General features: G+C 69.6%; 42 protein-coding genes, 4 pseudogenes and 1 riboswitch (1 of these 47 cut by a window edge). Of the genes and pseudogenes, 14 read left to right on the top strand and 32 right to left on the bottom strand.

Translation table 11 applies throughout. The annotated features are described in order from the left end of the window. The first annotated feature begins 27 nt into the window (after positions 1 to 27). From OHA61_RS09000 to sepH, 3 genes are all read left to right on the top strand, one after another. The gene (locus tag OHA61_RS09000; RefSeq protein ID WP_406302598.1) at positions 28 to 1,263 is read left to right on the top strand and encodes an MFS transporter; all 1,236 of its coding nucleotides are present in this window, start codon (positions 28 to 30) and stop codon (positions 1,261 to 1,263) included. Then, entirely contained in the window at positions 1,229 to 2,542 is a 1,314-nt protein-coding gene (locus tag OHA61_RS09005; protein WP_406302599.1) for a D-arabinono-1,4-lactone oxidase, read from the top strand. Before OHA61_RS09000 ends, OHA61_RS09005 begins: the two co-directional genes overlap by 35 nt. 464 nt (positions 2,543 to 3,006) lie before the next feature. After that, on the top strand, positions 3,007 to 4,062 hold the full coding sequence (gene sepH, locus OHA61_RS09010; RefSeq protein ID WP_406302600.1) for a septation protein SepH: 1,056 nt from the start codon (positions 3,007 to 3,009) through the stop codon (positions 4,060 to 4,062). 67 nt (positions 4,063 to 4,129) lie between these two features. Here sepH and OHA61_RS09015 read toward each other — a convergent pair whose 3' ends face one another. After that, positions 4,130 to 4,960: a sulfurtransferase gene (locus OHA61_RS09015; RefSeq protein ID WP_406302602.1), complete on the bottom strand. Its 831-nt coding sequence runs from the start codon at positions 4,958 to 4,960 to the stop codon at positions 4,130 to 4,132. Between the two features lie 225 nt (positions 4,961 to 5,185). On the opposite strand from OHA61_RS09015, the gene OHA61_RS09020 reads away from it, so the two are divergent. Both OHA61_RS09020 and OHA61_RS09025 read left to right on the top strand, forming a co-directional pair. After that, a complete protein-coding gene (locus tag OHA61_RS09020) occupies positions 5,186 to 5,959 on the top strand; it encodes a VOC family protein (protein ID WP_406302603.1) in 774 nt (257 codons plus the stop codon). Between the two features lie 18 nt (positions 5,960 to 5,977). Next, positions 5,978 to 6,379 (top strand): annotated as a pseudogene (locus OHA61_RS09025) (hypothetical protein); the annotation flags it as partial. A gap of 184 nt (positions 6,380 to 6,563) precedes the next feature. Here the strand turns inward: OHA61_RS09025 and OHA61_RS09030 are convergent. The 11 genes and pseudogenes from OHA61_RS09030 to OHA61_RS09080 form a co-directional block, all read right to left on the bottom strand. Next, positions 6,564 to 7,220, bottom strand: coding sequence for a GPP34 family phosphoprotein (locus tag OHA61_RS09030; protein ID WP_406302604.1), 657 nt, complete (start codon positions 7,218 to 7,220; stop codon positions 6,564 to 6,566). Between the two features lie 139 nt (positions 7,221 to 7,359). Further along, a pseudogene (locus tag OHA61_RS09035) lies at positions 7,360 to 7,479 on the bottom strand (thymidine kinase); the annotation flags it as partial. Further along, positions 7,464 to 7,693, bottom strand: a pseudogene (locus OHA61_RS09040) (ISAzo13 family transposase); the annotation flags it as partial. The pseudogenes OHA61_RS09040 and OHA61_RS09035, both read right to left, overlap by 16 nt. A 530-nt stretch (positions 7,694 to 8,223) precedes the next feature. Beyond that, positions 8,224 to 9,123, bottom strand: a complete 900-nt coding sequence (locus OHA61_RS09045; RefSeq protein WP_406302605.1) for a phosphoribosylaminoimidazolesuccinocarboxamide synthase — start codon at positions 9,121 to 9,123, stop codon at positions 8,224 to 8,226. 73 nt (positions 9,124 to 9,196) lie between these two features. Beyond that, complete coding sequence (locus tag OHA61_RS09050; RefSeq protein ID WP_406302606.1) at positions 9,197 to 9,469, bottom strand: acyl carrier protein; 273 nt, start codon at positions 9,467 to 9,469, stop codon at positions 9,197 to 9,199. Next, positions 9,470 to 11,056: an amino acid adenylation domain-containing protein gene (locus OHA61_RS09055; RefSeq protein ID WP_406302607.1), complete on the bottom strand. Its 1,587-nt coding sequence runs from the start codon at positions 11,054 to 11,056 to the stop codon at positions 9,470 to 9,472. It lies immediately after the preceding gene. Then, positions 11,053 to 12,354: a condensation domain-containing protein gene (locus OHA61_RS09060; RefSeq protein ID WP_406302608.1), complete on the bottom strand. Its 1,302-nt coding sequence runs from the start codon at positions 12,352 to 12,354 to the stop codon at positions 11,053 to 11,055. Before OHA61_RS09060 ends, OHA61_RS09055 begins: the two co-directional genes overlap by 4 nt. Positions 12,355 to 12,473: 119 nt before the next feature. Continuing rightward, positions 12,474 to 13,625, bottom strand: a complete 1,152-nt coding sequence (locus tag OHA61_RS09065) for a TauD/TfdA family dioxygenase (RefSeq protein ID WP_406302609.1) — start codon at positions 13,623 to 13,625, stop codon at positions 12,474 to 12,476. Positions 13,626 to 13,633: 8 nt separating this feature from the next. Beyond that, positions 13,634 to 14,599: a fumarylacetoacetate hydrolase family protein gene (locus OHA61_RS09070; RefSeq protein WP_406302610.1), complete on the bottom strand. Its 966-nt coding sequence runs from the start codon at positions 14,597 to 14,599 to the stop codon at positions 13,634 to 13,636. A gap of 11 nt (positions 14,600 to 14,610) precedes the next feature. Continuing rightward, complete coding sequence (locus tag OHA61_RS09075) at positions 14,611 to 15,942, bottom strand: hypothetical protein (RefSeq protein WP_406302611.1); 1,332 nt, start codon at positions 15,940 to 15,942, stop codon at positions 14,611 to 14,613. Beyond that, positions 15,894 to 17,030 carry a pyridoxal phosphate-dependent aminotransferase gene (locus OHA61_RS09080; protein ID WP_406302612.1) on the bottom strand — a complete coding sequence of 379 codons (1,137 nt, stop codon included), beginning with the start codon at positions 17,028 to 17,030 and terminating at the stop codon, positions 15,894 to 15,896. The genes OHA61_RS09075 and OHA61_RS09080 overlap by 49 nt, the downstream gene beginning before the upstream one ends. 476 nt (positions 17,031 to 17,506) lie before the next feature. Here OHA61_RS09080 and OHA61_RS09085 point away from each other — a divergent pair, with 476 nt between their 5' ends. The 4 genes and pseudogenes from OHA61_RS09085 to OHA61_RS09100 form a co-directional block, all read left to right on the top strand. After that, on the top strand, positions 17,507 to 19,369 hold the full coding sequence (locus tag OHA61_RS09085; RefSeq protein ID WP_406302613.1) for a non-ribosomal peptide synthetase: 1,863 nt from the start codon (positions 17,507 to 17,509) through the stop codon (positions 19,367 to 19,369). After that, positions 19,366 to 22,383: a condensation domain-containing protein gene (locus OHA61_RS09090; RefSeq protein WP_406302614.1), complete on the top strand. Its 3,018-nt coding sequence runs from the start codon at positions 19,366 to 19,368 to the stop codon at positions 22,381 to 22,383. The genes OHA61_RS09085 and OHA61_RS09090 overlap by 4 nt, the downstream gene beginning before the upstream one ends. After that, the gene (locus OHA61_RS09095) at positions 22,380 to 23,720 is read left to right on the top strand and encodes an MFS transporter (protein ID WP_406302615.1); all 1,341 of its coding nucleotides are present in this window, start codon (positions 22,380 to 22,382) and stop codon (positions 23,718 to 23,720) included. The genes OHA61_RS09090 and OHA61_RS09095 overlap by 4 nt, the downstream gene beginning before the upstream one ends. A 144-nt stretch (positions 23,721 to 23,864) precedes the next feature. Beyond that, positions 23,865 to 24,188, top strand: a pseudogene (locus tag OHA61_RS09100) (VOC family protein); the annotation flags it as partial. Between the two features lie 5 nt (positions 24,189 to 24,193). Here the strand turns inward: OHA61_RS09100 and OHA61_RS09105 are convergent. The 4 genes from OHA61_RS09105 to OHA61_RS09120 are packed head-to-tail and all read right to left on the bottom strand — an operon-like array spanning position 24,194 to position 29,595. Continuing rightward, positions 24,194 to 24,841: a thymidine kinase gene (locus tag OHA61_RS09105; protein ID WP_324975023.1), complete on the bottom strand. Its 648-nt coding sequence runs from the start codon at positions 24,839 to 24,841 to the stop codon at positions 24,194 to 24,196. A gap of 41 nt (positions 24,842 to 24,882) precedes the next feature. Beyond that, on the bottom strand, positions 24,883 to 26,088 hold the full coding sequence (locus OHA61_RS09110; RefSeq protein ID WP_361909153.1) for a nucleotide pyrophosphatase/phosphodiesterase family protein: 1,206 nt from the start codon (positions 26,086 to 26,088) through the stop codon (positions 24,883 to 24,885). Continuing rightward, complete coding sequence (locus tag OHA61_RS09115) at positions 26,088 to 26,672, bottom strand: DUF5998 family protein (RefSeq protein WP_361909150.1); 585 nt, start codon at positions 26,670 to 26,672, stop codon at positions 26,088 to 26,090. Before OHA61_RS09115 ends, OHA61_RS09110 begins: the two co-directional genes overlap by 1 nt. 37 nt (positions 26,673 to 26,709) lie before the next feature. Then, positions 26,710 to 29,595 carry a GNAT family N-acetyltransferase gene (locus tag OHA61_RS09120; RefSeq protein ID WP_406302616.1) on the bottom strand — a complete coding sequence of 962 codons (2,886 nt, stop codon included), beginning with the start codon at positions 29,593 to 29,595 and terminating at the stop codon, positions 26,710 to 26,712. A 106-nt stretch (positions 29,596 to 29,701) separates the two neighbouring features. Between OHA61_RS09120 and OHA61_RS09125 the strand changes: the two genes are divergently transcribed. Next, the gene (locus tag OHA61_RS09125; RefSeq protein ID WP_406302617.1) at positions 29,702 to 29,983 is read left to right on the top strand and encodes an HPr family phosphocarrier protein; all 282 of its coding nucleotides are present in this window, start codon (positions 29,702 to 29,704) and stop codon (positions 29,981 to 29,983) included. A gap of 170 nt (positions 29,984 to 30,153) precedes the next feature. Here the strand turns inward: OHA61_RS09125 and OHA61_RS09130 are convergent, their stop codons facing one another. The 4 genes from OHA61_RS09130 to OHA61_RS09145 all read right to left on the bottom strand — a co-directional run bounded on the left by OHA61_RS09130 (position 30,154) and on the right by OHA61_RS09145 (position 34,937). Next, on the bottom strand, positions 30,154 to 30,831 hold the full coding sequence (locus OHA61_RS09130) for a GntR family transcriptional regulator (RefSeq protein WP_389370063.1): 678 nt from the start codon (positions 30,829 to 30,831) through the stop codon (positions 30,154 to 30,156). A 199-nt stretch (positions 30,832 to 31,030) separates the two neighbouring features. Next, positions 31,031 to 31,801, bottom strand: a complete 771-nt coding sequence (locus OHA61_RS09135) for a M23 family metallopeptidase (protein WP_406302618.1) — start codon at positions 31,799 to 31,801, stop codon at positions 31,031 to 31,033. A 12-nt stretch (positions 31,802 to 31,813) separates the two neighbouring features. Further along, positions 31,814 to 31,979: riboswitch (cyclic di-AMP (ydaO/yuaA leader) on the bottom strand. A gap of 229 nt (positions 31,980 to 32,208) precedes the next feature. Further along, complete coding sequence (locus tag OHA61_RS09140; RefSeq protein WP_406302619.1) at positions 32,209 to 33,597, bottom strand: M16 family metallopeptidase; 1,389 nt, start codon at positions 33,595 to 33,597, stop codon at positions 32,209 to 32,211. Continuing rightward, positions 33,594 to 34,937 carry a M16 family metallopeptidase gene (locus OHA61_RS09145; protein ID WP_406302620.1) on the bottom strand — a complete coding sequence of 448 codons (1,344 nt, stop codon included), beginning with the start codon at positions 34,935 to 34,937 and terminating at the stop codon, positions 33,594 to 33,596. The genes OHA61_RS09140 and OHA61_RS09145 overlap by 4 nt, the downstream gene beginning before the upstream one ends. Positions 34,938 to 35,105: 168 nt before the next feature. Between OHA61_RS09145 and OHA61_RS09150 the strand changes: the two genes are divergently transcribed. Beyond that, entirely contained in the window at positions 35,106 to 37,556 is a 2,451-nt protein-coding gene (locus OHA61_RS09150) for a DNA topoisomerase (ATP-hydrolyzing) subunit A (RefSeq protein WP_406302621.1), read from the top strand. Here OHA61_RS09150 and OHA61_RS09155 read toward each other — a convergent pair. Further along, on the bottom strand, positions 37,553 to 38,602 hold the full coding sequence (locus tag OHA61_RS09155) for a CobW family GTP-binding protein (RefSeq protein ID WP_406302622.1): 1,050 nt from the start codon (positions 38,600 to 38,602) through the stop codon (positions 37,553 to 37,555). The two genes, OHA61_RS09150 and OHA61_RS09155, sit on opposite strands and share 4 nt — an antisense overlap. Before the next feature lie 120 nt (positions 38,603 to 38,722). Continuing rightward, positions 38,723 to 39,886 carry a citrate synthase/methylcitrate synthase gene (locus tag OHA61_RS09160; protein WP_406302624.1) on the bottom strand — a complete coding sequence of 388 codons (1,164 nt, stop codon included), beginning with the start codon at positions 39,884 to 39,886 and terminating at the stop codon, positions 38,723 to 38,725. An 87-nt stretch (positions 39,887 to 39,973) separates the two neighbouring features. Between OHA61_RS09160 and OHA61_RS09165 the strand changes: the two genes are divergently transcribed. Continuing rightward, a complete protein-coding gene (locus OHA61_RS09165) occupies positions 39,974 to 41,209 on the top strand; it encodes a citrate synthase (protein ID WP_406302625.1) in 1,236 nt (411 codons plus the stop codon). 21 nt (positions 41,210 to 41,230) lie between these two features. Here OHA61_RS09165 and OHA61_RS09170 read toward each other — a convergent pair whose 3' ends face one another. The 6 genes from OHA61_RS09170 to OHA61_RS09195 form a co-directional block, all read right to left on the bottom strand. Next, positions 41,231 to 42,847, bottom strand: coding sequence for an alpha-amylase family glycosyl hydrolase (locus OHA61_RS09170; RefSeq protein ID WP_406302626.1), 1,617 nt, complete (start codon positions 42,845 to 42,847; stop codon positions 41,231 to 41,233). 130 nt (positions 42,848 to 42,977) lie between these two features. Then, positions 42,978 to 43,853: a carbohydrate ABC transporter permease gene (locus OHA61_RS09175; RefSeq protein WP_406302627.1), complete on the bottom strand. Its 876-nt coding sequence runs from the start codon at positions 43,851 to 43,853 to the stop codon at positions 42,978 to 42,980. 16 nt (positions 43,854 to 43,869) lie between these two features. Continuing rightward, positions 43,870 to 44,829: a carbohydrate ABC transporter permease gene (locus OHA61_RS09180; protein ID WP_406302628.1), complete on the bottom strand. Its 960-nt coding sequence runs from the start codon at positions 44,827 to 44,829 to the stop codon at positions 43,870 to 43,872. Positions 44,830 to 44,832: 3 nt separating this feature from the next. Then, positions 44,833 to 46,218, bottom strand: coding sequence for an ABC transporter substrate-binding protein (locus OHA61_RS09185; RefSeq protein ID WP_406302629.1), 1,386 nt, complete (start codon positions 46,216 to 46,218; stop codon positions 44,833 to 44,835). A gap of 355 nt (positions 46,219 to 46,573) precedes the next feature. Further along, positions 46,574 to 47,581 (bottom strand): LacI family DNA-binding transcriptional regulator, encoded by a 1,008-nt coding sequence (locus OHA61_RS09190; RefSeq protein WP_406302630.1) that lies wholly within the window; start codon positions 47,579 to 47,581, stop codon positions 46,574 to 46,576. Positions 47,582 to 47,640: 59 nt separating this feature from the next. Continuing rightward, entirely contained in the window at positions 47,641 to 51,930 is a 4,290-nt protein-coding gene (locus OHA61_RS09195) for a discoidin domain-containing protein (RefSeq protein ID WP_406302631.1), read from the bottom strand. Between the two features lie 253 nt (positions 51,931 to 52,183). Between OHA61_RS09195 and OHA61_RS09200 the strand changes: the two genes are divergently transcribed. Both OHA61_RS09200 and OHA61_RS09205 read left to right on the top strand, forming a co-directional pair. Continuing rightward, positions 52,184 to 53,827 carry an ATP-binding protein gene (locus OHA61_RS09200; RefSeq protein WP_406302632.1) on the top strand — a complete coding sequence of 548 codons (1,644 nt, stop codon included), beginning with the start codon at positions 52,184 to 52,186 and terminating at the stop codon, positions 53,825 to 53,827. Beyond that, positions 53,824 to 54,549: a response regulator gene (locus OHA61_RS09205; RefSeq protein WP_406302633.1), complete on the top strand. Its 726-nt coding sequence runs from the start codon at positions 53,824 to 53,826 to the stop codon at positions 54,547 to 54,549. The genes OHA61_RS09200 and OHA61_RS09205 overlap by 4 nt, the downstream gene beginning before the upstream one ends. 55 nt (positions 54,550 to 54,604) lie before the next feature. On the opposite strand, the gene OHA61_RS09210 is transcribed toward OHA61_RS09205, so the two are convergent. The 4 genes from OHA61_RS09210 to OHA61_RS09225 form a co-directional block, all read right to left on the bottom strand. After that, on the bottom strand, positions 54,605 to 56,197 hold the full coding sequence (locus OHA61_RS09210; protein WP_406302634.1) for a cation acetate symporter: 1,593 nt from the start codon (positions 56,195 to 56,197) through the stop codon (positions 54,605 to 54,607). After that, on the bottom strand, positions 56,194 to 56,670 hold the full coding sequence (locus tag OHA61_RS09215; protein WP_406302635.1) for a DUF485 domain-containing protein: 477 nt from the start codon (positions 56,668 to 56,670) through the stop codon (positions 56,194 to 56,196). The genes OHA61_RS09210 and OHA61_RS09215 overlap by 4 nt, the downstream gene beginning before the upstream one ends. Positions 56,671 to 56,769: 99 nt before the next feature. Then, on the bottom strand, positions 56,770 to 57,444 hold the full coding sequence (locus OHA61_RS09220; protein ID WP_406302637.1) for a response regulator: 675 nt from the start codon (positions 57,442 to 57,444) through the stop codon (positions 56,770 to 56,772). Further along, positions 57,441 to 57,671 carry the 3' portion of a sensor histidine kinase gene (locus OHA61_RS09225; RefSeq protein ID WP_406302638.1) on the bottom strand. 930 nt of this gene lie beyond the right edge of the window, so the window shows 231 of its 1,161 coding nt (coding positions 931-1,161); its start codon lies off the right edge, out of view — the gene reads right to left on this strand; its stop codon occupies positions 57,441 to 57,443. Before OHA61_RS09225 ends, OHA61_RS09220 begins: the two co-directional genes overlap by 4 nt.

Genomic DNA, 57,671 nt, shown 5'->3' on the forward strand with positions numbered 1-57,671 from the left:
CGGTGAGGCCGCCTTACGGAGCTCTCCTTGCCCAGTCCGTACCGCGCCCTGTTCGCTGCCCCCGGCGCCAAGGCGTTCTCCGCCGCCGGCTTCGTCGGACGGCTGCCCCTGTCGATGATGGGCATCGGCATCGTCACGATGATCTCGCAGCTCACCGGACGCTACGGCCTCGCCGGGGCACTGTCGGCCACCGTGGCACTCTCCGCCGCCACGCTCGGCCCGCAGATATCCCGGCTGGTGGACCGGCACGGCCAGCGCCGGGTCCTGCGTCCCGCGACCATCGTCTCCGCCTCCGCGGTGTCCGGGCTGCTGCTCTCCGCGCATCAAGACTGGCCGGACTGGACCCTGTTCGTCTTCTCTGCCGGAATCGGCAGCGTGCCGAGCGTCGGCTCGATGGTCCGGGCCCGCTGGGCGGAGATCTACCGGGGCTCGGCCCGCGAACTGCACACCGCGTACGCCTTCGAGTCCGTCGTCGACGAGGCCTGCTTCATCTTCGGGCCGATCGCCGCGATCGGTCTGTCCACGGTCTGGTTCCCCGAGGCGGGCCCGCTGGTCGCCGGGCTCTGTCTGCTGGCGGGCGTCTTCCTGCTGACCGCGCAGCGGTCCACCGAGCCGGTGCCGCAGCCGAAGGAGCACCACACCAAGGGCTCGGCCCTGCGCTCCCCCGGTCTTCAGGTCCTCGTGGGCACATTCGTCGCGACGGGCGCGATCTTCGGCTCCGTCGACGTGGTGACGGTGGCCTTCGCGGAGGAGCAGGGCCACAAGGCGGCGGCGAGTGTGGTGCTGGCCGTGTACGCGCTCGGTTCGTGCCTCGCCGGAGTGGTCTTCGGCCTGCTGCATCTCAAGGGCCCGGGCGAGCGCACGTGGCTGCTGGGCATCTGTGCGATGGCCGTGAGTATGATCCCCCTCCAACTGGCCGGGAACCTGCCGTTCCTGGCCGTGGCGCTCTTTGTCGCGGGCCTAGCCATCGCACCGACGATGGTGACCACCATGGCCCTGATCGAGCAGCACGTACCACGCGCGAATCTGACCGAGGGCATGACCTGGGTGGGCACCGGGCTCGCGGTCGGAATCGCGCTCGGCTCGTCGGTCGCCGGCTGGGTGATCGACGCCGCCGGGGCGGATGCCGGGTACCTGGTCTCGAACGCGGCGGGAGCGATCGCGGCCGCGGTGGCGTTCCTGGGGTACCGCCGGCTGCGGATGCCGGTGAAGACGCGGGAGGGGCAGCGTGAGCAGCACGACCGGCAGCACCACGTGGCGTAACTGGGCGGGGAATGTCACGTCCCGTCCCATACGGGAGATATCACCCGCCTCCACCGAGGAACTGGCCGCAGCCGTACGCAAGGCGGCCGAGGACGGGCTGAAGGTCAAGGCCGTCGGCACGGGCCACTCGTTCACGGCCGCCGCGGCCACCGACGGAGTGCTGATCCGGCCGGAACTGCTGACCGGGATCAGGGAGATCGACCGGTCGGCCATGACCGTGACCGTCGAGGCGGGCACCCCGCTCAAGCGGCTGAACGCAGCCCTCGCCCGTGAGGGCCTTTCGCTCACGAACATGGGCGACATCATGGATCAGACCGTCGCGGGCGCGACCTCCACCGGCACCCACGGCACCGGCCGCGACTCGGCGTCGATCGCCGCGCAGATCACGGCACTTGAGCTGGTCACCGCCGACGGCTCGCTGTTGACCTGTTCCGAGAAGGAGAATCCGGACGTCTTCGCGGCGGCCCGCATCGGGCTCGGCGCGCTCGGCGTCGTCACCGCGATCACCTTCGCCGTGGAGCCGGTCTTCCTGCTGACGGCCCGTGAGGAGCCGATGGCCTTCGACAGGGTCACGGCCGAGTTCGACCAGCTCTTCGCCGAGAACGAGCACTTCGAGTTCTACTGGTTCCCGCACACGGGCAACTGCAACACCAAGCGCAACAACCGCAGCGCGGGCCCTGCCGCCCCTCCCGGGCAGATCAGCGCCTGGATCGAGGACGAGCTGCTGTCCAACGGCGTTTTCCAGCTGGTCGTTTCGCTCGGCCGGGCCGTCCCCGCGACCATCCCGACGATCGCCAAGATCTCCAGCCGCGCCCTCTCGGCCCGCACCTACACCGACATCCCCTACAAGGTCTTCACATCTCCGCGCCGGGTGCGGTTCCTGGAGATGGAGTACGCGCTGCCGCGGGAGGCGGCGATCGGCGCGCTGCGCGAGGTGAAGGCGATGATCGACCGCTCGCCGCTGCGGGTCAGCTTCCCGGTGGAGGTACGTACCGCCCCGGCGGACGACATCACCCTCTCCACGGCATCGGGCCGGGAGAGTGCGTACATCGCCGTGCATCTCTACCGGGGCACGCCGCACCAGGCGTACTTCACCGCGGTGGAGCGGATCATGACCGCGCACGGCGGGCGGCCGCACTGGGGCAAGGTGCACACGCGGGACGCGGAGTACTTCGCCGAGGTGTATCCCCGATTCGGTGAATTCACCGCGCTGCGCGACCGGCTGGACCCGCAGCGGCTGTTCGGCAACGACTATCTGCGGCGGGTCCTGGGCGACTGAGGGCCAACTGCCTTTCAGGTAGGGACATGTGAGCGAAGCGAATAGTTCCCTTTGAGAAGATTCTGTGAATCAGGACACCTGGTCACCCATGTCCCAGACGCCCAACTCCCCTACCCTGCGAGAAGTTCGGCGGCGCGGCGGTCCACCCCCGTGGCCCGAATGGAGTACTGTGGCGAGCCCTGGGCCCGACCTCCCTCATGGGCGTTCGGACCCAGGTAGGGGGCCGAAAGCGGCGCTCGATCCGGCGGCGCCGCGGCACCGCACGGGCATCTGATGCGGAGAGTGACGGACTGGTCACTGAGAGTCGCAAACAGGTAACCGTGCCATAACGGCGATCCAGGGCCTGTGCCCGACACGCCGGGCAACTCGGCAAGGTTGTGGCAGGCTGCACCCGGGCAGGCCACACTCGACTAGCGGAAGCAGCGACGCACGTGACGTCGGCAGGCACCACCCGGGAGGTCCCCATGCCCGAACTGCGTGTCGTGGCCGTCTCCAACGACGGCACACGACTGGTGCTCAAAGCTGCGGACAGCACGGAATACACGCTTCCGATTGATGAGCGGCTGCGGGCCGCCGTGCGCAATGACCGCGCCCGCCTCGGCCAGATCGAGATCGAGGTGGAGAGCCACCTCCGTCCCCGCGACATCCAGGCACGTATACGCGCCGGAGCCTCCGCCGAAGAGGTCGCACAGCTCGCCGGAATTCCGGTCGACCGCGTGCGGCGCTTCGAGGGACCCGTGCTCGCCGAGCGCGCGTTCATGGCGGAGCGGGCCCGCAAGACTCCCGTACGCCGTCCCGGGGAGAACACCGGACCGCAGCTCGGCGAGGCCGTGCAGGAGCGCCTCACGCTCCGCGGCGCCGAGAAGGACACCGTGCTGTGGGACTCCTGGCGCCGCGACGACGGCACCTGGGAGGTCCTGCTGGTCTACCGGGTCGCGGGTGAGCCGCACTCGGCGAGCTGGACGTACGACCCGCCGCGGCGGCTCGTCCAGGCCGTCGACGACGAGGCGCGCGCGCTGATCGGCGAGACCGACGACACGATCGCCTCCTCGCAGGAGCCGAGCTTTCCGTTCGTACCGCGCATCGCGCGGCTGCCGCGGGACCGGCCGCTCGACCGGGCGCTCGACCGCCAGATGGACCGGCCGGCCGCGCCCGCGGCGTCGGCCGAGCCGGATGAGAACGGCGGGGAGAGGGACTCCCTGACAAGTCTGCTGGAGGCGGTACCGAGCTTCCGTGGCGACATGGTCGTGCCGGAGCGGCCCGCACCGCCGGAGCCGGCGCCGACGGAGCCCGCGCAGGAGCCGGAGGCCGAGGAGCCAGTGGCACCGGCCGCTTCGGCGGGCGCGGGCTCGGCGTACGCGGACGTGCTGATGCCCCGCTCGGTGGCGGGTCACCGCGACCGCCTGACGGGGACGACCGACCGCCAGGCGGAGGCGGACGGGGTGCGCCCCGGCCGCAGGGCCGCGGTGCCGAGCTGGGACGAGATCGTTTTCGGCACGCGCCGCAAGAAGCAGGAGTAGCAGTAGCGGTGCGCAGGGGGCCCGGCGCGAGCGGTTGGCGCCGGGCTCCCTTGCCTACCCGCGCGCGTCAGCCCGGCTGAGAGCCCGTTGCCACCGGGCGGTTGGGGTCGCGGGACCATTCCGACCATGAGCCCGCGTAGAGCGCCGGGGTGAAGCCCGCGAGCTCCAGGGCCAGGGCCTGCTGGGCCGCCGAGACGCCCGAGCCGCAGTAGACACCGACGACCTTGGTGTCCTCTGTGGCGCCGAGCTCGAAGAAGCGGGATGCGAGCCACTCGGGAGGGAAGAAGCGGCCGTTCTTGTCGACGTTCTCCGTCGTCGGGGCCGAGACCGCGCCCGGGATGTGGCCCGCCACGGCGTCGATGGGCTCCACCTCGCCGCGGTAGCGCTCCCCCGCACGGGCGTCCAGCAGGAGCCCCGTGCGGGCCAGTTCGGCCGCCGCGTCGGCATCCAGGAGGGGAAGCTCCCCCGGTGCGGGCCTGAAGGTGCCCTCGTCGGGCTCGGGGACCTTGGTCTCCAGCGGGCCCGTCCACGCGGCGAGACCGCCGTCCAGGACCCGTACGTCCGTGTGCCCTGTCCAGCGCAGCAGCCACCATGCGCGTGCCGCGCCCCAGCCCTTGTCGGCGTCGTAGGCGACCACCGCAGTGTCCGGCGAGACGCCCGCCCGGCGCATCACCGCCCCGAAAGCCTCCGGGTCCGGCAGCGGGTGACGGCCCCCCGCGCCGGGCAGGCCGGCCAGTTCCGCATCAAGGTCGACGAAAACCGCTCCCGGGATGTGCCCGGCCTCGTAGTCCGGCCGCCCGTGCGGTCCGCCCAGCTGATAGCGGATGTCCAGAAGCACTGGAGACCGGGTCGAGGACAGCTCGCTCGCGAGTTCGGTGGCGGAGATGATGGGGTTCATAAGGGCCATCCTTGCGCAGTGCCCGGCCGCACGATAACGCCGCGGAAACGGATGGGAAATGCCAAAGCGGGCATCCTCCATCGGGAACCCGCCAATTCCGGCGCGGCCGGGGCGCGCCGGACGCCGGGTGGTGGAACCATCTGCACGGGGCGCGGCCGTTCCGCACAACGGCGCGTACCCGGTCCCCCCGCACGGCCACCACGATGGTCCGAGGAGAGAGTGACGATGACCGAGGCGACTCGGCACACGCCCGGCACACCCTGCTGGGTGAGCTTGATGGTGCATGGCATTGACAGGACCCAGACCTTCTACGGCGAGTTGTTCGGCTGGGAGTTCGCCCCCGGCCCGCAACAGCTCGGCCCTTACGTCCGGGCGCTGATCGACGGCAAGGAGGTGGCCGGCATCGGCAGCCTTCCGGCCGACCGTCAACTGCCGATCGCCTGGACGCCCTATCTGGCGACCGACGACGCGGACACCACCGCGGAGACGATCAGGAGTTGTGGAGGCACCGTCGGAGTCGGCCCGCTGGACGCCGAGGACGCGGGCCGGATGGCCGTGGTGACCGACCCGGCGGGTGCGGTCTTCGGTATCTGGCAGGCCAGCGCCCACGGCGGCACCGCGGTGTACGGCACACATGGCACACCTGTCTGGAACGAGCTGCTGACCGTGGAGACCTCGTCGGTCGGCAAGTTCTATCAAGCGGTGTTCGGCTACGAGGTGGAGGCGGTCGTCTCGACGGACCTGGACTATGTGACGCTGCTCCTGGAGGGGCGCCCGGTGGCCTCGCTGCACGGCGTCGGCCATGCCCTGCCGCGCAACCGGGGCACGCACTGGATGACGTACTTCGAGGTGCAGGACCCCGACGAGGCCGCGGAACGGGTGGTGGGGCTCGGCGGGCATGTGGTGCAGCCACCGCGCGAGGCCTCCAGCGGCCGGCTCGCGATTGTCGCGGACCCGGAGGGCGCGGTGTTCACGATCGTACGGTCGGCCACCCGCTGACCTGGCGCGGCCGACGATCTCGCACAGCAGACAATGATCACCATCTACCGGAGCTGGGAGTGGCTGGAACGTCACGACGCACTGTCCGCCTACACCCGCACCGTGATGGTGCGGCTCTTCATCGACGAACGACACAGGCATCGCTGGACCCGCGAACTGCTGCACGGCTCGTTACCCGAACCAGAGCCCGCAGCCGAGGAGATGACCCAGGTCGGGGACATGATGATCCTGCTCAAGGCGCTGTCGACCCTCTCGGCCCAGCAGCGCAGTCTCGTCTACCTACCCTACTGGGAGGACCTCAGCAGTCGCGCGGATCATGGACTGCTCAGCCGCGACGGTCCGCAGTTCCACCTCCAAAGCGCTGCGGATCCTGCGGGGCGGATCGGCGGGCTCTGCGCGCTCGACGAGAGGATTGGCTGAACGACGAGTGCCGGGGCGCCAGCCACCGAGGGCGTCCGCGAGGGGCACCCTTGCCGAAAGGACCGGCGACCCGGCACTCTGAACCGGCTCCTTTGGAAGACCTTCAGTAACGGGCATCGCGATACCCGCCTCGACCTGATACTCCGGGCGATATCCGGCCGATGCGCCGATGGGGCTTAGCCGATCAGCTCCTCATGGTGACCAGGGCGACCACGGACATCGCCGCCTGCATGTCCTGGATCGCCTTGCGCACGCTCTCCCCCGCCCATTGCCCCTCGGCGATCTCCTGCATTCGCGGAGAGACCTCTTTGCGCGGCAGGTCGGGGAAGGCCAGGCGGTGCAGCTTGGCGCCGTGAAGCAGTGCGATGAGGCCGGCCGAGCGGTCGTCGGGCTCACCATGCCGCAGGACCAATCCCTCAAGCCGCCCGCGCAGTTCGCGCTCGACCGTGCCATCCGCCTCAGGAAACCGCCGCACCGGGAACAGCCCCAGTACCTTGCGCTCTTCCTGGCTGACCAGGCCGCGCTCCCTGAGGCTTTCGAGGGTGGCGTCCAGAACCTTGCCGTGGTCCTTGGTCAGCCACTCCGTCACCTTGGGCGGCTTGCTCTTCCCCGCCGCCCAGGCATCGATCATCCTGAGCCGGTCGTCGAGCAACCGGACCCCCGTCGACGCCGTGTCGACCACCGCGATCCGTCCGCGGTCCACGGACAGGCGACCGGCCAGAACGAGCTCGAGGACGACCCCGCCCGCTACCGCCCACTGACAGGCCTGCCGTTCCCGCGCCGCCCCCGAGTCGTCGTCCAGCGACAGCAACATGATCTCCTCGCCCAGTGTCACCGTCATGCTCGGTCCCCCGTCACTCGACTCTCCTTCTGAGACGGGTGGGACGGGACCTCAGTTCCCGCAACCGGGGAGTAACACCTGTGTGGTCCACGCCCGTTGGGGTTGGGAACGGTGGTGCGGATGACCCTCGCCGACCTGGCTAGGCTTCCACCGGCAGGACGTCCGGCGAGATGGCGGCGGCACGAGCGGTGGCCGCCGTCATCCGCCGCCGGTGGTGGCGTCGGCACAGCACCTCGTAACCGATCTCGTCCGGCCCCCGCCCACCCGGCGGACCGCCCCAACGGCGCCTGACCGGAGTCCAGTTCTGTCACCCCGCGCGACACGGTGCCCTCACGCACCCCAGTCGCGCGGCCGACGAGCCGGATCCTGCCATGGCCCAGTGACCGCGCCTCCGCCCCTATAGCCAGACGGCGCTGACGCTCGTCCAAGTGCGGGAACAACGCATCGAACTTCGCGGCCAATGCCGCCTCGATCCCCTCCGGACTCCCCGTACCACGACAACGAGCCTCGAAGCCGGAAGCGACGGCTTGATTTCCGGCAAACCCTAACTACCCGGCCTTGGTCAAACCCCGGCCTTGGTCTGCTCGGGGCCGAGCACGGTGGTGGTGTGATCAGCACGCGGCCGAAGCACGGCAGCGTGCCGAGACTGTGCGGACCGGAGCACAGGCTCAAGCAGAGGCAGCACTCGGCGGGCATCGGTTGGCCGCGGCCGTGGGTCGCCCGATCTCCGAGCTGGACCCGCTCGATCTGGAAGTCCACCACAGCGTTGATGTCATCCCCGGTTCCCGGACGGCTGGACCGTGTACTACGAACCCAGGTCTGACCGCCTCGAGGCCGAAGGATCCGTCCGCGCTGCCTGCCCTCACGCCCGGGCGGCGGACCCGGTCCGCGGAACGGGCCTGCTGGGCGGACCGGTCCACTCGCCTGCATCATCATCTGAACCGCATCCGGCCCGGGGGCGCGGGTGCGGTCACGAGGCCACCGCAACGTGGAAATGGAGGGACTACGACCAGACGGTGCCGGTGAGCCGCTCGTAGGCCTCGACATATCGGGCGCGGGACTGCTCGACGATCCTGGTTGGAAGCGGGGGAGGCGCCAATTCGCCGCCGCGGTCCCAGCCGACGGCAGGGGAGGTCAGCCAGTCACGGATGAACTGCTTGTCGAACGACGGCTGCGGCTTGCCGGGTGCCCACTGCTCCGCGGGCCACAAGCGTGAGCAGTCCGGGGTCAGCACTTCATCGGCCAGGACTAGTTGCTCGCCGTCGAAGCCGAACTCGAACTTGGTGTCCGCGAGGAGGATTCCGCAGTCGCGAGCGATGTCGCGCCCCCGGCTGTAGACCGCAAGGGTCGTGCGCCGGAGGAGGCTCGCGGTGTCGCCACCGACCATGCTTGCCGCGTCGGCGTAGGTGATGTTCTCGTCATGCTCGCCGACAGCGGCCTTGGTCGCGGGGGTGAAGATCGGATCCGGCAGCTCCGAGCCGCTCACCAGACCATCGGGCAGTGCGACGCCGCCGGCGGTGCCGTGCTCCTCGTACTCGGCCAGCCCCGAGCCGGCGAGATAGCCGCGGGCCACACACTCGACCGGGACCATCCGCAGAGGCCGGCAGACCATCGTGCGGCCGAACCAGTCGTCCGGCGCTCCTTCGGGAACGTCGGTGGAGATCACGTGATGTGGGATCAGGTCGGCGAACTGGTCGAACCACCAGAGGGAAAGTCGGGTGAGGATGCGACCCTTGTCGGGTATCTCCGTCGGCAGCACCCAGTCGAACACGGAGGTGCGGTCGCTGGCCACCATCACCAGCTCACCAGCAGCGTTCCGGTAGAGGTCACGCACCTTCCCGGTGTGCATGTGGACCAGCCCCGGCACCTGGACGGGTTCGGGTCTCACGGCAAATCCTGACATTCTTCTCCTCGAACGGCGGTGTCACATCCCCGCCGACAATGTACTGCTCCAGGCGGTCTGCCTTTCGGCGGCGTTACGCCGTCACCCCTGTGTCCGACAGCGTGCCCGCCACCGCTTCACAGAACGCGCTGAAGCCGGCGTCCATGAAGAGCAGGTCCACCGGCACCTCCGCCTGGAACTCGTCGCTGATCGCCGCGGAGAGTTCGACCGCCAGGAGCGAGTCGCCGCCATCGGAGAAGAAGTGGGACGAGTCGTTGATCTCGCCTTCCTCGATTTCGAGAATGTCTGCCCAGTGGCTGCGCACGGTCGCCCGCACGTGGTCGCGGGTGATGATGTGGTGGGTCATCTAGATGGCCTTTCCGGTGTGGGTCGCACGGAGCGAAGTGATGTGCTCGGCAAGGGCATGCCGGTCGACCTTGCCGTTGTCGGTGAGCGGGAAGCTCTCCATGTGAAGGAACCGGCGCGGAATCATGTAGGCGGGAAGGCTACGGGACAGTTCGCTGCGCAGCTCACGGGCATCTCTGGCCGCTCCAACGAAGCACGCGGCGAGTTCCAGGCTGCCGGCCCGGCCCGGGACCGCGAAGACCGCGGCGTCCAGGACGTTCGCGTGAAGCCGCAGTGCTCCCTCGATCTCCGGTAGCTCGACCCGGAAGCCGCGGATCTTGACCTGCGCGTCGAGTCGACCGAGATGGACGAGCGCACCGCTGGGGTCTCGGCGGACGAGGTCCCCGGTGCGGTACCAGTTGTCGATGGCCGGAGGGTGTGCGTCGGTCACCGTCTCGAACCGCCCACCGGTCTGGGTGAGGAAGCGGCCGGCGTTGTCACCCCGATCGAGGTAGCCCGCAAATCGCTGTGGTCCTCGCACGCATAGTTCACCCTCGTCCGCGGTCTCACCGTCCGCGACGACGACGGCTTCGAGGTGCTCGTAAACCTGTCCGATGGGGATCGTCCGGTTGGCGGTCCTGGGCCAGTCGGTGATGTCGTCGGCCAGTCGGTAGGCGCTGACCGCGACCGTCAGTTCCGTGGGGCCGTAGAAGTTCTCGACCGCACCCGAGGAGGCCGCGTGCTTCCACGCCTCCGCCTGCTCGTATGTCAGCTGCTCGCCGATGAACAGGCTGAGCCGGAGCGACGGCATGCAGTCGGGGGCGAGTTCACCGAGTCCCATGGCCGCGGAAACGACCGACGGCACCGACGTCCAGTGCGTGATGGCTCGCTCGGTGACCCACCGGGCAGGGTGCATCATGTCCATCGCGCCGGGTGCCACCAGCGTCGCGCCGGAGCCCCAGGCGACGAACAGGTCGTATACGGAGACGTCGAAGGAGAGGTCGAAGGTCTGGGTCATCCGGTCGCCGGGACCGACGCCGTACCGGGCGATGTTGTACTCGACGAAACTCAGCGCATTGGCGTGGGAGACGGGCACACCCTTGGGGCGGCCGGTGCTCCCCGAGGTGAACAGCACATAGGCCGGTCGGTCGGGGCCGCCACGAGACACCCGGGGGCCGGACGGCCCGTGCAGCTCGGCGTCGACGCCGAGCTCGGGGATCTCCAGGACCGTGAGGGCGTCCTGCTCCGCCAGTTCACCGACCGCACCATCGGCACTGTCGGTCAGCACGAGTTCGAGGCCGGCCGCATCGGCGATGAGCCTCAGCCGGTCCGGCGGGACGGAGTTGTTCATGGGCACGACCGTCGCCCCCAGCCGCAGAATCGCGAGATAGGCGACATAGGAACGCGCGCTCTTCGCGCCCACGAGTCCGATGCGCTCCGGGATCTCGCCATGCTTCGTCTCGACAAAGCGGCAGACACGCTCGGCCTGGGCGACCAGAGACGCATAGGTGAGCGTGTCGCCGTCGGCCGTCTCCAGGGCCACCGCCTGCGGATTCCGGCAGGCCGTCGCTTCCACCACCTCATGCAGGCGCGGTGCCGTCGCAGTCATGCCGGGCTCCCGGTCATCAGTCGGTCGAGCTGGTCGGTGAAGGCCCCGGCGAGGGAGCGAATCCAGCCGGGATCGAGGGCCATGGGGTTGTAGACGGCGTGCAGGGTCAGCTCTTGGGCGTTACGTTCGACCGCCACGTTCAGCAGGTCCTTGATCGCGGAGGGCTCGGTCGGCACGGGCCGTACGACGCAGCCCGGTATATGCAGGAGCTCGCCGACGCCGTCGACCAGCTGGAAGGCCACCGCGTTGGACGGGTTCGGCGTGTACTGCTGGCGAAGGACACCGGCCTCGTTCACGGCGTCCAGGGAGACCACGGCGTTGGCGTAGGTCTGCATCGCCACCGCGTGTGTGGCCCGCACGTGGGCCGTTGCGTCCTGGACCCCGGAACCGTGGATCCGCAGGGCCATGTTGTTGGAGAACCTGCCGACGCCGTGCCGCAGCGCGGAGGACCGCCGGTTGGCGTAGCCGCACTGGAAGACCTGGTCCTTGCAGCCGGTGAGCCGGGACAGCGCGGCGGAGAAGGCCGATAGCAGGACTACGTATGGCGTGGTGCCCAACTGCGCAGCGCACGGGGGCAGTTCAGCGGCTGCGGAGCCACCGATTGGCTGCACGAATTCCGCCGCGGTCATCGACGGGGTAGCCCGCACCGGGAGATGCGTGGAGGTGGGTGCGTCGTCGAGCTGGCGCTGCCAGAAGTCGAAGTTGCGGGCGAAGCCCCCGTCCGCCAGCCGGCCGTCGAACCACGTGGCGTAGTCGGCGAACTGCACTGCAAGATGAGGCAGTTCGGAACACCGGTGCTCGGTCTGCGCCGTGATGAGTTCGCTCAGGTCACGCACCGCGACACCAAGGCTGAGCTGGTCGGAGACGATGTGGTGCGCAACGAGGGCCAGGGTGCGCCCGCCATCGTCGCCGATGAGCAGGCCCACACGGAAGGGTGCCTCGGCGGAAAGATCGAAGGGGCGCCCGACGAAGTCCGCGAGCCAGGACTTCGCGGTTCCGGCCATCTGCTCTGTGCGGACCTCCAGCCGCGGGCTGCTGGACCAGGAGGCCGGCGCGATTGCCTGGACGAGAGTTCCCCCGGAATCGTCGAACCGGGTACGGAGAGCCTCGTGACGCTCCACCAGCCGGTCCACCGCCGCGGCCAGAATGCTGTCGTCCGCCGGGCCCTCGATGGCGAACACCGCTGAGAGGTGGAGGAAGGAGCTGTCCGCTCTGGCGTGGTGGGCGTTCCAGTCGCGGCGCTGGGCGGGTGTGGTCGGCGCGTGCGATATGTCCAGGCGCCTGCTGATGTGGCTCATTCGGGCTCCGTGTTGCTCATGGCATGGGCGAGACCTGCCTTGGCCTGGGCAGACCCGGCCGCTCGGCCCGGCGCGACAGAGCGCGGGCGGCGCGGGCGGGCCCAGGCCACGGACAGCCGCTAGGACAGGACGCTTCGCGGGGCGTTGACCTTCTCGCCGAGGGACACGCCCCGAGCGAAGAACTCGTCCCGCATGACCTGGCACTGCCGGATGTGCCGCTCACCGGTGTAGCCGGTCCGCGCGTGCAGCACCCGCAGGTTGTCGAAGAGCAGCGCGTCTCCGGGCTGCATCAGGTACTCGATCATGTTGGCCGGGTCGTAGGCGATGCGGAACGCCGTCCGCAGGGCCGCGTAGGTGGGAGCCATGAGCTCTTCGTCGACGCAGATCGCGGTCATCGTCCGCTCGTTGAGCCTGACCTCGATGATCTCGCCGTCGTGGTCCAACACGATCGCGGGGAGGTCGGACGTGATGATCTGGTCCTCGGTCCGGCGCTCGTGGCGGACCGGGACGCGGGTGAGGAGCTCGAAGGCGTCGGGGTGCTGTTCCTTGAGCTGCGTGGCGACTGAGAAGGCGTCGACAAGCTGGGAGACGCCTCCGTTGGTGCTGGCCTTGAGGCAGTGGAACATGTTGATGCCCGTGGGGACGCGGCGGTAGGCCTCGTCCGTGTGCGGGAGCAGCGTGCCGGCGAGGTCGGCGAGGATCACCGGGTTGGGCCGGGTGATCAGGTCGAAGAATTTGCCGTAGTGGGTCTCCCGCAGGTAGCCCACCTCTTCCGCCAGCTTCTCGATGCCGTCGTGGCCGGTGCCGAGGCCACGTACGAGCACGAACCCGACCTCGGAGACGCTCGCGTGTAGACGGTGCCGTTCGGCGTCATCGCTGAGGACACGGTCCCACTCCACGGCGGGCCACTCGCTCAGGCTGCCGTCCCACATGGTCCTGACGGGATTGTGGCTCTCAAGTACCGACCTGGGGCTGTAGGCGTGCGCTCGAAGCCAGGCCGGGTCGAAGTCGGACACGTGCGTGTCCGCGCCGGGCCACACGATCCGCAGCGCCGCGCCATCGACAGACGCCGTGACTGGAGCGATGTCATCGGGAATGTCGAGGAGCCGCTGGAGCCGACTGCCCCGGTCGTGGGGACCGCACGCCTCGCAGGCGCAGTTGTCCCGCAGCCACAGGCCGTGGAACCTGCTCTGCTGGTCGTCGCCCCAGGTGACCGTGACCATCGTGTCGTCTACGGAAACCGAGCGGATCTCGGCAGTGTTGTTGGGCATGTTGAGTCCTAGTTGGTTCGGACGGACAACGGAACGGAACGATCGCGCTCCGTCAAATGGCCGGCGATGACCGGGTTCTCCAGTTCGCCGACGCTTTCGACCTCCACCCGGATCACGTCCTGGGCGGTGAGGAACACCGGCGGGTCGACTTCGCCGAGGTCCGACGGGGTACCGGTGAGCACGACGTCGCCCACTTCGAGCGATACCAGCATCGAGATCCGGCTGATGATCTCCTGGACGGAGAAGACCATGGAGCCGGTGTTGCCCTCCTGGATGACCTGGCCGTTCAGCAGGGTGCGCACCCGGAGGTTGTTGACGTCGGCGATCTCGTCGCGTGTCACCAGGGCGGGCCCCAGCGGGCCGAAGGTCTCCAGCATCTTCCCGCTCGTCCACTGGGAGGTCTGGAACTCCAGGTTGCGGGCGCTGATGTCGTTGGCGCAGGCGAATCCGGCGATGTGGTCGTCTGCCTCGGCCACGCTGATGCGTGATGCCCGCCGACCGATGATGACGGCGAGTTCCCCTTCGGGTACCGCCTGATCGGTGTTGGGAGGAATGACGACCGCCTGGCCGTGCCCGCGCAGCGCGGAGGAGGTCTTGTGGAACAGGGTCGGGTGGTCCGGTACGGGTTCGCCGAGCTGTTCCAGGAAGCTGCGGTAGTTCATGCCCACGCCGATGACCTTGGTGGGGCGCAGGACGGGAGGCAGCAGCTCGATGGCGTCCGGTGCGTGCAGGACACCGTCGGGTACGGCGGAGGCCGCGCAGTGGTCCTGGAACCAGGCCACGGCGGCAGCGATGTCGTCGAGTGCCCCGGCCAGCAGCACGTCTTCCACGGAGCGGAAGGCATCCTTGCGGACGGCTGCGGCCGGTTGGGACTTCAGCGCCAGGATGGCGTCGATGTCTGCGACGGCGCCGTCCACGAGTACCGCGGCGGACGAGGAGTCCTGCCGGGTGGCGTTCTTCTGACGATAGGTCACTAGTCGCACGGTCAGTTCCGTCCGGTTCGGCTCGAAGGCACAGCTGTCCGTCCGAGGCTGTCGGCCCGCTCCGGCGCCGCAGTGGGGAGAAGGGCCCCCAGGACGTCGTCGCGGGTGCGCAGGGTGCTGTTGTGGGTCTTGCAGTAGCGCAACAATGCGTCGATGTCGTCGTCCGTCCCGGGCAGGGACAGTTCGGCGAGAACGGCGCTCACAGCGGGCCGGCTGCTGTTGGGGCCCAGGAGCAGTTCCTGTGTCCTGCCGAGCCGGACGGCGCTGACTGCGGAGTAGACCACGTCCTCGAAGTCCGCGCCGAGGGCCCGCGCCTTGAGCACGGCCGTGGCGTGGGTACCCGTGGACGTGCTGAACGCGTCGGCGCCAACGACGGGCAGATGCGAGGGGATCGGGACGCGGGTGGCGGCGGAGACCGACGCGCACATCTCAACGAGTCTGCTCACGTCGTACTGGGTGTTGCCGGCGTCGGCGAGGACGACGAGCAGCTGTTCCAGAGCCAGATTGCCGGTCCGTTCCCCGAGGCCGGTGAAGGTTCCGCTGATCAGGTCGGCACCGGCCTCGATGGCGGCCAGGGAGTTGGCCAGGGCGAGGCCCTTGTCGTTGTGCCCGTGCCAGGCGAGTTCGGCCTCGGCGCCGGACCGCTCGATCAGCTCGGCGACGAAGCGCGTGTGCGCTGCGGCACCGGCCGGCAGGCAGTCGCCGGCGGTGTCGTTGAGGACGATGCAGCGGGCTCCGACATCGAGGGCGGCCTTCACACAGTCGGCCAGGACGTCGGGAGGCGTACGCGTGGAGTCCTCGAAGGCGATCCGGAAGTCGAGGTCCTCGGCTGCGGCGAGGCGGGCGACATCCGCCAGCCGGCCAAGCATGTCCGGCACCGACCAGTGCTCGACACGGGCCCGGATCGGGCTGGTGCTCAGGTACAGGTCGGCCACGATCCGTACTGATGTCCGCTGCTGGATGTCGAGGAGCGGCCCCAGATCCGTCGGCACCGCGCGGGCCATCAGCGCCGGCGTCTGCCGCAGCTTGCGGTCACCTATGTGGGCGACGAGCTCGGCACACTGCTCGCGCTCGGAGTCGGAGGTGACGGGAAAGCCGAGGAAGGTCACCTGGACTCCGACCTCATCGCTCAACTCGAGCATCCGCTTACGCTGTTCGATATCCGGCCGGTGGACACGCACGTTCTGCAGGGCCTCGCGCACGTCGTCCTCGACCCGGGCTTCACGCAAGCGCGTGCGGCCATCAGGGTTCCAGGAGTGCAGCCAATGGCCGGCGGATCGCTCGTTCACGAGGCGGCGGGCACGGCAAGGCGCTGGAGGGCCTCGGACAGACACGCGGCGGCCTGCTTGAACATCTTCGGGTCACGCATCAGAGCGACCCGCAGGTAGGTGTCTCCCAAGGCCTGGTCGGTCCAGAAGAACTGGTTGCCCGGCAGGACGTACACGCCCTCCTTTCCGAGCAGTTCGGTCAGGGTGACGGCCGGGATGTCCGCGTTGATCTTCAGCCAGGAGACGCTCATGTACGGGCGCTCGACCGGCTGCAGGAAGGTGGGCGCCAGCTCGACGTAGAGCGTGGCGCGGTTCTCGGCGGCCACGGCTCGGAAGTGTCCACGGTTGTCGGCGATGGACAGGTTCAGGAAGTCCGTCATCAGCCCGATGGCGAAGGGCGACACATGGAGCAGGAAGTCCGAGTTGATGTGGGCGATCGGGTCGATCAGACGGTCGGACACGGAGATGAAGGGCCCCTTCAGCTCCAGAGTGGGCCACGTCTTGCCCGTGTCCTCGATGACGATGCAGTCGACGTCGGCGTCGGCCAGCATCGCGTACTGGTCGTACACCTCGCCGTCCGGGAGGTAGAACCGGAAGCAGGCGTCGAGGATGAGCGTCTTGTTCTGCCGGGCGCAGAAGTCGACGATCCGGGCGAAGTTCTCCTTGCCGGCCGTAGCGCCCGTGGGGTTGTTCGGGCTGACGATGAACAGGACGTCGGTCGTCATCTGCGCCAGGAAGGCGTCCAGCACCTCCCCTTCGGCCTCCAGGAGGTCGTCCGGGAAGGGGCTCAGCGGAATCTGGTGGCGCTTGAGGATGTCCTTGAGGTTGTCGAAGCACGGCTCTATGAGCGTGGCCGACAGGTTATTCAGGCGTAGATAGTTGGCAATTATCTCGATGCCACCGGAGGCGGTGAAGCACGGAAATCGCTCAAAATGGGACGTGTTCAACATCTGCTGGGCGAGCGAGAAGAACGTCTCGAAGTAGGTGGATTCGATCGCGCTCTGCTGACGCCGGTCGAGCTGACGGAACATGGCTGGAGTGGTGTCCAGAATGGCCTGTTCCGCGGCGTTCCACTTCCGATAGGCGTGACCGTCGGCGAGGTTGAACTCATCAGAAAGGACAGAGACCTGACGTTCCGTCAGATTGCGCGACAAGGAAACCCTCCGGGGATGAAGAACATGGCATTGGCGTGGGGCGGCCGGCGATGGGGTGCCAAAGTGAGGCGGGCTCGAAACCGCCCCGAGAGTACGACGATCGAGAGTTGCGGAGAAGCCCCCCGTTCGGACGCCGGGGGAATTGGCGCCTGAGCATCCATCGGGCAGGCCATTCAGGCTGGGCGACACGGTGATCATACAGCCGGTCTCACAATATGGTCCAGGGAGTATGGCGAAGAGCACAATCCGGTTGGATCCACGCCGTTGTGGGTTCCTCCAGCCAACTCGCTTAGCATGGAGCCCAGTTACCCCCACCCAAACGCCTCAGGATGTTCGGAACCGGGCAATCAGCCCTGTCCGCCTTGACTTTGAGGGCGTCTGACGCGTCTTATGGCAGTGCTGGATCATGATCGCCAGACTGCATCGATTTGTGTGATCCCACAAGGACAACTCGTCGTCGTGCTGAGGAAATAGGTATGCCCAATCTTTGGTCAACTCCGACTGGCCAAGAACGCCCTGGCGTGCACGATCTGATAGCCCGTTGGGTGGAGCGCCATCCAACGGCCTGCGCCGTCAGCGAGGCCGCACACGAGAATTCTCTAACGTACGCCGAACTATGGGACCGCGCAGGAAGGTTGGCCGGTGAGCTCGCCGTCAGAGGTACCCGGCCGGGGGATCTCGTGGCCACCGCCGCAGCTCCCTCCATTGACCTCGTTGTCGCATTTCTCGGGATTCTCCGAGCGGGAGCCGCCTATGTCCCGCTCGATCCGCACGCCCCCCGGGAACGCATCGCCACCGTGCTCGCCGAATCGCGTGCGTCCTTGGTCGTGGTCGGCTCCGATTTCGGTGGGCAAGCAGGCACCGGGGACTGGCTCACCCGCCTTCCCGGGCACGTGCCGACACTGACCGTGCCACAGGCCGCTTCCGGGGACGGACATCCCGCCTTCACATACGTCCCGCGGGACTGGGATGACGCCGCCTATGTGTGCTTCACCTCCGGATCGACGGGCCGGCCCAAGGGAGTCGTCGTACCCCACCGGGCCGTCGCGCGGCTCGTACTCGAAGCGGAGTACTGCCCGATCGGGCCCGGCGACCGGGTCGCCAGTCTCGCGAACCCTGCTTTCGACGCGACTACCTTCGAGGTGTGGAGCACGCTGGCCGCGGGAGCCACGGTCGTCGTACTGCCCACTCCGGCCGAAATGCCCGTCGACGACTGGATCGCGCAGCTGTCGGACCAGTCGATCACCACGATGTTCCTCACCACCTCCTTGTTCCACACGCTGGCCAGAGAGCGCCCCAGCGCCTTCGCCACCCTGAAGAACCTCGTGGTCGGCGGCGAACAGCTCGACATGGGCGCCGTCCGCCGTATTCTCGCCGCCGACCCGCCCAGCCGGCTGGTCAACGGATACGGCCCGACGGAGACGACCACCTTCGCCGCCTCGTACACCTGCACGCCGGACAGCCTGCGCGGCCTGGAACGCGTGCCAATCGGATTCGCCCTGCAGCGCACCACGCTCCAGGTACTCGACGAGGAGCTGGGGCCGGTCCCGCCCGGCACCATAGGTGAACTGTGCATCGGCGGGCCCGGAGTCGCCGTGGGCTACCTCGGGCAGCCCGAGCTGACCGAGGAGCGGTTCGTCACCGACCCGCGGTCCGGCGAGACGGTCTACCGGACCGGCGACCTGGTCCGCGAACTGCCGTGCGGCGCGCTGGAGGTACTCGGCCGCCGGGACCGGCAGGTCAAGGTCCGCGGCTTTCGGATCGAGCTGGAGGAGATCGAACAGGCCGCGCAGGCCACCGGACGTGCCGAGGCCGCCTTCGTGGAGAAAGTGGGCGAGGGCCCGTCCGCCGCGCTCGTCGGATTCGTCCTGCCCGCAGCCGGCACCGATGCCGAAGCGGGCGAACTCGGCACCGAACTACGTACGTTGCTGGCGGACCGCCTACCTTCCTACATGATTCCGACCCGCTGGACCGTGCTCGACCAGGTCCCGCTCGGGCCCACCGGCAAGGCCGACCGCAAAGCCATGCTCGCGGCTCTGTCCGTGCCACCACCGCCACCGCCACCCGCGGCGGCGGCCGGCCCGGCGAGTGAAACAACGGGCGACTCGGCAGCCTTTGCGCTGGTCGGCCCGGTCGTCGCCGATGTCCTCGGACTGACCGAGGTGTCCGCCAAGGACAACTTCATCGATCTCGGAGGAAACTCCATTCTCGCGGTGCAGGTCGTCTCGCGCATCGCCGAACGGCTGAAAGCGGCCGCCGACGCGGCCGAGCTGCTCCTGGCCGACACTCTGGGCGAGTTCGCCGGCACTGTGCCCGTGCGCGAGGTGACTGCATCGTGACGAGCGTGCCCGCCTCCCCCACGACCGAGCTGACCAGGACCGGGCTGACGGTCGCCCCGCTGTCCCTGGCGCAGGAACGGCTCTGGCTGATCGACGCCACCGCCCCGGGGTCGCCGACCTATCACGTGCCGCTCCTGATGCGCTGGTCGGAACGCGTCGACGTCACCGCGCTGCGGACCGCACTCGACGCAATCACCGCACGCCATGAAGTCCTGCGCACCACGTACCGTCTGGACGGCGAGCGCGTGGTCCAGGTCGTCGGGAACAGGGGCCGGGCCGACATCGAGGTAGTCCACGGTACGGACCGCTGGGCGGATGTCCGGCAGGACGCTCTGCGTAGAGCACGCACGCCGCTGGATCTCGCCACCAAGCCGCCCCTGCGCTGCGTCGTGTGGCCCGGCGCCCAGGGCTGCAGCGCGGTCCTGCTCGTGATCCACCACATCGCGGTGGACGGCTGGTCCCTGGCAGCGCTCTTCGAGGAGCTGGCCGAGTCCTACCAGGCCGCGCTGGACGGCCGCACGCCCGAACTGCCGCCGTTGCCCGTCCAGTACGCCGACTACGCGGTGTGGGACCGCGAGGCGCTCGGCGGCTCCGCGCTGGAGACGCCGCTCGCCGACCGGGCGGACGCCCTGCTCGCGGTACCCGCGCCGCTGCGCCTCGGCGGCGCGCGGCGCACCACGGGCCCCCTTTTGGAGGGGGACCGCCCCGGCAGTCATCTCACCTTCCAGATCGACGCGGAGACCGTGTCGGCTGCCGAGCAGCTCGCCAAGCAGTCCCGGGCGACCCCATTCGTCGTGTTCCTCGCCGCTTATGCCGAAACCCTGCGCCGCTATGCGGGACAGCGGGAGTTCGTGGTCGGCACCGTGACGGCGAACCGCCCCCATCCGGCCCTAGAGCGGCTGATCGGGTTCTTCGTCAACACGGTGCCCCTGCACTGCAAGACCGACGGCGGACAGACGTTCCGTGAGCTGCTGCGCAGCACCCGGGCCGAGGCGTTCGCCACTCTGACCCACCAGCGGCTGCCGTTCGACCGGCTCACCGCGGTCGCAGCGGCACGCAGCGGGCGTGGCCACCAGACCCTGGTCGACGCGGGATTCGCGTTCCAGAACATGCCCGCGCCAGCGCTGCCGGAGCCCGTGCGGTGGGCACCTCCGGAACTGCTGCCGACGGGCACCGCGAAGTTTGACGTCCTTCTCACCATCGAAGCCGCCGGGCAGGGCGCGCTTGGCACGCTCGAAGTGGCCACCGACCGGTACCCGGCGGAGCTGGGCGAGCGATTCGCCGAGGACTTCCTTGCCGTGCTGCGGCAGGCGATCGCCGACCCGGACCGCATGCTCTCCTCGCTGCCCGTGCCCCATGGGCCCCTGGCATCGCCGGAACGGGAGTCCTTCGACGGCGACGGGCAGGTGCCGGCCGCGGATACCGGAGCTGCAGACGACCCCCGTCTTCAGCAGGCGGCCGCCCTGTTCCGCGCTGCGCTGTCCGAAGTGAGCGGTACGGCGGCCGGCGACCCGCGCGCCGAGGACAACTTCTTCGGGCTCGGCGGCAATTCGCTGCTGGCTGTGACCATGCTCGCCCGGGCGCAGCGGACACTGGGTCGTACGGTCCGTCCCCGGGACTTCTTCGGCAACCCGACCGTGGCGGGGCTGGCGGCCCTGCTGGCTGAGGCGCCTGCTCCTTCTCCTGCCCCTGCCACCGGAGCCGGCGGGGTCGTACCTGGACCTGACGTGCCGACGGGGCACGAGGACCAGGTGCGCGTCGCCGGGTCCGTGCAGCAGCGACTGTGGCTGCTCGATCGCATCCGGGCCCTGCGCGCTGCCTATCTGGTGCCTGCAGTGGTGGAGGTGACCGGAACGATCGACACCGAGGCACTCGCCGCGGCCCTGGACGCGGTGCTGGCCCACCACCCGGCCCTGCGGTCGCGATTCCGGCTGGACCGCAAGCGCCGGCAGGTCACGTACCGCACGGACGGACCGTCGGCCGTCACGAACGTGACGGACGCGGCCGCATGGTCGCAGGAGGCGGTTGCCGAACATGTCGCGGCGCTGTGCTGGACGCCCTTCGACCTCGCGAACGAGGCGCCTGCCCGGGCGGAGATCCTGCTGCTCGGAGACAGCTCCTGCGTGTTCGTGCTGTGCGCGCACCACATCGTCGTCGACGGGCGCTCGCAGCAGATGCTGCTGGACCAGATCGCCACCGCCTACCGCGGTGACCCGCTGCCCCCGGCGGTCCATCCCGCGACGTCCCCGGCCGCCGAGGCGGCAGTCGCGGAGCGGGTGGCCGACGCCGTGGCCGTGCTCGTCGGCGCCCCGACCGACGTGGCACTGCCGCACGACCGCCCGCGCGGCCGGACCCAGTCCATCACCGCCGCGACACTGCATCGGCGGCTCGACTCGCAAGCCACCGCCAGGTTCCGCAGAAGCGCGGCCGAGGCCGGGTGTAGCCCGTTCCTGGCCACCGTCGCGCTCACCGCCGTCAGTCTGGCCGCCAAGAGCCGTCAGCGGGACTTCGTGTTCGTGTTCCCGTGGTCGCAGCGGGAGGGCGGGTCCGCGGACGCGGCCGTGGAGATGGCGGTCAACACCGTGCCGATCCGGGTGGACCTGCGTGGTGAGCCGACCTGGCGCACCGTGCTGGAGCGGGTCGCTGCCGCGGCCGCCGTCAGCTATCGCAACGCGGACGTCCCGTTCAACGACATCGTCGCGGCGCTGCACCCGGACCGTGATCTCAGCCGCCCTGCCCTCACTCCCGTCTACGTGGCGTGGGCGGACGCCGCGGCCCGTCCACCCGACCTCGGCGTCCCGACCCGGCTGCGCCCACTTGAGACGCTCATGGCGAAATACGAGATCGAGGTGACCGCCCACGAGGCGGACGGCGAGCTTGAGTTCAGCGTGACCTACCTGACAGAGCTCTTCGATCGGGCGACCGTCGCCGCTCTGCTCGACTCGCTCGTCTCGTTGGCGGCCCGGCTTTCACTTGATCCCCGCTCCCCAGCAGACGAGGGCATTCCCCTGTGACCAGATCCGAACGCAAGGCCGGCGATGGGGCGGGCACATCGAGGTTGCCCTTCAACGCGCTTACGGAGCGATCCTTCCGGTATCTCTGGATCGGCCGCACGGCATCGGCGTTCGGCGATGCCGTCATGCCGGTCACGCTGATCTTCGCCATCCTGTCGGTCGGGGGTTCCGCCTCCGACATCGGTGTGGTCCTCGCCGTCACGACGGTCGCACGCGTCGCCCTGCTCGTGCTCGGCGGTGCGCTAGCCGACCGGCTGCCCCGGCAGATGATGCTGGTCGGCTCCGACCTCACGCTCGCCGTAGTACAGACGATCGTCGGCATTCTGCTGCTGACGGGGCACGGCAGCGTCACAGCGCTGCTGGTCGCAGCCGTCTTCTACGGCGCGGGTGCCGCCGTGTCGAAGCCGGCGATGACCGGCCTCGTACCGCAGACCGTCACGGCGGGGCGACTCCAGCAGGCCAATGCCCTGATGGGCATGTCGCTCAGTAGCGCCGGTGTCGTCGGCCCCGCGCTCGGCGGTGTGATCGCCTCCGTCGCTGAGCCGGGCATCGCCTACCTCGTCGACGCCGCCACCTTCGGGGTGAGTGTCGTCACGCTGACCCTCGTCAAGCTGCCGAAGCGCATACCCGCCAAGGGCGGCCGTCTGATCCAGGACATCGTGCACGGATGGCGCGAGATGGTCTCCAGGCCGTGGTACGTCGCCGGGCTGGCCGCGCATGCCGTATGGAACGTCGGCTACTCGATCTTCCTGGTGCTCGGGCCCGTCATCGTCACGCGGCACACCGGCAGCCCGTCGAGCTGGGGCATGGTGGCAACCTCGATGGCGTGCGGCTCCCTGGTGGGCGGTCTCTTCGTTGCCTCGTGGCGGCCCAAGCGCCCGCTCGTTGCGGGCCATCTGGCACTGCTGCTCAGCGGATTGCAGATCATCGTCCTGTTCGGCCCGTCACCGTTGCCCGTCATCGTGGCGGCTGTTGCGGTCACCGCTGCCGGGATGACGGTACTCAACGAACTGTGGGTGACATCGATGCAGCAGCTGATTCCCGAGAATGTCGTATCGCGCATCAGCTCCTACGACTGGCTCATCTCGCTCGTCGTGGCTCCACTGGGCTACGCGGCAGCCGGCCCGCTTTCCGAACACGCAGGAACTTCGGCCACGCTGTCCATCGCGTTGGCGCTGTCGACCGTCCCCGTTGCGCTGCTGCTGATGGTTCCGGGAATCCGTCGGGTACGACGCTCCAGTGACGGCATGGCCATGGCCGAAGCCACCGACGGCGCCACGCCCGGTGAACCGCAGGACCGGGTGCCGGTCGACCAGTCCGCCAGCCGAACGCTGTGACTGTGACGGCGTAGACACGGTCCAGCGGCGGCGCCGATGTGCGGGCTCAAGTGTCGGCCGGGCGCTCCCGGGCATCACTTGGCCCTGACCAGCCCGGCGTCGTACGCCGTGATCACGGCATGGATGGGGTCGCGTGCCCCGATTTCGTCGGTCGGCAAGTTCTATCAAGCGGTGTTCGGCTACGAGGTGGAGGCGGTCGTCTCGACGGACCTGGACTATGTGACGCTGCTCCTGGAGGGGCGCCCGGTGGCCTCGCTGCACGGCGTCGGCCATGCCCTGCCGCGCAACCGGGGCACGCACTGGATGACGTACTTCGAGGTGGAGGACCCCGACGAGGCCGCGGAACGGGTGGTGGGGCTCGGCGGGCATGTGGTGCAGCCACCGCGCGAGGCCTCCAGCGGCCGGCTCGCGATTGTCGCGGACCCGGAGGGCGCGGTGTTCACGATCGTACGGTCGGCCGCCCACTGACCTGACTAGGCCTCCACCGGCAGGACGTCCGGCGAGAGGGCGGCGGCACGAGCGGTGGCCGCCGTCATCCGCCGCCGGTGGTGGCGTCGGCACAGCACCTCGTAACCGATCTCGTCCGGCGACTGGTTGACGTCCCCGACGACGACCTGGGCGCCTTCGACGACCATCACCCCGCCCACCGTACGGGCGTTGTGGGTGGCCCGGGCGCCGCACCAGCACAGCGCCTCGACCTGGAGCACTTCGACCCGGTCCGCGAGCTCGACGAGCCGCTGTGAGCCCGGAAAGAGCTTGGAGCGGAAGTCGGTGGTGATACCGAAGGCGAAGACGTCCAGTTCGAGGTCGTCGACGACGCGGGCGAGCTGGTCGATCTGCTCGGGCGCGAGGAACTGCGCCTCGTCGGCGATCACGTAGTCGCAGCGCCCGCCCTGGGAGAGATGGGCGACGAGATACGCGTAGAAGTCGAAGCCCTCGGCGGCCTCGACCGCGTCGGTGACCAGGCCCAGCCGGGAGGAGAGCTTGCCCTCGCCCGCCCGGTCGTCGCGCGTGAAGATCATGCCCTGGAGCCCGCGCGTGGACCGGTTGTGCTCGATCTGAAGAGCGAGGGTGCTCTTTCCGCAGTCCATCGTTCCGGAGAAGAACACCAGCTCGGGCATGGGGAGTTGAGGACCTTTCGGGTCTGTACGGGGAGAGACGGTCAGGAGCGTACTTCGAGGAGCGGTACGAGCTGCTCGACGGGGGTCATGGAGCCGTGCATCCCGACCATCGCCGACTCGTGGGGCTCATTGACGGATGCGGTGATCACCACGTCGTCGTGGGCCGCCGCGACGACGTCGCCGATCCGCCCGTACACCCGCTCGTCGACCTTGGCGCCGAACCAGCCGGCCGCGATCGCCTCGTCCCGGCTCGCCACCCAGAACTGCTCGCCGAGCACCTCGCGCCAGACGGCGAGCACGTCGGACTCGGCTCCGGGGACGGCGTAGACATGGCGGGCCCTGCCCTCACCGCCCAGCAGGGCGACCCCGGCGCGCAGCTCCCAGTCCTCGTCGAAGTCGATGCGCGACTGCTCGTCGAAGGGAATGTCGATCATGCCGTGGTCGGCGGTGACATACAGCGCGGTGCGGGGCGGCAGTTGCTCGGCGAGGCGCTGCACCAGGCGGTCGACGTACATCAGCTGGCCGCGCCAGGCGTCGGAGTCGACACCGAAGCGATGGCCCTTGCCGTCGACTTCGCTGTAGTACGTGTAGACCAACGAACGGTCCCCCATGGCCAGTTGCTCGGCCGCGAGATCCATGCGCTCCTCGCCCGTGAGCCTGCCGAGGAAACTGCCGCCGCTGAGCGCGATCTTGGTGAGCGGGGTGTGCTCGAAGGTCGGCGAGGACACCTGGGCGGTATGGACGCCCGCCTCGTCGGCGAGCTGGAAGACGGTGGGGTACGGCTGCCAGACGCGCGGCTGTGTCCACGGCTTCCAGCGCAGCTGGTTCATCAGCTCGCCGGTGTCCGGATTGCGTGCGGTGTAGCCGGGCAGGCCGTGGGCTCCGGGCGGCAGACCCGTGCCGATGGAGGCCAGCGAGGTGGCGGTGGTGGCGGGGAAGCCGACGGTGATGGGCCGTCCCGTGCCACCGCGCGAGGTACCGAGCAGCGAGGTGAGGTAGGGCGCCTCGTCAGGGTGGTTCTTGATCTGCTCCCAGCCGAGTCCGTCGATCAGGAAGACGCAGTTCCGGTCGGCGGGGGTGAGCTCGGGGATGCTGTGGGCGAGTCCCGGTACGCCCTGGCCCGCCGCGAGCGTCGGCAGCAGATCGGCGAGCGAGCCGGTGCCGTACTCGGGGACGGGTGCCGTGTCGACTGCCAGCCGCACCGGGTCGTCGGGCCAGATCGCGGACTGGGCCGTGGAATGGGGCATCAGCGCGTGGCTGCCGTGGCTTCGGAGAGCGCCTGGGCGAAGGCCAGCGTCTGGCGGACCGCGTCCGGGCCGTCGCCGGCCTCGCTGACGCGCAGGCTCAGGTCGTCGGCGGTGGAGTTGCCGGTGTAGCCGTGGTCGGCTTCGCAGTTGGGATCGCCGCAGGCGGCGGGCTCCAGATCGATCCGGGAGACGGCGCCCCAGCCGATGGTGAGGACGACTTCGCGGGGCAGAGTGCCAGGAGCGTACGACTCGGGGTTGGCGACGACACGGCTGACCACGACCGACGAGATCCGGCCGAGCTTGACCGATTCGGTCGAGGTCGTGGCGTACGGCGTCGGGGAGCTGGAGTCGGCGGCCTGCTCGTCGGTGTGGCTGACGATGAAGCGGTTGGCCGTCAGGACGAGGACGGTGACATGGCGACGCACCTCATTGGCATCGAACGTCGTCTCCTGGTGCACCAGGTACGACGCGATCTGCTCGCCACCGACAGCGGCCTCCACCGCTTCGGCCACGAGGGCCGGGTAATAGCCGCTGCGCTCGATCGCCGCGCGCAGCCCCTGGGTCGTCGTACCGGTCTTCGCCATGCGGTCCATCCTACGGGCCCGCAGGGCCGGTGAGCGCTCAGTAGCTGGGGAGTCGGCGGGGGCCCAGGTCAGTGCGGGCGGGGGGTGGCGCGAGGCGTACGGAGGCGTCGAGCACAGAGAGGCCCCGCTGAGCGACAACGACTGGTTCGAGGCTGATCCCGACCACTTCCGGGTGGTCGTCGACCAGTCGTGACACCCGGAGCAGCAGCTCCTCCAGGGCGGGGGTGTCAACGGGCGCGGAGCCGCGCCAGCCGAAGAGGAGGGGCGCGGTCCGGATGGCCCTGATCAACTCGGCCGCGTCACGGTCGGTGGCGGGAACGAGCCGGTGCGCGGTGTCGCCGAGCAGCTCGGAGGCCGCACCGGCGAGCCCGAAGGAGAGGACCGCGCCGACGGCGGGGTCGATCGCGGCGCGGACCACGGTGTCCACCCCACGGGGTGCCATCGCCTGGACGACGGGCTGCAGCTCTTCCGGCTTGCCGAAGGTCTCGGTCAGCTCGCGGTATGCCTGGCGCAGTTGGTCCTCAGTGGCCAGATCGAGCCGTACGCCACCGAGGTCGGCGCGGTGGCGAAGGTGCGGGGCAGTGGTCTTGAGAGCCACCGGATAGCCGAGCTCCCCGGCGGCGTGAACCGCGGCATCCGGTCCCGGCGCCGGGAGGGTGGGCCGTACGTCGATGCCGTACCGGCCCAGCAGCGCGCGGGCGTCGTCCGGGGCGAGCGTGCGCGCGCGAGGGTCGTCGTGCCCCCCGAGGAGCGCCTCGATCCGGCGGGCGGCACCGGGCTCGTCGATGTCCTCGTATTCGGGGACCTTGCCGGGGTCGGCGGCGTTGCGGCGCCACTGGGCGTATTTCACGGCCTCGGAGAGCGCACGGACGGCACGCTCGGCGGCGGGGTAGGCGGGGATGCGGTAGTCGTGCGGGGCGGCCGCCGGGGCGGGGGCCCGATAGCGGGCGGCCGCGGACACGGGTGGCGCGGTCGGCGCCGGGGGGCTCGCGGGGGCGGAACGGGCTGGAGCGCCGGCGGGCGGGGCGGGAGCGGTCGTGGTGGCGGGCGCTTGCGTCGTCCGCGTGCTCGACGCCGCCGCCAGCGCCTCCGCCAGGCCGCCCATCTCCACATGGACCACCGCCACCGGCTTCGCCGGGGACGCGTCCGAGGCCTCGCGAAGGGCCGCGGCCAGGACCTCGCCGTCGCCCGACTCCGTGACGCCGTTCTCGCCGACCCACGGGATGGCCGTCACCACCACCGCGTCGCACGCGTCGTCCTTCAGCGCCTCGGCCAGAGCCGCGCGGAAGTCCGCGGGCGTCGCCGCCGTCGTCAGGTCGAGCGGCGGCTGCGGGCGCAGCCCCTCGGTCAGGCAGGCGTCGTACGTGAGGAGCCCGAGGGACTCGGAGTTGCCGAGGATCGCCACGCGCGGCCCTGCGGGCAACGGCTGGCCGGCCAGCAGCAGACCCGCGTCGACCAGTTCGGTGACGGTGTCCACGCGGATCACGCCCGCCTGGCGCAGCAGCGCGCCCACCGTGGCGTCCGGGATCCGGGTCACCGGCACCGCATGCCCCGGCGGCTCACTGCCGCTGTGGCGGGCGCCCTTGACCACGACCACCGGTTTCACCGCCGCCGTGCGCCGTGCGAGCCGGGTGAACTTGCGGGGGTTGCCGATCGATTCGAGGTACAGCAGGACGACATCGGTGTCCGGGTCCTCGTACCAGTACTGCAGAAAGTCGTTGCCCGACACATCCGCGCGGTTGCCCGACGAGATGAAGGAGGAGAGCCCCGCGCCGCGCCGGTGGAGGCCCGCCAGCAGGGCGATGCCGATCGCGCCCGACTGGGTGAACAGGCCGATGCGCCCGGGGGCCGGGGACTCGGGCGCGAGCGAGGCGTTGAGCCGGACGGCTTCCGCGGTGCTGATGATGCCGAAGGAGTTCGGGCCGATGATGCGCATGCCGTACGAGCGGGCCTGCCGGACCAGTTCGAATTGCCGCTCACGTCCCTCGGCGCCGCTCTCGGCGTATCCGGCGGTGAGGACGACCAGACCCTGGACGCCGTGCTCGCCGCAGTCGGCGACGGCTTCGGGCACCCGCTCGGCGGGGACCGCGACGACCGCGAGGTCGACCGGCTCGCCGATCTCGCCCACGGACCGGAAGGCCGGGACGCCGTCGATCTCCCGCTGATCCTCGGACAGGGCGCGGTTCACGGCGTATGTACGGCCTGCGTACCCGGCCTCCAGGAGGTTGCGCAGCACGGTGCGCCCCACGCCGCCCGGCGCGCGGCCGGCGCCGACGACGGCGACCGACCCCGGTGCGAGCAGACGCTGCACGGAGCGCGCCTCCGCCCGCTGCTCGCGGCCGCGCTGGACGGCGAGGGACTCGGCGGTCGGTTCGAGGTCGAGGGTCAGATGGACGGAGCCGTCCTCGAAGCTGCGCCTCTGGGTGTACCCGGCGTCCCGGAACACCTTGATCATCTTGTTGTTGGCGGGCAGCACCTCGGCGGCGAAGCGCCGGATGCCCCGCTCACGGGCGACCGCCGCGATGTGCTCCAGGAGGGTGGAGGCGACACCGCGCCCCTGGTGCGCGTCCTGGACGAGGAAGGCGACCTCCGCCTCGTCGGCGGGGGCACTCGCGGGGCGGCCCTCCGCGTTGATGCGGTCGTAGCGGACGGTGGCGATGAACTCGCCGCCGACCGTGACCGCCAGACCCACCCGGTCCACATAGTCGTGATGGGTGAAGTGGTGGACGTCCTTGGCCGAGAGGCGCGGGTACGGCGCGAAGAACCGGTAGTACTTCGACTCGTCGGAGACCTGTTCGTAGAAGCTGACCAGACGCTCGGCGTCCTCGGTGGTGATGGGCCTGATGTGCGCGGTACCGCCGTCACGCAGCACCACGTCCGCCTCCCAGTGATCGGGGTAGGCGTGATCCGGCTGGGTCTGCATGTGTGAAAGCGTACGGCTCACCCACCGGTCGCGGGTCGGTTCGAGAGCACGCCGCGACACATGAGAGACTGGTCTAGACAACCGTTGAGACTTGAAGGGCAACACCATGGCTGAGCGCCGCGTCAATGTCGGCTGGGCCGAGGGCCTTCACGCCCGCCCCGCTTCCATCTTCGTCCGTGCCGCCACGGCTGCCGGCGTCCCCGTGACGATCGCCAAGGCCGACGGCAACCCGGTCAACGCCGCCTCCATGCTCGCCGTGCTCGGCCTGGGCGCTCAGGGCGGCGAGGAGATCGTGCTCGCTTCCGAGGCGGACGGCGCCGAGGGGGCCCTGGACCGGCTGGCGAAGCTGGTCGCCGAGGGGCTCGAGGAGCTTCCCGAAACGGTCTGAGCGGCTGAGCAGAATGCGCCCGGCGGCACGCGGCCGCGGTATCCCGAAATGGGGAGACCGCGGCTGTACGCATTTCCCGGCCCGGCGGTCATTTCCGCGCCCGGCTGCATGAATTCGGGCAGCAGAAAAGAAGCCCGCGAATATCCTTCCCTTTGTATACGGCGCGCCTGTTAATGGCGGACGCTCGTGGTGTTTACGGCATGTTGCGAAGTCCTCACCCGCTCGGGACGGCGCAACCGGTGCGCCGATGCGGCCCGCTCCGCATGCACGGCCGTCAGCGCGCGGGCCCGCTCCACATCGCCGCGCGCCACCGCGTCCACGATCGCGCCGTGCTCCGCCCAGGAGTCCACGGGCACGGCAGGCTGTTCGACGGCGTACATCCAGGCGATCTTGTGCCGCAGCTGGGTGAGCAGCGCGATCAGTCCCGGGCTGCCGGAGGCCTGGGCGAGGGTCTCGTGGAACCAGCCGCCCAGCGAGCGCAGGTCCTCGCCCTGGCCGCGGCGTGCGCGCTCCTGGCCCAGCCTGACCAGGCCGCGCAGGACCTTCAGGTGCGCTTCCGTGCGCCGCTGCGCCGCGCGCGCGGCGCCGAGGGGCTCCAGCAGCATCCGGACCTCCAGCAGGTCGGCCGCCTCCTGCTCGGTGGGCTCGGCGACGCAGGCACCCGCATGCCGGCGGGTGGTGACGAAGCCCTCGGACTCCAGGGTGCGCAGTGCCTCGCGCACCGGGACTCGGGAGACTCCGTAGCGGCGCGCCAGCTGCTCCTCGGTGAGCCGGCTCCCGCGCTCGAATACACCGGAGACGATGTCGTCGCGGATCGCCGTGCATACCGAGTGCGCAGGAATGCGCATGACCGAACCTCCGCTTTAATCCGCGCGAAACGCAGCCGATTGACGTCTGTTCGGTGACTCTATTGCAGTGGGCCGGATTTTCCGATGGCACTCGGGAATCCATGGATATCTTTTGGCCAGGGCACCGAACGCCGAAGGCCCCGGCAGGAAGCCGGGGCCTTCTCGCTCGCAGACGCTCGGGCGCTGTTGTCCGCTGTTCTCAGACGGTGACGCCGTGCGCGCGCAGGTACGCGACCGGGTCGATGTCGGAGCCGTACTCGGGGCTGGTGCGCGCCTCGAAGTGGAGGTGCGGCCCGGTGGTGTTGCCGGTCGCGCCGGAGAGGCCTATCTGCCGGCCCGGGGTGACGCTCTGGCCCACCGCGACCGTGATCGAGGAGAGGTGGCCGTACTGCGTGTACGAGCCGTCCTTCATCTTGATCACGACGTTGTTGCCGTAGGCGCCGCCCCAGCCGGCCTCGACGACGGTGCCGGAGCCGACCGCGTGCACGGTGGTGCCGGAGGCGGCGTGGAAGTCGATGCCGGTGTGGCTGCCGGAAGACCAGACGGCGCCGCCGGTCTTGTAGCCCGTGGAGACGTACGAGCCGCTGATCGGCGCGACGAAGGAGTTGAGGCGCTTGCGCTCGGCCTCGCGGGCGGCGCGCTCCTTGGCCTCGCGGGCGGCCTTGACGCGGGCCTCGGCCTTGCGCTTGGCCTCCTGAGCCGCCTTCGCCTGGGCGATGGCCTCGGCGGCCTCCTGCTTCTGGGCGGCGGCCTGGTCGGCGATCTGGTCCGCGAGGGTGTCGGCGGTGACGACCTGAGTCAGGCCGGTGTCCTCGACGGGGGCCATGCCAGGGGTGGCGGCGAGCGCCGGGGAAGCGAGGGTTCCGATGACGCCGGTGGTGGCAAGGGCCGCAGCGCCCGCCATGTTCGCGCTCCTGCGACTCAGGCGGCTCGGGGCACGGTGCTTCCCGGTGGCACGGGTGAACGCCATGAAGTGGCTGGTCCTTTCCTTCCTTCTCGCCTACCGGGTTAGCTGACGGGTTCGGAGCAGGAAGGTCTCCTACGGGCCCCTCCGTACGGATACGAAGGCGTCCGATTCACCCCAGGGACTCAAGTGGGTCCCCGGCTCCCCAGGCTCGCGCCGGACGGGGACTCGGCGATGGCTGTCCGATGCCGCGGATGCGGCGGGCTACTGGCGAACAGCCGGACCGACGCTAGGCGCGCCGACTTTCAATCACCAAACAGACAGGCCCTTTTGTAGTGCATGCCACAGGGCAGACAGGCAGCCTCCGCAATAAACCGGACATAGCACGGAACCCCGGCATCGCTTGGATGCTGGGGTTCCGCTTGCCTGTTGCGCCGGGTTCAGCCTGAGTTGTCCAGATCGCGCGACGGCAATCAGCCGGTGACCACGGTCACTTCGCCGATGCCCAGCGCCCTGACCGGCTCCTCGATTTGCGAGGCGTCGCCGACGAGCACCGTGACCAGACGGTCCACCGGGAAAGCGCTGACGGCCGCCGCCGTCGCCTCCACGGTGCCGGTCTCGGCCAGCCGCACGTACAACTGCGCCTGGTAGTCGTCCGCGAGGAACTGCTCGACCTGGTCGGCGAGCGTGCCCGCCACGGACGCGGCCGTCTCGAACTTCAGCGGCGCGACACCCACCAGGTTCTGCACCGCGACGTCACGCTCGGCGTCGGTGAGTCCCTCGGCGGCGAGCGTGCGCAGCACCTTCCACAGGTCGTCCAGCGCCGGTCCGGTGTTGGGCGTGTCCACCGAGCCGCTGATCGCCAGCATCGCGGCGCCCGAGCCGTCGGGGGCGGACCGCAGCACCTGGCCGAAGGCCCGTACGCCGTAGGTGTAGCCCTTCTCCTCGCGCAGCACGCGGTCCAGACGCGAGGTGAGGGTGCCGCCGAGGCAGTACGTGCCGAGCACCTGCGCGGGCCAGACCCGATCGTGCCGGTCCGCGCCGACCCGGCCGATCAGCAGCTGGGTCTGCACGGCGCCCGGGCGGTCCACGATGACCACGCGGCCGGTGTCGTCCGCGGTGATCGGCGGTACGGGGCGGGGCTTGGCGCTGTCACCCGTCCAGGTGCCGAAGGTCTCGGCGAGCACGGCGTCCAGGTCGACCCCGGTGAGGTCGCCGACGATCACCGTGGTGGCCGTGGCGGGCCGCACATGCGCCTCGTAGAAGGCACGCACGGCCGCGGAGTCGATCCGGGCCACCGTCTCCTCGGTGCCCTGGCGGGGGCGCGACATACGGGCGGCGGCCGGGAAGAGCTCCTTGGAGAGCTCCTTGGCCGCGCGGCGGGCCGGGTTGGCCGTCTCGTGCGGGATCTCGTCGAGGCGGTTGCGTACCAGCCGCTCCACCTCGCTGTCGGCGAAGGCGGGCGCGCGCAGCGCCTCGGCGAGCAGGCCGAGCGCCTTGGGCAGACGGGAGACCGGGACCTCCAGGGAGACCCGGACGCCGGGGTGGTCGGCATGCGCGTCAAGGGTGGCGCCGCAGCGCTCCAGCTCGGCGGCGAACTCCTCGGCGGTGTGCTTGTCGGTGCCCTCCGACAGGGCGCGCGCCATGATCGTGGCGACACCGTCGATGCCCTCGGGCTCGGCGTCCAGCGGAGCGTCGAGGGAGAGCTCGACGGCCACCACCTGCTGGCCGGGGCGGTGGCAGCGCAGCACGGTCAGGCCGTTGTCCAGCGTGTCGCGCTCGGGGGCGGGAAACGCCCAGGGCCGGGCGACGCCCGCCGTGGGCTGCGGGTGGTACGTCATCGTCACGGCAGCGTCGCTCACTGGTCCGCCTCTTCCTCTTCGTTGCTTCCCTCGGGCGCCGAGACGGGTTCGTACACCAGCACCGCCCTGTTGTCGGGGCGCAGCCGCGCCTTGGCGACCGCCTGCACCTCCTCGGCGGTGACGTCGAGCACCCGCTGCACGGCGGTCAGCGCCAGCTGCGGGTCGCCGAACAGCACGGCGTACCGGCACAGTTCGTCGGCGCGGCCCGCGACCGTGCCGAGCCGGTCCAGCCACTCGCGCTCCAACTGGGCCTGCGCGCGCTCCATTTCCTCGGGCGTGGGACCGTCGGCGGCGAACCGCGCCAGCTCCTCGTCGACCGCGGTCTCGATCTCCGGGACCTCGACGCCGCCGGACGTCTTGACGTCCAGCCAGCCGAGCGAGGGCGCGCCGGCGAGGCGCAGCAGACCGAACCCGGCGGCGACGGCCGTCTGGTCGCGTCGCACCAGACGGTTGTGCAGCCGGGAGGACTCGCCGCCGCCGAGAACGGTGAGCGCGAGATCGGCGGCGTCGCACTCGCGCGTGCCGTCGTGCGGCAGCCGGTAGGCGGCCATCAGCGCCCGCGCCGGGACCTCCTCGCGGATCTCCTCGCGCAGCTGCTCGCCGATGACCTCGGGCAGCGATCCGTCGCGCGGCGGCTGCTTGCCGTCGTGGGAGGGGATGGAGCCGAAGTACTTCTCGATCCAGGCGAGCGTTTCCACCGGGTCGATGTCGCCGACGACCGACAGCACGGCGTTGTTCGGCGCGTAGTACGTACGGAAGAAGGCGCGGGCGTCCTCGAGGGTCGCCGCGTCCAGGTCGGCCATCGAGCCGATCGGGGTGTGGTGGTACGGGTGGCCCTCGGGGTAGGCGAGAGCCGTCAGCCGCTCGAAGGCCGTGCCGTAGGGGACGTTGTCGTAGCGCTGGCGGCGCTCGTTCTTGACGACGTCGCGCTGGTTCTCCATCGACTCGTCGTCGAGCGCGGCGAGCAGCGAGCCCATCCGGTCGGCCTCCAGCCAGAGCGCCAGCTCCAGCTGGTGGGTGGGCATGGTCTCGAAGTAGTTGGTGCGCTCGAAGCTTGTGGTGCCGTTCAGCGAGCCGCCGGCCCCCTGCACCAGCTCGAAGTGACCATTGCCCTTGACCTGCCCCGACCCCTGGAACATCAGGTGCTCGAAGAGGTGAGCCAGGCCGGTACGGCCCTTGACCTCGTGGCGCGAGCCGACGTCGTACCAGAGGCAGACCGCGGCGACCGGGGTCAGATGGTCCTCGGAGAGCACCACGCGCAAGCCGTTGGCCAGCCGGTGCTCGATCGCTGTGAGGCCGCCGGAACCGGCCTGCGCTGTGGCCGTGTGACCCATGGGCATGTACGTCCCTTCGATCGCGATGCTGTGCTTATTTGTCAGCCCTGCCACTGTATGCAAGCGCGCTCACACCTGGCGAAGTTCCCGGGTCGCGGTCGGCGTTGTCAGTGGGACGGTCCACAATGGTCGGCGTCAGTTCCAGACCTGGTACGTGAAGGAGCAGCAGCCGCGATGGCCCGCCGCAGCACGAAGACCCCGCCTCCGGACGATTTCGAGGAGAAGATCCTCGACATCGACGTCGTGGACGAAATGCAGGGCTCCTTCCTCGAGTACGCCTACTCGGTGATCTACTCCCGGGCCCTGCCGGACGCACGTGACGGTATGAAGCCGGTGCACCGCCGGATCGTGTACCAGATGAACGAAATGGGCCTGCGCCCCGACCGTGGCTATGTGAAGTGCGCCCGCGTCGTGGGCGAGGTCATGGGCAAGCTCCATCCGCACGGCGACGCGTCGATCTACGACGCCCTCGTGCGGATGGCACAGCCGTTCTCCATGCGCCTGCCGCTCGTCGACGGGCACGGCAACTTCGGCTCGCTCGGCAATGACGACCCGCCCGCCGCCATGCGGTACACCGAGTGCCGGATGGCCGACGCCACCAGCCTCATGACCGAGTCGATCGACGAGGACACCGTCGCTTTCGAGTCGAACTACGACGGCCAGGAGCGCGAGCCCGTCGTGCTCCCCGCCGCCTACCCGAATCTGCTGGTCAACGGCGCGTCCGGGATCGCGGTCGGCATGGCGACGAACATGCCGCCGCACAATCTGGGCGAGGTCATCGCCGCCGCCCGCCATCTGATCAGGCACCCCGGCGCCGACCTCGAGACCCTGATGCGCTTCGTCCCGGGTCCCGACCTGCCGACCGGTGGCCGGATCGTGGGCCTGAGCGGCATCAAGGACGCGTACGAGTCGGGCCGCGGCACGTTCAAGATCCGCGCGACGGCCTCGGTGGAGGACGTCACGGCCCGCCGCAAGGGCCTGGTCGTCACCGAACTGCCCTTCACGGTCGGCCCCGAGAAGGTCATCGCGAAGATCAAGGACCTGGTCTCGTCGAAGAAGCTCCAGGGCATCGCGGACGTCAAGGACCTCACCGACCGTTCGCACGGACTGCGCCTGGTCATCGAGGTCAAGAACGGTTTCGTGCCCGAGGCCGTCCTCGAGCAGCTCTACAAGCTGACGCCGATGGAGGAGTCCTTCGGCATCAACAATGTCGCGCTGGTGGACGGCCAGCCGCTCACACTGGGTCTCAAGGAACTGCTCGAGGTCTATCTCGACCACCGCTTCGACGTCGTACGCCGCCGCAGCGAGTTCCGGCGCACCAAGCGGCGCGACCGGCTGCATCTGGTCGAGGGCCTGCTCGTCGCGCTGCTCGACATCGACGAGGTCATCCGCCTCATCCGCTCCAGCGACAACTCCGCGCAGGCGAAGGAGCGGCTGATCGAGCACTTCTCGCTCAGCGAGATCCAGACGCAGTACATCCTGGACACGCCACTGCGCCGGCTGACCAAGTTCGACAAGATCGAGCTGGAGAGCGAGCGCGACCGGCTGAACGGCGAGATCGACGAGCTGACCGGCATCCTGGAGTCGGACAACGAGCTGCGCAAGCTGGTCTCCTCCGAACTTGCCGCGGTGGCCAAGAAGTTCGGCACCGAGCGGCGGACCGTGCTGCTGGAGTCGGCGGGCACACCCGTCGCCGCGGTGGCACTGGAGGTCGCGGACGACCCGTGCCGGGTGCTGCTGTCCTCGACGGGCCTGCTGGCGCGTACGGCCACCGGCGAGCCGCTTGCCGACGACGGCGGCAGGCGCACCAAGCACGACGTGATCGTCTCGGCCGTCCCGGCGACCGCGCGCGGCGATGTGGGGGCGGTGACCTCGACCGGGCGGCTGCTGCGGCTTGCGGTGATCGATCTGCCACAGCTGCCGGGCACGGCGTCCGCGCCCAATCTCTCGGGCGGCGCGCCGGTCGCGGAGTTCCTGTCCCTGGAGGCGGACGAGCAGATCGTCTGTCTCACCACACTCGACGAGTCCTCGCCGGGCCTGGCGCTGGGCACCCTGCAGGGTGTCGTCAAGCGCGTCGTGCCCGACTACCCGGCCAACAAGGACGAGTTGGAGGTCATGACCCTCAAGGACGGTGACCGGATCGTCGGCGGCGCCGAGCTGCGTACGGGCGAGGAGGACCTGGTCTTCATCACGTCCGACGCGCAGCTGCTGCGCTATCAGGCGGGGCAGGTCCGGCCGCAGGGCCGGGCAGCCGGCGGCATGGCCGGAATCAAGCTGTCGGAGGGCGCCGAGGTGATCTCGTTCACGGCGGTGGACCCGGCCGGCGACGCGGTGGTGTTCACGGTCGCGGGCTCGCACGGCACGCTGGACGACTCGGTGCTGACGTCGAAGCTCACGCCGTTCGACCAGTACCCCCGCAAGGGGCGGGCCACCGGCGGGGTGCGCTGCCAGCGCTTCCTCAAGGGCGAGGACGTGCTCGTACTGGCGTGGGCGGGCGCGGCCCCGGCCCGGGCAGCGCAGAAGAACGGCTCACCGGCCGAGCTCCCGGAGCCGGACCCGCGCCGTGACGGCTCGGGCACTCCGCTGACCTCGGCGGTGGCGGTGCTGGCGGGCCCGGCGAGCTAGCGCTCGTCGTCTGCTGCCTGGACGAACCGCAGGACGCCCCACATGCTGTGCTCATCGGGGGCGTCCTGCGGCCGGGCTGTGCGGCATTCGTCCAGCCCTTCGCGCAGCTTGTCCGCGTCGACGCCGGAGCCGATGAGCACCATCTGAGTGAGGCGTTCCGCCCCGCGCGGCCAGGGCTCGGGGTGGAAGCGCAGAAACCGGCCGACCGCGTGGACGGCATACCGGTTGCGCGGGTCGGCCGTGCCGAAGTTGACGAAACCCTTGATCCTGTACAGCCCTTCGGGCCGGGAGTCGAGGAAGTCCATCAGCCGGCGCGGGTTCATGGGTTCCTGCGCGGCGAAGTCCACGCTGTCGTACGCGGCGTGCAGATGCCCCGCGTGATCATGATCGTCCTCGTGGTCGTAGAGGTCCTCGAAGGAGAGCTGGCGTACCGTCTCACGCCCGGGCCCGGCGGCCGGGTCGAAGAGCACCTCGTGGTCGACCCGGCCGTACACCGCGGGGATGACAGGCGCGGCACCGCTGAGCTCGCCGAGCGTCGCAAGCACCCGGTCGAGATCCGACTCCCCCACCCGGTCCGTCTTGTTCAGCACGACCAGATCGGCGATCGCGAGATGCCGGTCGATCTCCGGGTGCCGCGAGCGCGTCGCGTCGAACTCGGCGGCATCGACGACCTCGACCAGCCCCCCGTACACAATCCGCGGATTGTCGCTGGCCAGCAGCATCCGGACGAGTTCCTGCGGCTCGGCGAGCCCGCTCGCCTCGATGACGATGATGTCGATACGGGCTGCGGGCCGGGTGAGCAGCTCCAGATAGTCGTCCAGCTCGCTCGCGTCGACGGCGCAGCACAGACAGCCGTTGCCGAGCGAGACGGAGGAGCCGACCTGGCCGGCGACTGTCATGGCGTCGATCTCGATGGAGCCGAAGTCATTGACGATCACGCCGATGCGGTTGCCGCCGTTGTGGCGCAGCAGATGGTTGAGCAGGGTGGTCTTGCCGGATCCCAGAAAGCCCGCGAGAACGATGACGGGGACGGGTTTGCTGACCATGACCGCCGATAGTAGCTCCGGTCGCGCACCGTGCCCGGAGCGGGCATCCGCCCGGCGTCATGGTGGTGGAGCGGATGGGTCCCGGCCCGGCACCGCCCGTGGTACCGGGCCGGGCGTTCGTCAGGACGCCACCGGAACGGGCTGGGGCGGCGGAGGTCCCGCATAGCGGGCCGACGGGCGGATGATCTTGGTGTCTTCCGCCTGCTCCAGGATGTTGGCGCTCCAGCCGACCACCCTCGCCGCGCAGAACGTGGGCGTGAACATCTCGCGCGGCAGCCCGCACAGTTCCATGACCACCCCGGCGTAGAACTCCACATTGGTGTGCAGCTCACGGCCCGGCTTGAGTTCGGCGAGGATCGCCTCGACGCGCGCCTCCACCTCGACCGCGAACTCCACGAGCGGTCCCCCGAAGCTCTCGGCGATGCCCCGCAGCATCCGCGAGCGCGGGTCCTCGGTGCGGTAGACGGGATGACCGAAGCCCATGATCCGCTCGCCCGCCAGGACCCGTCCCCTGATCCAGGGGTCGATCCGCTCCGGCGTGCCGATCGCGTCGAGGGTGTCCAGGGCCCGGCTCGGGGCACCGCCGTGCAGCGGGCCCGAGAGCGCGCCGATCGCTCCGACCAGACAGGCGGCCACATCGGCTCCCGTGGAGGCGATCACGCGGGCGGTGAAGGTCGAGGCGTTGAAGCCGTGGTCGACCGTGGAGACGAGGTACTGCTCGATCGCCCGGGCCCGCGCCGGCTCCGGCTCCGAACCGGTCAGCATGTAGAGGTAGTTGGCGGCGTACGGCAGGTCGTCGCGCGGTTCGACGGGCTCCAGCCCCTGGCCCAGCCGGTGCAGCGCGGTGAGCAGCGTGGGCACGGCCGCGCACGCGGCGAGTGCGTCCGTGCGGCGGCGGTCGGTGTCGAGGTCGTACACCGGGCGCAGCCCCGCGGAGGCTCCCAGCAGGGAGAGCGCGGTGCGCAGTCCGGCGAGCGGTCCGGACAGCGCGGACGAGCGGGCTATCGCGGGCAGCGCGGCGCGGACGTCGTCGGGCAGACGGCGCAGGGACGCGGTGCGCTTCGCGAAGGCCGCACGCTGCGCGGCGTCGGGCAGTTCGCCGTGGAACATCAGATGCCAGACGTCCTCGAAGCCGCGCCGCTCGGCGAGTTCGACGGCCGAGTACTGGCGGTAGTGGTAGAAGCCCTCGCGCCCTCTGACGTCGCCCAGCGCGGTGTCGGTGACGACGACCCCCGCGAGTCCGCGCGGTACGTCGACGGGTGCGGTGGTCCCGGTGCTCTGCATGGTGTCCTCCCTGAACTTGATTCGACTGTCCATGCTTGATGGGATCACTGTCAATATTGATTGAATCAATATGTGTACGGTGACGGCATGACGGACCACGCAGCGGACGGCGAGCGGCTGACCACCAAGGAGGCGGCCGCACGGCTCGGTGTGAAACCCGAGACGGTGTACGCGTATGTCAGCCGCGGCCAGCTCTCGAGCAGGCGCGACCCCACCGGCCGCGGCAGCACCTTCGACGCCAAGGAGGTCGACGCGCTCGTCCGCAGAGGCCGGCGCGAGCCCTCGTCCGGCAGCGACGTGACCCAGCGGATCCGCACCCGCATCACCCTGATCGACAAGGACCGCTACTTCTTCCGAGGCGTAGACGCGACGGAACTCGCCCACCGCTACGGCTACGAGGAGATCGCCGACTGGCTCTGGACCGGCACTCTGCGACCCGGCGTGCGGTTCACGTCTCCGCCCGAGACGCTCGCCGCGGCCCGGCGCGCAGTCGATGCGCTGCCCGCGCACAGCGGATCGACGGACCGGCTGCGGGTCGCCGCCATCGCGGCCGCCGTCGCCGATCCGCTGCGCTTCGACCTCGATCGCGACGCCGTGCTAGGCAGCGCGCGCATGCTGATCCCCACCCTGGTCGACGCGCTCCCCACGGTCGGGCAACGGCATCGTGGCGAGGGCAGGATCGCCTGGCGGCTGTGGTCACGCCTCACGGCCGAGCGCCCGGACGAGACGTCCGTACAAGCCCTGGACATGGCGCTCTCGCTGCTGATCGACCACGATCTGGCCGCATCGACGCTCGCCGTACGCGTTGCGGCCTCGGCGCGTGCCCACCCGTACGCCGCTGTCTCCGCGGGTCTCGGCGCGCTGGAAGGTCCGCTGCACGGGGCCGCCAGCGGTCTCGCGCACCGGATGCTGGCCGAGGTCCTGGAGCGGGGAAGTGCCGCGCCCGTGGTGGCGGACCATCTGCGGGCGGGCCGTCGGGTGCCCGGTCTCGGCCACCGGCTCTACCCGGGCAAGGACCCCCGCGCCGAGGCGCTGTTCGGCGTACTGGCACAGCTGCCCGCGGCCCGTCCCGCGCTGGAGGCGGCGCGCGAGGTGGAGGTGACGACGGCCCGCCATGTGGAGCTGCACGCCAATGTCGACCTGGCGCTGGCGGTCCTTTCGGTGGCGTCGGGGATGCCGGCCGAGGCGGGCGAGACGGTCTTCGCCGTGGCACGTACGGCGGGCTGGATCGCGCACGCGCTGGAGGAGTACGAGGAGCGCCCGCTGCGGATGCGTCCGAGCGGGCAGTACGACGGCCCCCGCCCGCCAAGGCCGCTGCCGTGAGCGTGCGGAGGTCTCTCCGCGTCAGGCCCGCAGCCAGGCCGCCGTGTCTCGCGGAAGCCGGCCCTCGTCGTCCAGCGGCCCGCTCGTCAGCAGGACGCTTGTGTGGCCGGGCAGTTCGGCGGGGTCCCAGGCGAGATTGACGACGCAGGTCAGTCCGCCGCCACGACTGAAGGCGAGGACTCCGGGCGCGGTGGGCAGCCAGCGCAGCGGTCCGTCCCCGAACCCGGGTGCGGCCCGGCGCAGTTGCAGGGCCTGCCGGTAGAGGTTCAGCATCGAGCCGGGATCGGCCGCCTGCCGGTCGGCGGCGTACGGGGCCCAGCCCTCGGGCTGCGGCAGCCAGGGACCCACCGCCGAGCCGAATCCGTAGTACGGCGCGTCCGCGGCCCAGGGCAGCGGCACTCGGCAGCCGTCGCGTCCCGGGTCCACTCCCCCGGAGCGGAAGTGCATCGGATCGTGGATGCGGTCGAGCGGTATGTCCGCCTCGGGAAGCCCCAGTTCCTCGCCCTGGAACAGATAGACGCAGCCCGGCAGGGCGAGCGAGAGCAGGGCCGCGGCCCGGGCGCGCCGGGTGCCGGTGGACAGGTCGGTGGGCGTTCCGAAGCGCTTCTTCGCGAAGTCGAAGCCGGTGTCGTCCCTGCCGTAGCGGGTGACCGTGCGGGTCACGTCGTGATTGCACAGCACCCAGGTCGCCGGAGCGCCGACCGGGGCGTGGAAGGAGAGCGTGGTGTCGATGGAGGCACGAAGCTCGGCCGCCTCCCAGGGGCGGGCCAGGAAGTCGAAGTTGAACGCGGTGTGCAGCTCGTCGGATCGCAGATAGCGGGAGAAGCGGTCCGGGTCGGGCACCCACAGCTCGCCGATGAGGACCCCGCCGTACTCGTCGGCGACAGCCCGCCAGGCGCGGTAGATGTCGTGCAGTTCGTCGCGGTCGACGTAGAGCGTCGTGTCGTGCTCGTCGGCGTCCGGCAGACCGGGGGCCTTGGCGCACAGGGCCGCCGAGTCGATCCGTACACCCGCGGCGCCCCGCTCGAACCAGAAACGCAGGACGTCCTCGTGCTCCTGGCGCACCACGGGGTGGTCCCAGTTGAGATCGGGCTGCTCCGGGGTGAACAGGTGCAGATACCACTCGCCGTCGGGCACGCGGGTCCAGGTCTCCCCGGCGAACTGCGACGGCCAGTTGTTGGGGGGCAGTTCGCCCCTCGCGCCGCGGCCGGGACGGAAGTGGAAGAGTTCGCGTTGGGGGCTGCCCGGTCCGGCGGCGAGGGCCGAGCGGAACCAGGTGTGCTGGTCGGAGACATGGTTGGGCACGATGTCGACGATGGTGCGGATCCCCAGCTCGCGGGCCTCGCTGATGAGCTTCTCGGCCTCGGCGAGGGTCCCGAAAGCCGGATCGACGGCACGGTAGTCGGCCACGTCGTAGCCGCCGTCGGCCATCGGCGAGAGGTACCAGGGGTTGAACCAGATCGCGTCGATACCGAGTTCGGCGAGGTAGTGCAGTCTCGCCCGGACGCCCGCGAGATCGCCCGTGCCGTCCCCGTCGCCGTCGGCGAAGCTGCGCAGGTACACCTGGTAGATGGCGGCCGAACGCCACCAGTCGTCCGTACGGTCCACGTCCGCGTGATCCGGATGAGGGGCTGCCACGTGACGGTCCTTTCGGGCAGGTGGGACTCCGCCGCCGGCCCGACAGCGGGGCACCGGAGTGAGGCCGGCGACGGAGGCTTGACGAAGAGCGGTGCGACGGGCCGGGCTCAGCCCCCGGACAAGGCCGGGTTCAGCCCTTGAGGCCGCCGGCCGTGAGACCGCTCATGATGTTGCGCTGAAAGATCAGGAAGATCAGCAGCGTCGGCACGGACGCGATGGTCAGCGCCGCGATCAGCACGTTCTCGGGCACGCCGTTGGCCAGGGAGTAGATCCCGACATTGAGGGTCTGCTTGCTGGGATCGGGCAGGGTGAGCATCGGCCAGAGGAAGTCCTTCCAGACTCCGACGACCGCGAAGATGGAGACGACGCCGAGGATCGGCCGGGAGATCGGCAGCACGACCGACCACAGGGTCCGCATCCGGGACGCTCCGTCGATCGCTGCCGCATCCAGGAGCTCACCCGGGATCGAGTCGAAGAACCGCTTCACCAGGAAGATGTTGAAGGCGTTCGTGACGGACGGAAGCCAGATCGCCCAGGGCGAGTTGAGCAGATTGCGCTCCACGACCGGCACGTCGAGCACCGTCAGATACTGCGGTACGACCAGGACGGTGGCCGGGATCATCAGCGTGGCCAGCATCATCGCGAGGATGACCTTGCCGAACACGGGCCGGAGCCTGGAGAGCGAGTAGGCCGCGGCGACATCGAGGACCAGCTGGAAGGCGAGTGCGCCCAACGCGTAGTAGAGGGTGTTGAACAGCAGCCGGGGCAGGTCCATCACGTCCCAGGCCCGCGAGTAGTTCTCGGGGTGCACTGTCTGGGGCAGGAAGGTGGGCGGTGACTGGACGACCTCCTGGGTGGTCTTGAGCCCGCCGGAGACCATCCAGCAGAGCGGGCCGAGGAACACCAGGGTGAAGAGGGCGACGACCAGGACGAAGACCGTCCAGTAGAGGAACTTCGCGCGGGGCCTCGCGAGTTGGGCCGGTGAGATGAGTGTGCGTGTGGTCATGTCCGTCTCCCCCGTCCTACTCGTCCTCGTCTGCGCGGCTGAGCCGTACGTACGCACCGGAGAACCCCGCGAGCAGTACGAGCAGGACCAGGCCGAGCGCGGCCGCGCCGCCGTAGTTGTTGAAGTTGAAGGCGTACTGGTAGATGAGATAGACGATGGTTGTCGTGGACCCTTCGGGACCCGCGCCGTTGGTGAGCAGGAACGGCTCGGTGAAGACCTGCATCGTCGCGATGATCTGCATCAGCAGCATCAGCGAGAGGATCAGCCGGGTCTGCGGGACGGTGACGTACCAGATCTTGCGCAGCAGGCCGGCGCCGTCGAGCTCCGCCGCGTCGTAGAGCTCCCCCGGTATGCCCTGCAGTGCGGCGAGATAGATCAGGGTCGCGCCGCCCATGTTCATCCAGGTGGCGGCGATGACGACCGAGAGCATCGCCGTGTCGGGGTCCTGGAGCCACTGCTGCTGCGGGAGGTGCAGTAGTTCCAGGAGCCGGTTGAGGAGGCCGTAGCCGGGGTCGTACAGGTACTTGAAGAGCAGAACGGAGGCGACCGGCGGCAGCATGACGGGCAGATAGACCAGCAGCCGCAAGTAGCCCTGTGCATGCCGGAATTCATTGAGGACCAGGGCGACGACGAACGGGACGGCGAAGCCGAGCAGCAGCGCGAGGCCGGTGAACAGCAGGGTGTTGCGCCAGGCCTGCCAGAAGGCCGGGTCGTTGAACACGGTGCTGAGGTTGGACCAGCCGGCCCAAGTGGTGCGTCCGTCCTCGGTCTTCTGGAAGGCCAGGACGAATTCCCTGACCATCGGATACCAGGAGAAGAACGAGAAGCAGAGCACGGCGCCGATCAGGAAGCCGTGTGCTGACAGATTGCGGCGCAGGGCCCGTACGAGCGCCTCCCTCGATGCGTTCGTACGGAGCCCGGTGGCGCGCCCGGGGCGCGGTGGGGCCTTGCGCGGGGTGAGTGTGGGAGCCGACATCGGCTACTGGTTCGCCAGGATCTGGTTGACCTGCGTTTCGGCGGTGGCCAGCAGCCTGCCCGCGTCGGCCTTCTCGTTGGTGAGCACTGCCGACATCACGTTGTCCAGGATCTTGTAGATCTCCTGGGCCTTGGGCGGTTCGGCCTTGCCCTTGACCGGGTTGTCCATGAAGGCCTTGAAGTTCTGGACCGGCATGGTGGCACTGGCCGCGCGTGCCGCGTCGTCCCTTGTCTTGCTGGCGCCGAGCCAGAAGTTGGGCTGCGGGACACCGACGGGCAGACCGTCGGCCTTGGTGCGCGCCCAGTCGAACTGCCCCTTGCCGAGGGTGAGGTTCTTGAAGTTGAGCCAGGCGACCGCGGCCTTGATCTTGTCGGGGGAGATCCCCTTCTTGATCATGTAGTTGTTGCCGCCGAAGAGGGTGTTCTTCTGGCCGGGGATCGGCCCCATGCCGAAGTTCTCGTACGTGGCGCCCAGTTGCTGGACCATGTACGCGATGTCGTCGGGCGCGGCGAGGAAGATCCCGAGCTTGTCGCTCGCAATCTGCTTCTGCAGGTCGCCCCACTTGAGCAGCTGGGTCTTGCCCATGCTGTCGTCGTCCCAGCGCATGGCGTGCAGATTCTGGACGATCTGCCTGCCCAGGTCATCGTTGAAGGCGGCCTTCTTGCCGCTCGCGTCGACGACCTGGCCGCCAAGGCCGTACATCGTGGCGGTGAAGTGCCAGCCGCCGGTGTTGCCCGCGCTGTACTCGCCGTATCCCGCGATTCCCTTGCCGAGTCCGGCGATCACCCTGGCCGCGGTACGGACCTCTGCCCAGGTCTTCGGCGGGTTGTCGGGGTTGAGCCCGGCCTGCTGGAAGAGCTTGCGGTTGACGAGCAGACCCATGGTGTAGTTGCTGGTGGGGAGGCCGTAGAGCTTGCCGTCGTGCCTGAGGGAGTTCATGACGTCGGCGTCGATGTCGGCGAGCGCGGGGACCGTCTTGGGGGTGACGTACGCCGAGATGTCCTCGGCTCCGGCGTTGTCGAGGACCTGCTGGAGATCGGTGAAGTACGTGTAGAACACGTCCGGTTGGGACTTGGCCTTCAGCATCGCGGTGAAGCGCGGCGGCTCGAGGCACTGGCCGGGCGTCGAGCGTCCCTGGATCTTGATGTTCGGGTACGCCTTGTTGAAGGCCTTGACGTCCTCGTTCCACTCCTTGAGTTCCGCGGCCTTGGCGGGCGAGGGCATGCAGTCGATCGTGAGCGTCAGCCTGGCCTTCGGGTCCAGTGGCGCCGACGGGTCGGACGAACCGCCGCCGGAGCCCTCGTCGTTGTCGCCGCTGCTGCTCGTGCCGCAGGCAGCCAGGACGGTAAGCGCGAGCGCGGTGACGAGGACGGTCGTAGCACTTCTCATGGGTGGTCCCCTTCGGGCATGAGCGTGGATGACCCCGCGGCAGACACGCTGCGGGAGCGCGGCACACTCAACCACCGACGACAGAAGACCGCAATATCTCGCGCCGATATCGTAAAACTTTGACAGCCCCTTGTGGGCCCGGTTGCTGGGCTAGGGCGTGTTCTGGAAGTAGCGCCGTCCGCCCCAAGGGCGGGCCCCGCGGCGTCTGGTGCGTGCAGTCGCAAGGCGGTGGGGGCACCCCCGGACGAAGTCTGGGGGAGATCGCCCTCGTACTGGACGTACTTGGGCGACTCCGACAACACCGCGAGTGCGCGTGCCAGGCGTCGCGGGGCAGGCGCGACTTCTCAAACACGCCCTAGCGCGGGGCCTGCGCCGTGGAGCCGCGCACCACCAGTTCCGGCTCGAACAGCAGCTCACCGGGCGGGACATCGCCGCCCTGGATCTGCGCGCACAGCAGCTCGACCGCGGCCCGCCCCATCGCCTCGATCGGCTGGCGGACGGTGGTCAGCGGCGGCTCGGTGCAGTTCATGAAGGCGGAGTCGTCATAGCCGACGACCGAGACGTCCCCGGGCACGGCAAGACCGCGCCGGCGGGCGGCCCGTACGGCTCCCAGGGCCAGCGGGTCGCTGGCGCAGATGATCCCGGTGATCCCGCGGTCGAGCAGCCGCGAGGCCGCCGCCTGCCCGCCCTCCAGGGAGAACATGGAACGCTCGACGCAGTCGTCGGGCAGCTCACGGCCGGCCGCTTTTGCGACCGCGTGCGCGGCGGCGAGCTTGCGCCGCGAAGGCACATGGTCGTTCGGCCCGAGGACGAGGCCGATGCGCCCGTGGCCGAGCGAGGCCAGATGACGCCAGGCCTGCTCCACCGCCACCGCGTCGTCGCAGGCGATGCAGGGGAAGTCGAGATTCTCGATGGAGGCATTGATCAGCACCACCGGAATCTTGCGCTCGGCCAGCAGCCTGTAGTGGGCGTGCGGTGCGTCCGCCTGGGCGAAGAGCCCGCCCGCGAAGACCACTCCGGACACCTGCTGCTGGAGCAGCAGCTCCACATAGTCCGCCTCGGAGACGCCCCCCTTGGTCTGGGTGCAGAGAACGGGCGTGAGCCCCTGCTGCGCGAGCGCCCCACCGATGACCTCGGCGAATGCCGGGAAGATCGGGTTCTGCAGCTCCGGAAGGACGAGTCCGACCAGCCGCGCCCGCTCGCCGCGCAGCTGGGTCGGCCGCTCATAGCCGAGGACGTCGAGCGCGCTCAGCACCGACTGCCGGGTGGCCTCGGACACTCCCGGCTTGCCGTTGAGCACCCGGCTGACCGTAGCCTCGCTGACCCCAACCTTCTTCGCCACCTGAGCAAGTCGTCGCGTCATGAGCGCAAGACTAGCGCAAGCCATGCAAGCGGCTTGCGCCAGCACTTGCCCCTGTTCTGCTAGTTGATGTTGATCTTGAACGTGGAGGTGGTGTTCCTTACATCCTGCGCGTTGCCGCTGAGCTGCAGACCGTTGAAGGTGACCTCCCCGACCGCGGGCCCCTGCCCCGGCTCCGGCATCTCGTTCGCCCAGAGCCCGAAGCCCGACTTGGCGTCGAAGGCGTCACCGCTCTTCTTCGCACCGCTGACGGCGACATCGGTCAGCACGCTGTCCCGGACCGGGTACATCGGCCGACTGCCGTCGTGCTTCGTCTGGAACATGATCCCCGAGTAGGTCGGATCGGTGATGTCGAGTCCACTGATCCGGATGCCCTGGTACTCGTACTCCGCCGAGTACATCCACAGCGCCGGGAAGGTCTGGTTGCCCCAGAAGTGCCCACCGGCCCGCTCCAGCGAGATGTTCTCGAACGTCGATGGAGTGGCGCCGAAGCCCAGCGCCGGGATCGATCCGAACTTCAGCGTGGCGATGGTGAGTCCGGAGTAGGTGAGCGTGTCGGCGACATGGGCGTTGCGCACGGTGTTCCGGCTGCCGCCGTAGACCGCGATACCGGCCGCCCGCCAGGTCAGCAGCGAGGTGATGTTCTCGTACACATTGCCGGTCTGGTCGGCGTTGACGATGTCCACGGCGGGGAACAGCGCGAAGGCGTCGTCGCCGGTCGTGCGCGCCTCCACATTGCTGACGCGGTTGTCGCTGCTGCCGTTGGTGACGTTGATCCCGTCGGCGTACATGTCCCGGATACGGGAGTTCTTGATGGTGATCCGGTCCGTGTCCGTGCCCCAGTAGAGGCACATCATGTGCTCGGTCCAGATGTTGTCGACGGTCATGTCCGAGACCTTGGACCAGTCGAACACCTTGCCCGGACCGTCGTTGCGCGCGGTGTAGTTGCCGAAGAACCCGAAACCGGAGAGGGACGAGCCGTTGGCGGTCGCCTGGACATCGAAGCCCGCGTCGGTGTTCTCCTGGTCGGGCGGGGTGGTGAAGCGGCTGAACCAGGGGCCCGCGCCGACGATCTTGACGGCCTTTCCGTACACCTGGAACTTGTTCGACGTGCGGTAGTCGCCCGGCGGCAGATAGACGCCGACGAGCTTGCCCGTGGTGTCCATCCGCACCTTGTCCAGGGCGTTCTGGACATCCTGGTGGGTGGTTCCGGCCGGGACGGTGTACGCCTCCGGGTCCGGGTTCGCCGCCGCCGCGACCTGCTCCAGGTTGATGAAGTCGATCGCGTACGTGTCCCTGTTGGCGGCGTCCTTCTGCAGCCGGATCTTCGAGCCCGCCCGGACACTCTCGCCGAGCAGCACGTTCGCCTCGTCGTAGATGTGACGCGGCGCGCCCGCTCCCGGGGAGTTGCCGGGGCTCGCCTCGGCTCCGTACTGCCACATGTACTTGGACGTCAGGTCGATCGCCTTGAGGAAGGTGCCGTCGACGTAGACGTTGAGCGTGGAGTTGATGCCTCCGCCGCCCGGGGCATCGGGTATCGAGAACCGCGCCACCAGCGTGTTGGTGCTCGCCCTGGTCGTGAACTCGACATAGCTGCCTGTGCTGTTGAGGGTGACGGCCCGGCGTCCGGAGGCCTCGCCGCCGAGGTCGCCGATGGTCCGGTTGGGGCCGACCTTCTGGGCCCCGCCGCCGAGCGTGCCGTCCTCGGCCTCGTACATGTCGTACGGCATGTCGGCGCCGCGCCCGGCGAACAGTGGCCGGGCGCTGGTGTTGTTGGCGCGCTTGACCGGCAGCTCGTTGGCGTCGTCGGCGACGACCACCTTGACGCTGTACGAGCCGTTGGCGACCGCCCAGGTGCCGAGGTTCACGGGTGACGTGCTCGCGCCGGCGGCGATGACTCCACCGTGCTCGCCCGTGAGGGTCTTGACCGTGGCGCCCTTGGAGTCGGTCACGGTGAGCGTGATGCCGTGGCTGCCGCCCGCGGAAGCCACCGTTCCCTGGTTCTTGAGGGTCACGGAGAAGGTGGCGGTGTCACCCGCGGAGGGGCTGCTCGGGGTCCAGCCGACCGCGGACGCGATCAGATCGGAGCTCTCGACCGGCTTCACCACCAGTGATGTCGGGCTGGTGTAGGTGTTGTTGGTCTCGTTCTGCTCGATGACCGCGTTCGCCTCGTCGGCGACCGCGCTGAGCTGGTACGTACCCGCGTCACGCGCCCCGATCGACGCGCTGACGGTCGATGTCGCCCCGGCCGCCAGTGCCCCGGCCTGCGCCGTGGCGACTTTGGTGCCGCCCAGCCGGAACGCCACGGCACTGGCCGCGGAGGCGACGGGCCCGCTGTTGCGCACGGTGGCCGACAGGGTGATCGGGTCGGACTCGACGGGCGCGGCGGGCGAGGCCGTCAGACCGGTGACCTCCAGATCGGGGTTGGGCGCCGGGACGCCCAGGACCTGGAACTCCGCGACCTGGCCCGCGGTGGCACCGGTGTTGGTCGAGAATTTCAGCTGGACGTCGGCGACTCGCGCGTCCACGGGGACGGTGACGGCGTTCGCGCTCGCGGGAACGAAGGTGTAGTCCTTCGCCGCGACGAGACTCGTGAAGCCGGTCGCGCTCTGCTCTCGCCCGAGGACCTGGATGTTCTGGGTCCGGGTGCCCCAACTGCTGTCCGGATTGAGCTTGAGCACCACACTGGTGATGTCGGCGTTGGCGCCAAGTTTCACGGTGAGGGTGTTCGGGTAACTGCCCGCGGCGCCCTCCCAGTAGGTGGTCAGGCTGTTGTCGTTGGCGTTCTCCGCGACGAAGGTGTGGATCACGGAGGAGGCGGTGATGGGCTTGCCGACGGCGAGGTTCGAGGCGGAGCCCGCTGAGCCGTTGCGTGTCACGGTGTTGCTGTTGCCGGACTCGTTCCCGGCCGCGTCCTTGGCGCGTACGAAATAGGACACCGTCGCACTCGCGGGCTGAGTGTCCGTGTACGTCGTGACATCGCCCGCCACGCTCATGCGCAGCGAGTTGTTGGCGTAGATGTCGTAACCGGTGACACCGGTGTTGTCCGAGGACGCGCCCCAGCTGAGTCTGATCTGCCCGGCTGCGGGCTCGGTGAAGGAGAGACCGGCTGGTGCGGTCGGCGCCTGAGTGTCGCCGGTGGCCCCCTTGCGCGTGACGGTGTTGCTGTTGCCGGACTGGTTCCCGGCGGCATCCTTCGCGCGGACGACGTACGAAACCGTGGCGCTCGCGGGCTGCGTGTCCGTGTACGTCGTGATGTTGCCGGCGACGGTGGTGCGCAGTTCGTTGTTGGCGTAGATGTCGTAGCCGGTGATGCCGGTGTTGTCGGTGGACGCCTCCCAGGTGAGCTTGATCTGCCCGGTGGCCGGCTCGGTGTAGGCGAGAGCGGTGGGAGCGGTGGGCGCCTGGGTGTCGCCGGTCGCCGGGCCGTAGATCTCGAACTCGGCGACCTGGGCGGCCGCCCGGCCCGTGTTGGCGGTGACCAGGACGCGGAGGTACCGCGTGGTTGCGGCGTCGAAGGCGATCGTCACCGACTGGCCACCCGCCGCGTTGAACTCGTACGCCTTCGACGCGGTCAGATCGGTGAAGTCCGTGCCGTTGGTGCTGCCCTGGATCTGCAGTGTCTGGGTCCGGGCATCCCAGCCGCCGGGCAGCCGCAGGACGACCCGGTCGATACGGACGGACGCGCCGAGGTCCGCCTGGATCCACTGCGGGAGATCGCCGTTGCGGCTCTCCCAGTAGCTGTACCGGTTGCCGTCATTGGCGTTGGCGGCCGTGTAGACCTCGGTGTGGCTGCTGGCCGTCAGGGTCTTGCCGCGGGCGAGGTCGACCGAGGACTCCCCGGCCGCGTGGACTTCGAGCTCGGACAGCTGTGCGGCCTGCCAGCCCGTGTTGGCCGTGATGTGGATACGGACGAAACGGGTCTGAGCCTCGGCTAAGGCGATGGCCACGGTATTGGCCCGGCCCGGATCGAAGGTGTACGTGGCCGAGGTCTTCAGGGTCGTGAAGCCGACGCCGTCGGTGCTGCCCTGGACGGAGAGGGTCTGCTCGCGGCTCTCCCATCCGGCGGGCAGCCTGAGCACGACCTCGTCGATCCGGTGGGCGGAGCCGAGGTCGGTCTGGACCCACTGGGGGAGGCTGCCGCCTGCGCTCTGCCAGTAGGTGGCCTGGTTTCCGTCGGTGATGTTCCGGGCGGCGTATTCGCTGTGGGCGCTGCTCGCCGCCGCGGGGCGGCCCGCGGCGATATTGGGGCCGGCGGCCGCCGAGGCGGTGAGCGACGGCCAGGCGATCATCAGAAGACTGGTGGTGACGACGGCGGAGAGAACCCGCCAACCCCAGCGTTGCGGTCTCATATGTCCCCGATCTGCACGTCAGATTGAGTCTTTTGCGTATGGCGGTCAGAGAATTGCAGAGATCTGCCACATCGTCCACCGCCATGACCGCGTCAAATTGATCGCAGCAATCGGCCGGAACCGCGGAATCCGGCCACACCAGCGCCTTTGCAGCCCGCTTCCACGAAAACGTAAGCGGGCTGCAAAATACGCAAGCGATTTGCGCGAAGAGGGGATTTCAGAAAGGGCCGCACGCCCCTTACCGTTCCTAGGCATGAGCCCCGTACCGACCGCTCCCGCCCGGCGTCGGCGGTTCGGCTGGCCGCAGCGGGTCTTCTCCCAGGTCCTGCTGATGCAGCTGGCCATCGCCACCGGTGTCACCGTGCTGGCCACCGGACTCTTCCTCGCACCGCTCAGCGCACAGCTCGACGATCAGGCGATGCGCAGGGCGCTCGCCATCGCCGAGACGACCGCGTCCCCGGAGGCCGCCGACGAGCTGCTCGGCTCGCAGCCGACGGCAGGCGGTCCGGTCCAGGCCAAGGCCGAGCGAATCCGGAAGGCCACCGGCGCCGAGTACGTCGTGATCATGGACATGCGCGGAGTGCGCTGGTCCCACACTGCCCCCCAGCAGATCGGCAGGGTCGTCTCCACCGACCCCAGCGACGCGCTCGCGGGCCATGAGGTCATGGAGATCGACAGCGGGACGCTCGGCCGCTCCGCCCGCGGAAAGGTGCCGCTGCGCGACGACAGCGGCACGATCGTCGGCGCGGTGTCGGTCGGCATCGAGTACGACAGCGTGCGCGCCCGGCTTCTCGCGGCGATCCCCGGACTGCTCGCGTATGCGGGCGGGGCGCTTGCCGTGGGAGCCCTGGCCGCGTATCTGATCTCCCGCAGGCTCCAGCGGCAGACCCACGACCTGGCCTTCTCGGACATCTCCGCGCTGCTCGCGGAACGCGAGGCGATGCTGCACGGCATCCGGGAAGGGGTGCTCGCCCTCGACGACTCGGGCCGGATCCGGCTGATGAACGACGAGGCCCAGCGGCTGCTCGGCCTCGGCCCCGAGGCCGAGGGACGTCCCCTCGACGAGGTCCTCGGCGAAGGGCGCACCACCGACGTGCTGGCCGGGCGGGTCACCGGCGAGGATCTGCTGACCGTACGCGGCAGCCGGGTGCTGATCACCAACCGGATGCCGACCGACGACGGAGGCGCGGTCGCCACCCTGCGCGACCGTACCGAGCTGGAACAGCTGGGCCGCGAGCTCGACTCCACCCGTGGACTGATCGACGCCCTGCGCGCACAGGACCATGAGCACGCCAACCGCATGCACACCTTGCTCGGCCTTCTCGAGCTGGAGATGCACGAGGAGGCGGTCGAGTACGTCACCGAGGTGGTCGGCGTCCACCGGGCCACCGCCGAGCAGGTCACCGAGAAGATCCACGATCCGCTGCTGGCCGCGCTGCTGGTGGGCAAGGCGACGGTGGCGGCGGAACGCGGCGTATCGCTGCGCATCGCGCCCGGGACACTGCTGCCCGACCGGCTGGTGGACCCGCGCGGCCTGGTCACGGTGGTCGGCAATCTCGTCGACAACGCGCTGGACGCGGCGACCGGCTCGCCGGACCCACTGATCGAGGTCGAGCTGCACGCGGAGGGGCGTACGGCTGTCCTGCGGATCGCGGACAGTGGCCCGGGAGTCCCGCCCGACCAGCGGGAGTTGATCTTTACCGAGGGCTGGTCCACCAAGGAACTCCCCGTACACGGCAAGCGCGGCCTCGGTCTGGCGCTGGTGCGCAGGCTCGCGGAACGGCAGGGCGGGAGCGCGCGGGTGCGGGAGGCGCAGGGCGGCGGCGCCGAGTTCACGGTCGTACTCCCCGAGGCGCTGACGGAGCCGGGGCTGGCCACGGCCGTGGAGGCGCGATGACTGAAGCACCGATCGACGTACTGGTGGTGGACGACGACAAACGGGTCGCGCAGATCAATGCGGCCTACGTCTCCAAGGTGCCCGGCTTCCGGGTCTCCGCGACAGCGCACTCGGCCGCCGAGGCGCTCGCCCGGATCGCCGACTGCCCGGTGGACCTGATCCTCATGGACCACTATCTGCCGGACGGGAACGGCCTCGCGGTCGTACGGGAGCTGCGCAGACTCGGCCACCAGACCGACGTGATCATGGTGACGGCCGCGCGGGACGTGGCCACCGTCCAGGCGGCGATGCGTCACGGAGCGCTCCAGTACCTGGTGAAGCCGTTCAACTTCGCCGGCCTGCGCGCCAAGCTGGAGGCGTACGCCACGCTGCGCCGCACTCTGGAGGGCGGCGGCGAGGCGGAACAGGCGGAGGTGGACCGCATCTTCGGGGCACTCTCGGTCGGCTCCGTCGCCCCGGACCTGCCCAAGGGTCACTCCCCGACCACCGCCGAGGTGGTCCGCCAGGTGCTGCTGGCCGCCGAAGGACCGCTGTCCGCCCAGGAGATCGCGGAGCGCGCGGGCGTGAGCAGACAGACGGCCCAGCGCTATCTGAAACTGCTGGAGCGAACGGGCCGGGTCCGCCTGAGCCTGAAATACGGCGAAACGGGCAGGCCGGAACACCGCTACGTCTGGGGATCCTCGAGTCCGTCCGGGCCTGCGGCGAGCCCGTCCGGCGGCTGAGGGCTGAAGGCAGGACGGCCCTGGGACGACCCCGGAACTCGGCCGGCTCCGGGACTCACACCGCTCCCGCGCCCGTCAGCGCCCGTACCTCCGTCTCCGCGTGCTTCGCCTCATCCGGCAGCTCCGTCGATGTGACCGTACCGATCCAGCCCGCCAGGAAGCCCAGCGGAATGGAGACCAGGCCCGGGTTCTGCAGCGGGAAGACATGGAAGTCCACCTCAGGGAACAGCGCTTCCTGGCTGCCCGAAACGACCGGCGAGAGCACCACGAGCAGTACCGCAGGAACCAGCCCCCCGTACACCGCCCAGACCGCCCCGCGCGTGGTGAAGTTCCGCCAGAACAGCGAGTAGAGCAGGACGGGCAGATTGGCCGAGGCGGCCACCGCGAAGGCCAGGCCCACCAGGAACGCGACATTCAGGTCGCGGGCGAGCAGGCCGAGCGCGATCGCGGCCACGCCGATCCCCGCGGCCGCGACCCGCGCGACGGCAACCTCGCTGTGCTGTCTGGCACGACGGCGCTTGAGCGAGGCATAGAGATCGTGCGCGACGGAAGCCGATGAAGCCAGCGTGATCCCGGCGACGACGGCGAGGATCGTCGCGAAGGCCACGGCGGCGACCACGGCGAAGAGAACCGTCCCGCCGGTTGACCCCGCGCCTCCGCCGAGGTCCAGCGCCAGCAGCGGGACCGCGGTGTTCCCGGCCGCGTTCGACTTGCGTACCTCGTCGGAGCCGAGCACGGCGGCCGCGCCGAAGCCGAGCACGATCGTCATCAGATAGAAGCTGCCGATGAGACCGATCGACCAGACGACCGAGCGGCGGGCGGCTCGCGCGGTCGGCACGGTGTAGAAGCGCGACAGGATGTGCGGCAGACCCGCCGTGCCCAGGACGAGCGCAAGGCCGAGGCTGACGAAGTCGAGGCGTGCGGTCCAGTCTCCGCCGTACCTGAGGCCGGGTGCGAGGAATTCCCTGCCGTGGCCGCTTCGTTCGGCCGCGGAGTTGAGCAGCTGGTTGAAGTCGCCGTGGAAACGCGCGAGGACGAGGACGGTCATCGCGATCGCGCCCGCCATCAGCAGCACGGCCTTCACGATCTGGATCCAGGTGGTGGCTCGCATCCCTCCCAACGACACATAGATGACCATCAGTGCACCCACGCCGATGACGGTCCACGAGCGCGCGGCTTCGCTCGTACCGCCCAGCAGCAGCGCGACGAGGCTGCCGGCCCCCACCATCTGCGCCACCAGATAGAGAACGGACACGGTGACCGAAGAAGTTCCCGCCGCGATGCGCACGGGACGCTCGCTCATCCTGGAAGCGACGACGTCCGCGAGCGTGAACCGGCCGCAGTTGCGGACGAGTTCGGCCACCAGCAGAAGGACGACCAGCCAGGCGACCAGGAACCCAACGGAGTAGAGCATTCCGTCGTAGCCGTAGAGCGCGATGAGCCCGGAGATACCGAGGAAGGAGGCGGCGGACATGTAGTCGCCCGCAATGGCGAAGCCGTTCTCCAGGGGCGAGAACAGCCGTCCGCCCGCGTAGAACTCCTCGGCCGAACCACGCCTGTTGCGGCTCACCCAGGTGGTGATGCCGAGCGTGACCGCGATGAAGGCGCTGAACAGCAGCAGCGCCAGGGTCTGGTGGTGGCCGCTCACCGCACGACCCCCCGTGTCAACTCCTGTGTGTCCCAGCGCAGATCGAGCGCCGCCCGGTCCCGGTGCAGGCGCGCATGCCGTGCGTACGCCCAGGTCAGCAGGAAGGTGGTGAGGAACTGCCCGAGCCCGGCGACCATTGCCACATTCACCGCACCCGCCACCGGCCTGGCCATCAGCTCCGGTGCGGTGGTCGCTGCGACGACGTACGCCAAGTACCAGGTGAGAAAGGCGAGGACGGCAGGGACGGCAAACCTGCGGTAGCGGCTGCGCACCTCCTGGAAGGCGGCACTCCGCTGCACTTCCAGATAGATGTCGGCGGCGCTCGATCCACGCTCCGGGACCGCGGGTCCGGGCGCCGCGACGGGCGCTGGGGCGCCCGTACCGTCCAACTCCCCCCAGCCGGAGGCCAGAGCGTCGTACCACGGGTCGTCGAGCCGTACCGCCGCGGCGCCCCGCCCTTCAGGCTTCTCCACCGATCAGCTCCCCTTGGTCAGCGAACCGTTTCGGCCGCGTGCACAAGGATGGACAGAGCGGGAAGATCCCGGACTCTTCTCCCGCCGGTCTTCACCCCATCAGGTGATGCTCGACCCAGGTGGCCGCGCAAGCCCTTCCCGATAGGCGTACCGCACCGCCTGAGCGCGGTCGTGGATACCGGTCTTCGAGAAGAGATTGTTGATGTGGGTCTTCACGGTGGCCGTGGAAATGTGCAGCCTGCGCGCGATGTCGGCATTGGTGAGGCCCTCCGCGATCAGGGTCAGCACTTCGCCCTCGCGCGCGGTCAGCCCGTCGGGCAGCCTGCGCCCGGTCGGTTCGGGCGCGGACGTGACCTGCTCGAGCAGCCGCTGCTGGACGACCGCTGAGAGCCCCGCGCGACCTGCCATGACGTCCTGAATGGCCCGTACGATCTCGTCGCCGCCGGCGTCCTTGGTGAGATAGCCGCGCGCTCCCGCCCGCAGCGCGGGGAACAGCGAGTCGTCGTCGGCATAGGTGGTGAGCACGACGATCTGGGTGCCCGGGTGTTCGCTGCGGATGCGGCGGGTCGCCTCGACGCCGTCGCAGCGGGGCATCCGCAGATCCATCAGGGCGACATCGGGGGCGAGTTCGGCGACGAGAGCGACCGCCTCCTCGCCGTCCTTGGCCGAGCCGACGACCTCGATGCTGGGCAGCAGCCCCAGGAGCATCACAATGCCCTCGCGCACCACGGCCTGGTCGTCGACGACGATCACTCTGGCGTTCTGCGTTGTCACGCCGGCACCCGCAGCCGCACTACGAAGCCCTCTCCCTCGGGTCCTGCTTCCAGGGTGCCGCCGAGCAGTTCGGCTCGTTCGCGCATCCCCAGCAGACCGTACCCGGAGCCGGACGCCCCGAGCTCACCGCCGTGCGCACCGGCGCCCGAGTCCCGTACTTCCAGGGCCACTTCATCCTTCTCATAGGCGAGCTGGATGCGCACCTTTGCGCCGGGCGCGTGCTTGCG

This window comes from Streptomyces sp. NBC_00885 (assembly GCF_045207475.1).
In the GTDB taxonomy this organism is placed as follows: Bacteria; Actinomycetota; Actinomycetes; order Streptomycetales; family Streptomycetaceae; genus Streptomyces.

Excerpts from the sequence above, each read along its gene's own strand:
- sepH (WP_406302600.1), top strand. The coding sequence starts at position 3,007 with ATGCCCGAACTGCGTGTCGTGGCCGTCTCCAACGACGGCACACGACTG.
- OHA61_RS09015 (WP_406302602.1), bottom strand. The coding sequence starts at position 4,960 with ATGAACCCCATCATCTCCGCCACCGAACTCGCGAGCGAGCTGTCCTCG.
- OHA61_RS09020 (WP_406302603.1), top strand. The coding sequence starts at position 5,186 with ATGACCGAGGCGACTCGGCACACGCCCGGCACACCCTGCTGGGTGAGC.
- OHA61_RS09030 (WP_406302604.1), bottom strand. The coding sequence starts at position 7,220 with ATGACGGTGACACTGGGCGAGGAGATCATGTTGCTGTCGCTGGACGAC.
- OHA61_RS09045 (WP_406302605.1), bottom strand. The coding sequence starts at position 9,123 with ATGTCAGGATTTGCCGTGAGACCCGAACCCGTCCAGGTGCCGGGGCTG.
- OHA61_RS09050 (WP_406302606.1), bottom strand. The coding sequence starts at position 9,469 with ATGACCCACCACATCATCACCCGCGACCACGTGCGGGCGACCGTGCGC.
- OHA61_RS09055 (WP_406302607.1), bottom strand. The coding sequence starts at position 11,056 with ATGACTGCGACGGCACCGCGCCTGCATGAGGTGGTGGAAGCGACGGCC.
- OHA61_RS09060 (WP_406302608.1), bottom strand. The coding sequence starts at position 12,354 with ATGAGCCACATCAGCAGGCGCCTGGACATATCGCACGCGCCGACCACA.
- OHA61_RS09065 (WP_406302609.1), bottom strand. The coding sequence starts at position 13,625 with ATGCCCAACAACACTGCCGAGATCCGCTCGGTTTCCGTAGACGACACG.
- OHA61_RS09085 (WP_406302613.1), top strand. The coding sequence starts at position 17,507 with ATGCCCAATCTTTGGTCAACTCCGACTGGCCAAGAACGCCCTGGCGTG.
- OHA61_RS09105 (WP_324975023.1), bottom strand. The coding sequence starts at position 24,841 with ATGCCCGAGCTGGTGTTCTTCTCCGGAACGATGGACTGCGGAAAGAGC.
- OHA61_RS09110 (WP_361909153.1), bottom strand. The coding sequence starts at position 26,088 with ATGCCCCATTCCACGGCCCAGTCCGCGATCTGGCCCGACGACCCGGTG.
- OHA61_RS09115 (WP_361909150.1), bottom strand. The coding sequence starts at position 26,672 with ATGGCGAAGACCGGTACGACGACCCAGGGGCTGCGCGCGGCGATCGAG.
- OHA61_RS09120 (WP_406302616.1), bottom strand. The coding sequence starts at position 29,595 with ATGCAGACCCAGCCGGATCACGCCTACCCCGATCACTGGGAGGCGGAC.
- OHA61_RS09125 (WP_406302617.1), top strand. The coding sequence starts at position 29,702 with ATGGCTGAGCGCCGCGTCAATGTCGGCTGGGCCGAGGGCCTTCACGCC.
- OHA61_RS09130 (WP_389370063.1), bottom strand. The coding sequence starts at position 30,831 with ATGCGCATTCCTGCGCACTCGGTATGCACGGCGATCCGCGACGACATC.
- OHA61_RS09135 (WP_406302618.1), bottom strand. The coding sequence starts at position 31,801 with ATGGCGTTCACCCGTGCCACCGGGAAGCACCGTGCCCCGAGCCGCCTG.
- OHA61_RS09145 (WP_406302620.1), bottom strand. The coding sequence starts at position 34,937 with ATGCCCATGGGTCACACGGCCACAGCGCAGGCCGGTTCCGGCGGCCTC.
- OHA61_RS09150 (WP_406302621.1), top strand. The coding sequence starts at position 35,106 with ATGGCCCGCCGCAGCACGAAGACCCCGCCTCCGGACGATTTCGAGGAG.
- OHA61_RS09155 (WP_406302622.1), bottom strand. The coding sequence starts at position 38,602 with ATGGTCAGCAAACCCGTCCCCGTCATCGTTCTCGCGGGCTTTCTGGGA.
- OHA61_RS09160 (WP_406302624.1), bottom strand. The coding sequence starts at position 39,886 with ATGCAGAGCACCGGGACCACCGCACCCGTCGACGTACCGCGCGGACTC.
- OHA61_RS09165 (WP_406302625.1), top strand. The coding sequence starts at position 39,974 with ATGACGGACCACGCAGCGGACGGCGAGCGGCTGACCACCAAGGAGGCG.
- OHA61_RS09175 (WP_406302627.1), bottom strand. The coding sequence starts at position 43,853 with ATGACCACACGCACACTCATCTCACCGGCCCAACTCGCGAGGCCCCGC.
- OHA61_RS09180 (WP_406302628.1), bottom strand. The coding sequence starts at position 44,829 with ATGTCGGCTCCCACACTCACCCCGCGCAAGGCCCCACCGCGCCCCGGG.
- OHA61_RS09185 (WP_406302629.1), bottom strand. The coding sequence starts at position 46,218 with ATGAGAAGTGCTACGACCGTCCTCGTCACCGCGCTCGCGCTTACCGTC.
- OHA61_RS09190 (WP_406302630.1), bottom strand. The coding sequence starts at position 47,581 with ATGACGCGACGACTTGCTCAGGTGGCGAAGAAGGTTGGGGTCAGCGAG.
- OHA61_RS09195 (WP_406302631.1), bottom strand. The coding sequence starts at position 51,930 with ATGAGACCGCAACGCTGGGGTTGGCGGGTTCTCTCCGCCGTCGTCACC.
- OHA61_RS09200 (WP_406302632.1), top strand. The coding sequence starts at position 52,184 with ATGAGCCCCGTACCGACCGCTCCCGCCCGGCGTCGGCGGTTCGGCTGG.
- OHA61_RS09205 (WP_406302633.1), top strand. The coding sequence starts at position 53,824 with ATGACTGAAGCACCGATCGACGTACTGGTGGTGGACGACGACAAACGG.